This window comes from Nocardioides sp. Root151, assembly GCF_001427925.1.
GTDB lineage: Bacteria > Actinomycetota > Actinomycetes > Propionibacteriales > Nocardioidaceae > Nocardioides.
The window spans coordinates 1052134-1099641 of sequence record NZ_LMGG01000007.1 but is presented as its reverse complement, the minus strand read 5'-3'; the positions used below and the strand labels follow the sequence as shown (position 1 = coordinate 1099641).

46 protein-coding genes and 1 pseudogene (1 of these 47 only partly in view) are annotated in these 47508 nt (G+C 70.0%); 13 read left to right on the top strand and 34 right to left on the bottom strand.

Going from position 1 to position 47508, the window contains the following annotated elements; translation table 11 throughout:
- Positions 1 to 125 precede the first annotated feature (125 nt).
- The 3 genes from ASD66_RS22750 to ASD66_RS25585 all read right to left on the bottom strand — a co-directional run bounded on the left by ASD66_RS22750 (position 126) and on the right by ASD66_RS25585 (position 2487).
- Positions 126 to 1199 carry a branched-chain amino acid aminotransferase gene (locus ASD66_RS22750; RefSeq protein ID WP_156388855.1) on the bottom strand — a complete coding sequence of 358 codons (1074 nt, stop codon included), beginning with the start codon at positions 1197 to 1199 and terminating at the stop codon, positions 126 to 128.
- A gap of 90 nt (positions 1200 to 1289) precedes the next feature.
- Positions 1290 to 2351, bottom strand: coding sequence for a 3-isopropylmalate dehydrogenase (locus ASD66_RS22745; RefSeq protein ID WP_056892321.1), 1062 nt, complete (start codon positions 2349 to 2351; stop codon positions 1290 to 1292).
- Between the two features lie 10 nt (positions 2352 to 2361).
- On the bottom strand, positions 2362 to 2487 hold the full coding sequence (locus ASD66_RS25585; protein WP_268788269.1) for a hypothetical protein: 126 nt from the start codon (positions 2485 to 2487) through the stop codon (positions 2362 to 2364).
- 380 nt (positions 2488 to 2867) lie between these two features.
- On the opposite strand from ASD66_RS25585, the gene ASD66_RS22740 reads away from it, so the two are divergent.
- Complete coding sequence (locus ASD66_RS22740; RefSeq protein WP_056676078.1) at positions 2868 to 3434, top strand: O-methyltransferase; 567 nt, start codon at positions 2868 to 2870, stop codon at positions 3432 to 3434.
- Between the two features lie 390 nt (positions 3435 to 3824).
- On the opposite strand, the gene galE is transcribed toward ASD66_RS22740, so the two are convergent.
- Positions 3825 to 4844 (bottom strand): UDP-glucose 4-epimerase GalE, encoded by a 1020-nt coding sequence (gene galE, locus ASD66_RS22735; RefSeq protein ID WP_056892320.1) that lies wholly within the window; start codon positions 4842 to 4844, stop codon positions 3825 to 3827.
- A gap of 9 nt (positions 4845 to 4853) precedes the next feature.
- Positions 4854 to 5516 carry a YczE/YyaS/YitT family protein gene (locus ASD66_RS22730; protein WP_056679081.1) on the bottom strand — a complete coding sequence of 221 codons (663 nt, stop codon included), beginning with the start codon at positions 5514 to 5516 and terminating at the stop codon, positions 4854 to 4856.
- A gap of 62 nt (positions 5517 to 5578) precedes the next feature.
- Between ASD66_RS22730 and ASD66_RS22725 the strand changes: the two genes are divergently transcribed.
- Positions 5579 to 7021 (top strand): PLP-dependent aminotransferase family protein, encoded by a 1443-nt coding sequence (locus ASD66_RS22725; RefSeq protein ID WP_056892319.1) that lies wholly within the window; start codon positions 5579 to 5581, stop codon positions 7019 to 7021.
- Here ASD66_RS22725 and ASD66_RS22720 read toward each other — a convergent pair.
- Together ASD66_RS22720 and serA are read right to left on the bottom strand one after the other, a co-directional pair.
- Positions 7018 to 8157 (bottom strand): family 16 glycosylhydrolase, encoded by a 1140-nt coding sequence (locus ASD66_RS22720; protein WP_056892318.1) that lies wholly within the window; start codon positions 8155 to 8157, stop codon positions 7018 to 7020. The genes ASD66_RS22725 and ASD66_RS22720 overlap by 4 nt on opposite strands.
- A 93-nt stretch (positions 8158 to 8250) precedes the next feature.
- Positions 8251 to 9837, bottom strand: a complete 1587-nt coding sequence (gene serA, locus ASD66_RS22715) for a phosphoglycerate dehydrogenase (RefSeq protein WP_056676058.1) — start codon at positions 9835 to 9837, stop codon at positions 8251 to 8253.
- A gap of 356 nt (positions 9838 to 10193) precedes the next feature.
- Here serA and ASD66_RS22710 point away from each other — a divergent pair, with 356 nt between their 5' ends.
- Positions 10194 to 11777, top strand: coding sequence for an ABC-F family ATP-binding cassette domain-containing protein (locus tag ASD66_RS22710; RefSeq protein ID WP_056892317.1), 1584 nt, complete (start codon positions 10194 to 10196; stop codon positions 11775 to 11777).
- Positions 11778 to 11858: 81 nt separating this feature from the next.
- Complete coding sequence (locus tag ASD66_RS22705) at positions 11859 to 12338, top strand: hypothetical protein (RefSeq protein ID WP_156388854.1); 480 nt, start codon at positions 11859 to 11861, stop codon at positions 12336 to 12338.
- Between the two features lie 12 nt (positions 12339 to 12350).
- On the opposite strand, the gene ASD66_RS24310 is transcribed toward ASD66_RS22705, so the two are convergent.
- Positions 12351 to 13406 (bottom strand): type IV toxin-antitoxin system AbiEi family antitoxin domain-containing protein, encoded by a 1056-nt coding sequence (locus tag ASD66_RS24310; RefSeq protein WP_156388853.1) that lies wholly within the window; start codon positions 13404 to 13406, stop codon positions 12351 to 12353.
- Between the two features lie 163 nt (positions 13407 to 13569).
- Positions 13570 to 15000 carry an argininosuccinate synthase gene (argG, locus tag ASD66_RS22695; protein WP_056676044.1) on the bottom strand — a complete coding sequence of 477 codons (1431 nt, stop codon included), beginning with the start codon at positions 14998 to 15000 and terminating at the stop codon, positions 13570 to 13572.
- Between the two features lie 111 nt (positions 15001 to 15111).
- Here argG and ASD66_RS22690 point away from each other — a divergent pair, with 111 nt between their 5' ends.
- Positions 15112 to 16161, top strand: coding sequence for a hypothetical protein (locus ASD66_RS22690; RefSeq protein WP_156388852.1), 1050 nt, complete (start codon positions 15112 to 15114; stop codon positions 16159 to 16161).
- A 10-nt stretch (positions 16162 to 16171) separates the two neighbouring features.
- Here the strand turns inward: ASD66_RS22690 and ASD66_RS22685 are convergent, their stop codons facing one another.
- Positions 16172 to 16882, bottom strand: a complete 711-nt coding sequence (locus ASD66_RS22685) for a DsbA family oxidoreductase (protein WP_056892314.1) — start codon at positions 16880 to 16882, stop codon at positions 16172 to 16174.
- 142 nt (positions 16883 to 17024) lie between these two features.
- Here ASD66_RS22685 and ASD66_RS22680 point away from each other — a divergent pair, with 142 nt between their 5' ends.
- The 3 genes from ASD66_RS22680 (at position 17025) to ASD66_RS22670 (ending at position 19668) form a co-directional block, all read left to right on the top strand.
- Positions 17025 to 17924: an ABC transporter ATP-binding protein gene (locus ASD66_RS22680; RefSeq protein ID WP_056892313.1), complete on the top strand. Its 900-nt coding sequence runs from the start codon at positions 17025 to 17027 to the stop codon at positions 17922 to 17924.
- The gene (locus ASD66_RS22675; RefSeq protein ID WP_056892312.1) at positions 17921 to 18727 is read left to right on the top strand and encodes an ABC transporter permease; all 807 of its coding nucleotides are present in this window, start codon (positions 17921 to 17923) and stop codon (positions 18725 to 18727) included. Before ASD66_RS22680 ends, ASD66_RS22675 begins: the two co-directional genes overlap by 4 nt.
- Before the next feature lie 101 nt (positions 18728 to 18828).
- On the top strand, positions 18829 to 19668 hold the full coding sequence (locus ASD66_RS22670) for a hypothetical protein (RefSeq protein ID WP_156388851.1): 840 nt from the start codon (positions 18829 to 18831) through the stop codon (positions 19666 to 19668).
- A gap of 21 nt (positions 19669 to 19689) precedes the next feature.
- On the opposite strand, the gene efeB is transcribed toward ASD66_RS22670, so the two are convergent.
- The 22 genes from efeB to ASD66_RS22560 all read right to left on the bottom strand — a co-directional run bounded on the left by efeB (position 19690) and on the right by ASD66_RS22560 (position 41914).
- Positions 19690 to 20949, bottom strand: coding sequence for an iron uptake transporter deferrochelatase/peroxidase subunit (gene efeB / locus ASD66_RS22665; RefSeq protein WP_056676024.1), 1260 nt, complete (start codon positions 20947 to 20949; stop codon positions 19690 to 19692).
- Entirely contained in the window at positions 20946 to 22118 is a 1173-nt protein-coding gene (gene efeO, locus ASD66_RS22660) for an iron uptake system protein EfeO (RefSeq protein WP_056892310.1), read from the bottom strand. Before efeO ends, efeB begins: the two co-directional genes overlap by 4 nt.
- A 29-nt stretch (positions 22119 to 22147) precedes the next feature.
- Positions 22148 to 23011: an iron uptake transporter permease EfeU gene (gene efeU / locus ASD66_RS22655; RefSeq protein ID WP_056892309.1), complete on the bottom strand. Its 864-nt coding sequence runs from the start codon at positions 23009 to 23011 to the stop codon at positions 22148 to 22150.
- Positions 23012 to 23222: 211 nt separating this feature from the next.
- Positions 23223 to 24248 (bottom strand): ketol-acid reductoisomerase, encoded by a 1026-nt coding sequence (ilvC, locus tag ASD66_RS22650; protein WP_056676016.1) that lies wholly within the window; start codon positions 24246 to 24248, stop codon positions 23223 to 23225.
- A 131-nt stretch (positions 24249 to 24379) separates the two neighbouring features.
- On the bottom strand, positions 24380 to 24919 hold the full coding sequence (ilvN, locus tag ASD66_RS22645; protein ID WP_056676012.1) for an acetolactate synthase small subunit: 540 nt from the start codon (positions 24917 to 24919) through the stop codon (positions 24380 to 24382).
- Entirely contained in the window at positions 24916 to 26676 is a 1761-nt protein-coding gene (locus ASD66_RS22640) for an acetolactate synthase large subunit (protein ID WP_056892308.1), read from the bottom strand. Before ASD66_RS22640 ends, ilvN begins: the two co-directional genes overlap by 4 nt.
- 230 nt (positions 26677 to 26906) lie before the next feature.
- The gene (locus ASD66_RS22635) at positions 26907 to 27209 is read right to left on the bottom strand and encodes a 4a-hydroxytetrahydrobiopterin dehydratase (RefSeq protein WP_056892372.1); all 303 of its coding nucleotides are present in this window, start codon (positions 27207 to 27209) and stop codon (positions 26907 to 26909) included.
- Positions 27210 to 27249: 40 nt separating this feature from the next.
- On the bottom strand, positions 27250 to 27951 hold the full coding sequence (locus ASD66_RS22630) for a GNAT family N-acetyltransferase (RefSeq protein WP_056892371.1): 702 nt from the start codon (positions 27949 to 27951) through the stop codon (positions 27250 to 27252).
- A 17-nt stretch (positions 27952 to 27968) separates the two neighbouring features.
- The gene (locus ASD66_RS22625) at positions 27969 to 29015 is read right to left on the bottom strand and encodes a S66 peptidase family protein (protein ID WP_156388850.1); all 1047 of its coding nucleotides are present in this window, start codon (positions 29013 to 29015) and stop codon (positions 27969 to 27971) included.
- Between the two features lie 55 nt (positions 29016 to 29070).
- Positions 29071 to 30063: a hypothetical protein gene (locus ASD66_RS22620; RefSeq protein WP_056892306.1), complete on the bottom strand. Its 993-nt coding sequence runs from the start codon at positions 30061 to 30063 to the stop codon at positions 29071 to 29073.
- A complete protein-coding gene (locus tag ASD66_RS22615) occupies positions 30060 to 30476 on the bottom strand; it encodes a VOC family protein (protein ID WP_056892305.1) in 417 nt (138 codons plus the stop codon). The genes ASD66_RS22620 and ASD66_RS22615 overlap by 4 nt, the downstream gene beginning before the upstream one ends.
- A gap of 103 nt (positions 30477 to 30579) precedes the next feature.
- Positions 30580 to 31554, bottom strand: a complete 975-nt coding sequence (locus tag ASD66_RS22610) for an amidohydrolase family protein (protein WP_235530207.1) — start codon at positions 31552 to 31554, stop codon at positions 30580 to 30582.
- Positions 31555 to 31580: 26 nt separating this feature from the next.
- Positions 31581 to 32105: a 3-hydroxyanthranilate 3,4-dioxygenase gene (locus ASD66_RS22605; RefSeq protein ID WP_056892304.1), complete on the bottom strand. Its 525-nt coding sequence runs from the start codon at positions 32103 to 32105 to the stop codon at positions 31581 to 31583.
- Positions 32102 to 32551, bottom strand: coding sequence for a RidA family protein (locus ASD66_RS22600; RefSeq protein WP_056892303.1), 450 nt, complete (start codon positions 32549 to 32551; stop codon positions 32102 to 32104). The genes ASD66_RS22605 and ASD66_RS22600 overlap by 4 nt, the downstream gene beginning before the upstream one ends.
- A complete protein-coding gene (locus ASD66_RS22595; RefSeq protein ID WP_056892302.1) occupies positions 32544 to 33335 on the bottom strand; it encodes a 2-keto-4-pentenoate hydratase in 792 nt (263 codons plus the stop codon). The genes ASD66_RS22600 and ASD66_RS22595 overlap by 8 nt, the downstream gene beginning before the upstream one ends.
- The gene (locus tag ASD66_RS22590) at positions 33332 to 34789 is read right to left on the bottom strand and encodes a 2-hydroxymuconic semialdehyde dehydrogenase (RefSeq protein WP_056892301.1); all 1458 of its coding nucleotides are present in this window, start codon (positions 34787 to 34789) and stop codon (positions 33332 to 33334) included. Before ASD66_RS22590 ends, ASD66_RS22595 begins: the two co-directional genes overlap by 4 nt.
- Positions 34786 to 36138, bottom strand: coding sequence for an FAD-dependent oxidoreductase (locus ASD66_RS22585; RefSeq protein WP_056892300.1), 1353 nt, complete (start codon positions 36136 to 36138; stop codon positions 34786 to 34788). Before ASD66_RS22585 ends, ASD66_RS22590 begins: the two co-directional genes overlap by 4 nt.
- Positions 36131 to 37405, bottom strand: a complete 1275-nt coding sequence (gene kynU, locus ASD66_RS22580; protein WP_235530206.1) for a kynureninase — start codon at positions 37403 to 37405, stop codon at positions 36131 to 36133. Before kynU ends, ASD66_RS22585 begins: the two co-directional genes overlap by 8 nt.
- Positions 37406 to 37522: 117 nt before the next feature.
- On the bottom strand, positions 37523 to 38425 hold the full coding sequence (locus tag ASD66_RS22575; RefSeq protein ID WP_056892299.1) for a hypothetical protein: 903 nt from the start codon (positions 38423 to 38425) through the stop codon (positions 37523 to 37525).
- 109 nt (positions 38426 to 38534) lie between these two features.
- Positions 38535 to 40217 (bottom strand): dihydroxy-acid dehydratase, encoded by a 1683-nt coding sequence (ilvD, locus tag ASD66_RS22570; protein ID WP_056675972.1) that lies wholly within the window; start codon positions 40215 to 40217, stop codon positions 38535 to 38537.
- 68 nt (positions 40218 to 40285) lie between these two features.
- Entirely contained in the window at positions 40286 to 40747 is a 462-nt protein-coding gene (locus tag ASD66_RS22565; protein ID WP_056675969.1) for an SRPBCC family protein, read from the bottom strand.
- An 81-nt stretch (positions 40748 to 40828) separates the two neighbouring features.
- Positions 40829 to 41914, bottom strand: coding sequence for a WD40/YVTN/BNR-like repeat-containing protein (locus ASD66_RS22560; protein WP_056892298.1), 1086 nt, complete (start codon positions 41912 to 41914; stop codon positions 40829 to 40831).
- On the opposite strand from ASD66_RS22560, the gene ASD66_RS22555 reads away from it, so the two are divergent.
- The 5 genes and pseudogenes from ASD66_RS22555 to ASD66_RS24305 all read left to right on the top strand — a co-directional run.
- Positions 41913 to 42800, top strand: a complete 888-nt coding sequence (locus tag ASD66_RS22555; protein ID WP_082563488.1) for an EamA family transporter — start codon at positions 41913 to 41915, stop codon at positions 42798 to 42800. The genes ASD66_RS22560 and ASD66_RS22555 overlap by 2 nt on opposite strands.
- Before the next feature lie 113 nt (positions 42801 to 42913).
- Entirely contained in the window at positions 42914 to 43096 is a 183-nt protein-coding gene (locus ASD66_RS22550; RefSeq protein ID WP_056892297.1) for a hypothetical protein, read from the top strand.
- A 54-nt stretch (positions 43097 to 43150) separates the two neighbouring features.
- Positions 43151 to 44077, top strand: a complete 927-nt coding sequence (locus tag ASD66_RS22545) for an alpha/beta fold hydrolase (RefSeq protein WP_056892296.1) — start codon at positions 43151 to 43153, stop codon at positions 44075 to 44077.
- A gap of 43 nt (positions 44078 to 44120) precedes the next feature.
- Positions 44121 to 45266: a PQQ-dependent sugar dehydrogenase gene (locus tag ASD66_RS22540; RefSeq protein ID WP_056892295.1), complete on the top strand. Its 1146-nt coding sequence runs from the start codon at positions 44121 to 44123 to the stop codon at positions 45264 to 45266.
- Positions 45267 to 45428: 162 nt separating this feature from the next.
- Positions 45429 to 45629, top strand: a pseudogene (locus ASD66_RS24305) (ISL3 family transposase); the annotation flags it as partial.
- 51 nt (positions 45630 to 45680) lie between these two features.
- On the opposite strand, the gene ASD66_RS22535 reads toward ASD66_RS24305, so the two are convergent.
- Together ASD66_RS22535 and gatB are read right to left on the bottom strand one after the other, a co-directional pair.
- Positions 45681 to 46187, bottom strand: a complete 507-nt coding sequence (locus ASD66_RS22535) for a DinB family protein (protein WP_056892294.1) — start codon at positions 46185 to 46187, stop codon at positions 45681 to 45683.
- Positions 46188 to 46396: 209 nt separating this feature from the next.
- A protein-coding gene (gene gatB / locus ASD66_RS22530; RefSeq protein WP_056675950.1) for an Asp-tRNA(Asn)/Glu-tRNA(Gln) amidotransferase subunit GatB crosses the window boundary here: on the bottom strand, positions 46397 to 47508 show its 3' portion. 388 nt of this gene lie beyond the right edge of the window; the window shows 1112 of its 1500 coding nt (coding positions 389-1500); its start codon lies off the right edge, out of view; its stop codon occupies positions 46397 to 46399.

Here is a 47508-nt window from a genome sequence, read left to right as displayed (position 1 = left end):
CGGCATCCACAACACCACCCAACAGGGTTGAGTTGCTTAGACCGATTGATTCCGCCCCCTGCCCGCGGGTGCAGAAGTGTCAACAAGGGCGCACAAGTGCCCGGTTCGGTACGGCGTACGCCGGATCAGACGACCTGGTGCATCCAGCCGAAGGAGTCGTCGGCGCGGCCGTACTGGATGTCGACCAGCGACTGCCGGATCTTCATCGTCAGGTCGGTCGACGCCGGCGCCGGGACCTCGCCGCCGTCCCACTTCAGGGCACCGACCGGGGTGATCACGGCGGCCGTGCCGCAGGCGAAGATCTCGGTGATCGCACCGCTGGTGACGCCCTCGCGCCACTCGTCGATGGAGAACTTGCGCTCCTCGACCTTGTGGCCGAGCTGCTCGGCCAGCTCGATCACGCTGGAGCGGGTGATGCCCTCGAGGATGGTGCCGGTCTCGGGGGTGACGATGCGTCCGTCGTCGAAGACGAAGTACATGTTCATGCCGCCGAGCTCCTCGACGTACTTCCCCTCCTGGGCGTCGAGGAAGACGACCTGGTCGCAGCCGTGGCCGCTGGCCTCCTGCTGGGCGACCAGCGAGCTGGCGTAGTTGCCACCGGTCTTGGCGGCACCCATGCCACCGCGGCCGGCGCGGGTGTACTCCTCGGTGAGCCACAGGCTGACCGGCTTGATGCCGCCCTTGAAGTAGGACCCGGCCGGCGAGGCGATCACCATGAAGGTGACGTGCTGGCTGGGACGCACGCCGAGGAACACCTCGGTGGCGATCATGAACGGGCGCAGGTAGAGGCTCTTCTCCCCCGCCGCCTCGGGCACCCACCGCTCGTCGACCTTCACCAGGGCGTCGACGGCCTGCACGAAGTCGTCGACCGGCAGCTCGGGGAAGGCCAGGCGTCCGGACGAGCGCACCATGCGCTGCGCGTTGGCCTCGGGACGGAACGTGGCGATCGAACCGTCGGGCTGGCGGTAGGCCTTCATGCCCTCGAAGGTCTCCTGCGCGTAGTGCAGGACGGCGGTCGCCGGGTCCATCGTCAACGGGCCGTACGGCGTGACGCGGGCCGCGTGCCAGCCCTCGTCGGGGGTCCACTCGACGGTGAACATGTGGTCGGTGAAGAACGTGCCGAAGCCGGGGGCCGCGAGGATCTCGGCGAGGCGGGCGTCGTCGACGATCTTGTCGCTCAGGGTGGTGCTGATCTCCATGGACATCAAACTATCTGACCTTCTGTGAAATGAGCGACGCCGGGCACGTCGAAGCGACGTACCCGGCGCCAGAGGCTGGCGAAGTACGTGTCAGCCGGCTACTCGCGCGGCGATCGCGTCGCCGATCTCGGACGTACGGCGGGCAACGCCGGCCGTGCGCTCGGACAGGTCCGCGAGGACGGCGGACTCGATGGACCGGGCAGCGTCGTCGAAGCCCAGGTGGTCGAGCATGAGGGAGACCGAGAGGATCGCCGCGGTCGGGTCGGCCTTCTGCTGGCCCGCGATGTCGGGGGCAGAGCCGTGCACGGGTTCGAACATGGAGGGGGCGGTGCGGTCCGGGTTCACGTTGCCGGAGGCGGCCAGCCCGATGCCACCGGTCATGGCGGCGGCCAGGTCGGTGATGATGTCGCCGAAGAGGTTGTCGGTGACGATCACGTCGAAGCGGGACGGGTCGGTGGTCATGAAGATCATCGCCGCGTCGATGTGCATGTAGTCGGTCGTGACGTCGGGGTGCTCGGCGGCCACGGACTCGAAGAGGCGCCACCACACGGAGCCGGCGTTGACCAGCACGTTGGTCTTGTGGACCAGGGTGAGCTTCTTGCGGGGGCGGCGCTCGGCCCGGGCGAAGGCGTCGCGGATCACGCGCTCCACACCGAAGGCGGTGTTGACCGAGACCTCGGTGGCGACCTCGGCCGGTGTGCCGACCCGCAGCGCGCCTCCGTTGCCGGTGTAGGGACCCTCGGTGCCCTCACGCACGACCACGAAGTCGACCTCGCCCGGCTCGGCCAGCGGCGAGGTGACGCCGGGGAAGATCCGCGAGGGACGCAGGTTCACGTAGTGGTCGAGCTCGAAGCGCAGCTTGAGCAGCAGGCCGCGCTCGAGGATGCCGGGGGGCAGGTTCGGGTCGTTCGGCTTGCCGCCGACGGCGCCGAGCAGGATCGCGTCGTGGCCGCGGATCTCCTCCAGCGTGCTCTCCGGAAGGACCTCACCGGTGGCGAGGTAGCGCTCGGCGCCCAGGTCGTAGCGGGTCTGCTCGAACTTCACGGGGGCAGCCACCTCGAGCACCTTGAGTGCTTCGGCGGTGACTTCGGGGCCGATGCCGTCGCCAGGGATGACGGCGAGGCGGACGGTCTGGGGAGGAGTCGTGGTCATGACGATGAATCTAGTTGTCGTCGGGGCGCGGGCCGCCGTTGTCTCGCAGGTCAAGAGCGGCCTGGACGGCCTCCATGCTGCGCGGGTTCTCGGGGTTGTGGCTGGCAGGTCCCCACTCGGGGTACATGTCGTACATGGGTCTCTCCGTTCGGTGTCGCATCGGTTGATCGGGCGTGGGTGGTGCAACGAAGCCACGCCCCGCGACGGGGAGACGGATGCCGGGCCGTGGATCGCACGGGCACCGACACGGTCCATCAGGACCAGAGAGATTGCGGATCACGCTGAAACTTCTGGCGATCCGCCGCGGGGCGTCTTCAGGTGGAAGAAGGCCCGTCGTACAAACACCACTCGCCACGGCGAGGTGGCCTTCTGTCAGGCCTCGCCGCGGCAGTGAATGAGTACGAGAACGCTCCGCATGATGGAGAAACCGTACGACGCCTCGCGTGAGTGCGCATCCGACTTCCCGGATCCGCTCACGATGCGAGACGACTTTCCCAGGATGAAAGACTCGACGCCATGAGCGCCCCGCCCGACCTTCCTTCCATCGTGTCCCGTGCGTTCGACGTGTCCCGCAAGTCGGGCTACGTGTCGTTCTGCCGCAACGAGACCGGACGACTCCTGGCCACCCTGGCCGCCACCCGCACCGGCACCTTGGCCGAGTTCGGCACCGGCTGCGGCGTGGGCACCGCATGGCTGCGCTCGGGCGTGCGCGGCGACGTACGCATCGTGACGGCCGAGCTCGACGCCAAGCTGGCCGATGCCGCCGCGGAGATCTTCGTCGACGACGACTCCGTGGAGGTGCTGGCCGCCGACTGGTCGACCCTGCGCGACCAGGGACCGTTCTCGCTGCTGTTCCTCGACTCCGGTACGCCGTCCGCGGTCGGCGTCGACTCGATCGCCGAGCTGGTCGAGCCGGGCGGCATCGTCGTGCTCGACGACTTCGTGCCCTGCGAGCTGTGGCCGCCGATCACCGGCGGACGCGTCGACACCCTGCGCGAGCAGTGGCTCACCGACGATCGCTTCACCGCGGTCGAGGTGATGATCGCCTCCGACGCGTCGGCGATCATCGCCACCCGCCGGTAGGAGCAACCCGGCTCCACGCGCGTGCGCTCACCGACAGGCTGCGCGCCGGCCGTGCCGCACGACAGGTCGCGCATCAGCGCAACGGCGCGACTCGATGGACGCGTCGGAAAGTGCGGCAGTTGGCGCTCACGCCGGCGCTCGCCCGCCGCATGTGTGACGTGCCAGCACGAATTGCCGCAGTTCCCCACGCCTTCGGAGCGAGATGATCAGCTCGGGGCAAGGCAACGGCCCGACACCAGTGCCCACGCAACACCCCTCGTCGGCCGCGGGTCGCGGTTCGCCTCCCGCTGGCCAGGGCCCGCGCCGCCGGTCGCGGTCCGCGGGTCGCGGTCCGCGGGTCGCGGTCCGCGGGTCGCGGTCCGCGGGTCACGGCTCAGACTGGAGGCAGGCTCAGGCCTCCGGGTAGCCCTGCGGGTTGCCCGACTGCCAGCGCCAGGTGTCGGCGCACATGTCGTCGATGGTCCGGGTGGCCCGCCAGCCGAGCTCGTCGGCCGCGCGAGCCGTGTCGGCCCAGTAGGCCGGCAGGTCGCCGGCACGTCGACCGACCACCTCGTGCGGGAGCTCGCGGCCGACCGCACGCTCGAACGCGTGGAACAGCTCGAACACGCTGGTGCCGGTGCCGCCACCGAGGTTGAACGCGCGGACCGGCTCGACCATCGCGTCGAGGTGCTCGAGCGCCGCCACGTGGCCGGCGGCGAGGTCCTCGACGTGGATGTAGTCGCGCTCGCAGGTGCCGTCGGCGGTCGGGTAGTCGTCGCCGAAGATGGACAGCTTGTCGCGTCGACCGACCGCCACCTGCGCGATGAACGGCATCAGGTTGTTGGGCACGCCCTGCGGGTCCTCGCCCATCGTGCCCGAGCGGTGCGCGCCGACCGGGTTGAAGTAGCGCAGCAGCGCGACCTTCAGACCGCCGGCGGTGGCCACGTCGGAGAGCACCTGCTCCTGCATCACCTTGGTGCGGCCGTAGGGGCTCGCGGCGGAGAGCGGCTGGTAGTCCTCGTGGTAGGGCACCGGCGCGTGGTCGCCGTACACGGTCGCGGAGGACGAGAACACCAGACGGTGGACGTCGTGGCGGCGCATCGCGTTGGCGAGCGCGAAGGTCGAGCCGAGGTTGTTGGCGTAGTACTCCAACGGCTTGCCGACGCTCTCCCCCACCGCCTTGAAGCCGGCGAAGTGGATCACCGCGTCGATCTTCTCGTTGGCGAACAGCCGCTCGGTCTTGTCGACGTCGGTCAGGTCGAACGCGTGCACCGGCACGTGGGCGCCCGAGAGCGACTCGATGCGGCCGACCACGCTGGGCTTGCTGTTGGAGAAGTCGTCGACCACGAGCACGTCGTGGCCGGCTTCGATCAGGGAGAGGACAGTGTGGGAGCCGATGTAGCCGGCACCGCCGGAGACGAGAACGCGCATGGGAGAAGACTAGGGCGTGTCGGGTAGCTCGACGGTGAACCACGGCAGCATCGCCTGGGCCAGCGGCCCGATGGCCAGCGCGTAGAGCACCGTGCCCACGCCGAGAGCACCGCCGAGGAGCAGGCCCAGGACGACGACGGCGACCTCGAGTCCGGTGCGCACGAGCCGGAGCGAGCGGCCGGTACGCCGGGCCAGGCCGGTCATCAGCCCGTCGCGGGGACCCCGGCCGAACTGCGCCCCCATGTAGAGGGCGGTGGCCAGCCCGTTGCCGACGACACCGACGACCAGCAGGGCGATCCGCGGCGCCCAACCGTCGGGCTCGGCGAGCACGGCCAGCGTGGCGTCGGCGGAGAAGCCGACCACGAAGGCGTTGGCGATCGTGCCGAGTCCGGGAACCTCGCGCAGCGGGATCCACAGCAGCAGCACCACGAAGCTGAACAGCACGACGGCCTGGCCGAGGGTGATCGGCACGTGCTGGATGAAGCCCGAGTGGAACACGTCCCACGGGGCCAGACCGAGTGCCCCGCGCACCATCATCGCCAGCGAGACGCCGTACAGCACGAGTCCGATCATCAGCTGCGGCAGGCGTCGCGCGAGGCGACCGGCGCGGAGTTGTTCGAGCGGGCCGAGGTCGGAGAGCTGGCGTCGGGGAAACGTGGTGCTGAGGGACATGCCCACCATTCTGGTCTCGATTGGCCCTTGAACAAATAGCCAATCGTGGAATAGTGGCCTGTATGTCACGCGTCATATCGGCCCACACCGTGGCCACTCTCGTCGCCGACTTCGACCGCTCCCCGGCGTACGCCGGCCTCGCCGAAGCACTGCGCAGCCTGGTCGCCGACGGTCGGATCGCCCACGGCACCCGCCTGCCCAGCGAGCGCGAGCTCACCGACGCGCTCGCCGTCAGCCGCACCACCGTCACCCGGGCGTACGCCGAGCTGCGCGGGCGCGGCTACGCCGAGGCGAGACGCGGCGCCGGCACGTTCACCTGTGTGCCGGGCGGACCGACGCGGGCGCCCGACCGGGTGCTCACCCCGCGCGTCGACGGCGAGGACCTGATCGACCTCAACTGTGCCGCAGCCCCCGCCCCGCCGGGCATCGCCGCGGCCTACGAACGCGCCGTCGCCGAGCTGCCCGCGTATCTCTCCGGCCACGGCTACTACCCCGTCGGGCTGCCCGAGCTGCGCGAGGCGATCGCCGCGCTGTACGACGCGCGCGGGCTGCCGACCGATCCCGAGCAGATCATGGTCACGCCCGGCGCGCTGGCCGCGACCGGTGTCGTGGCCCTGGCCTGCACCGACCCCGGGGACCGGATCATGGCCGAGGTGCCGGTCTACCCGAACGCCACCCGGGCGCTGACCATGCGCTCCACCCGGCTGGTGGGCGCCGGCGTCGATGCCGACGGCTGGGACCTCGCCGGCATCGGCGCGACGATCCGGCAGAGCGCACCGCGTGCGGCGTACCTCATCCCCGACTTCCAGAACCCGACCGGCCACCTCATGCTCGACGCGCAGCGCGAGGAGTACGCCGCCCAGCTGGCCGCCTCGCGCACGTTGGCGATCATCGACGAGGCACACCAGGCGCTCTCGCTCGAAGGCCAGGAGATGCCCCTGCCGATGGCCGCGCACGTCGAGGCGGCCGGCGGTGAGGCGATCACGCTGGGCAGCGCCAGCAAGATGCTGTGGGGCGGCCTGCGCGTCGGCTGGTTGCGGGCTCCCCGTGCCCGGCTCGACGCCCTCACCGAGGCGCGCCTGGCGCTCGACCTCGGTGTGCCCGTGGTCGAGCAGCTCGTCGCGGCCACCCTGCTGCGCGATGACGGCAGCGTGCTGGCCGCGCAGCGAACCCGGCTGCGGGAGCAGCGTGACGCCCTCGCCTCCGCCCTTGCCGAGCAGCTGCCCGAGTGGACCTTCCGGGTTCCCGCCGGCGGCCTGGCCATGTGGTGCGAGCTGCCGTCACCGCGTGCCTCACAGGTGGCCGCCGAGGCCGAGGCGCGTGGCGTCGTGGTCGCGCCCGGTCCGGTCTTCTCACCGACGGGTGGCTACGAACGGTTCTTCCGGATCCCGTGGACCCGCCCCGCCGACGAGCTCGAGGAGGCCGTGGCCCGCATCGCCCAGGCCTGGCGAAGCGGCGACTCCGGCGACGCCCGCAAGACTGCCGAACGGGTGATGGTGGCCTAGCGCCAGACCCTGGCGTAGTCGACGCGCATGGTCGCGGGCAGGGGCGGCGGATCCAGCGGGTCGTAGCCGTTCGTCCCGGAGCCCAGCGCCTGGGTGAACATGACGATGTACTTCTGGCGGAACGCCGGGTCGCCGGAGGTGTTGGTCAGGCACAGCCTGTCGTTGACGTAGATCCGGATCCGGGTGGCCGACCACTCCAGGCGGTAGGTGTTCCACCGGCCACGGTGCGCGACACAGTCGTACGCCGTGTTCGTGTGCGCACCACTGGTGACGGAGCCGTTGACGTCGTTGCGGTAGTGCAGGAACGGGATCGAGAGGTCCGGGTAGACCGAGTAGGTCTCGGAGACGTCGATCTCGCCGGTCGTCGGCCAGTTCAGTTCGACCTCGCGATCGTCGGGCCACAGCCAGTAGGCCTCGTGCAGGCCCGGCGCCTCGGTGGCCGCGGTGAAGACGCGAGCCTCGAACCGGCCATAGCGCTGCGACCACTTGTGGTAGGTCGAGACCATGCCCGACGTGAAGATCTTGAAGATGCCTTCGAGCCCCGGGCACTCGGCCAGGGTGGCCGGTCGGGCGACGAGACGCAGCGAGCCGTTGCCCACGCTCACGTTGTCGCCGCGGTAACAGGCTGCCGCCCCGGGCGGGTCGCCGGTGATGAAGCCGTCGGTCTGCGGAACCCACTTGGTGGTGTCGAGCGCCGTACCGCTGAAGTCGTCGCGGAACGTGCAGCGCCATGGAGTGCCGTCGGCCTTGAGCGGCCGCACGCCGCAGGCATCGCGGGTGACCAGCAGCCGCGGCACGTAGCGGGTCGCGGACCGTCGACGGCTCGAGGCGTCGACCACCCGGTACCCGGTCTTGCGGGAGCTCTTCCAGACGACCGTGCGGAACGCGTGCCGCCGACTCGTGAGCGAGCGCACCCGCACCCATCGCGTGCCCGCTCGCCTCTGCAGGACCACGCGGTCCGCGCGGTGCGCCGTACGACCAGTGAGGTAGACCGTGCCGAGGTTGCGCGCGGAGACCTTGAGCGTGGGGGCGGCTTCGGCGGCGACGGCGACCGGTCCCGTGGCGGGGGTGAGCAAAAGTCCGACGACCATGACCAGCATCGCCAACAACGTCACGACCCGAGTCGTACGGCGCATGGCTCCTCCACAGCGTTTCGTCCGAGAGTGCAGGAAAATCACAACAGCGTCCTGGTGCCACACTCGCACCAGGACGCCGCTGTGTTCAAGAGGTCAGGACAGGTCGACGGCGCGCACGGTCTGCGCGGTCATCGCCTGCTCGATCTCGGCGAGGGTGTCGGCCGGGATCGCGGAGTCGACCGAGAGCGCGACCAGCGCCTGGCCGCCCTTGCCGTCGCGGGCCACCTGCATGCCGGCGATGTTGACCTCGGCCGTGCCGAGGATGCCGCCGACGGTGCCGACCATGCCCGGGCGGTCTTCGTAGGAGAAGAAGGCCAGGTGGTCGGTGGGCTCGATGTCGACGTCGAAGCCGTTGACCTCGACGAGGCGCTCCTTCTGCGCGAGGCCGACCAGGGTGCCCGAGACCGAGACCTGCGAGCCGTCGGCCAGCGTGCCGCGGATCGTGATCAGGTTGCGGTGGTCGGGGCTCTCCGCCTCGGTGACCAGGCGTACGGCGGTGCCGCGCTCGGCCGCGAGCAGCGGTGCGTTCACGTAGGAGACCTGGTCCTCGATGATGTCGGTGAAGACACCCTTGAGGGCGGCCAGCTCGAGCACCTTGACGTCGTACTCGGTGATCTCGCCACGGACCTCGACGTCGATCGACTGCGCGACCTCGCCGGCCAGCGCGGTGAAGACGCGGCCGAGCTTCTCGGTGAGCGGGATGCCGGGACGCACGTCCTCGGCGATGACGCCGCCCTGGACGTTGACCGCGTCGGGGACGAGCTCACCGGAGAGCGCGAGGCGCACGGACTTGGCGACGGCGATGCCGGCCTTCTCCTGCGCCTCGTCGGTCGAGGCACCCAGGTGCGGGGTGGCGACGACGGTCTCGAGCTCGAACAGCGGGCTGTCGGTGCACGGCTCCTTGGCGAACACGTCGAGACCGGCAGCCGCGATGCGCCCGGTCTTGAGGGCGTCGTACAGCGCGGCCTCGTCGACGATGCCACCGCGGGCGGCGTTGACCAGCACCAGGTTGGACTTGGCCTTGGCCAGCTGCTCGGCGCCGATCAGGCCCACGGTCTCGGGGGTCTTGGGGAGGTGCACGCTCATGAAGTCGGACTCGGCGAGCAGGGTGTCGAGGTCGACCAGGCGGACGCCCATCTGCGCGGCCCGGCCGGCCTGCACATAGGGGTCGTAGGCGATGACCTTCATGCCGAACGCGCTCAGGCGCTGGGCGACGAGCACGCCGATGCGGCCGAGGCCGACGATGCCGACGGTCTTCTCGTAGAGCTCGATGCCGGTGTACTTGCTGCGCTTCCACTCGCCGTTGCGCAGGCCCGCGTGGCCGGGGCTGATGTTGCGCGCGGCGGCGAGCATCAGGCCGACGGCCAGCTCGGCGGCGGAGACGATGTTGGACGTCGGCGCGTTGACGACCATGACGCCGGCCTGGGTGGAGGCCTTGACGTCTACGTTGTCGAGACCGACGCCCGCGCGGGCGACGACCTTCAGCTTCTTGGCGGCGGCCAGGGCCTCGGCGTCGACCTTGGTGGCCGAGCGGACCAGGATCGCGTCGACGTCGGCGATGGCCGGCAGCAGCTCGGCGCGGTCGGCACCGTTGCAGTGGCGGATCTCGAAGTCGGGGCCGAGCGCCTCGACGGTGGCGGGGCTCAGCTCTTCGGCGATGAGAACGACGGGCTTGCTCACAGCGGATTCCTCGATTTGTGTCGCGGATTTGCGGGACTCGTCCGACGGCCAAGTTGCGGCCGTTCAGGAGGTCGTGCACGACGCTGTGCCCGGACCGGCAATGCTACCCGACCTCCCACGGATGGCCGAGTCCGTCCGCATCGAGACCGCCCCCTCCCGGAAGCAACGCGGGGTCACCGTCGCTCCACACGCGTCGCGACACGGGCAAACCGTCCACGGCACCGCACAGGAGCGGCCTCGAAATTCGTTTGTACGACGCACCCGACCTTGGCATACTGATCCGCGTGAAGTTCTGAGAGCGCCCGTGAAGCCCGTCGTCGACGGGTGGTTCCCTGCCCCGATTCCGAGGCTCGCTCTTGTCATCTCCGCTTCGCTTCTCCCACGTCTCCTTCGCCTGGCCCGACGGGTCACCGGTGATCGACGACCTGAACCTGCTCGTCCCGTCCGGACGCTCGGGGCTGGTCGGCGCCAACGGCTCCGGCAAGTCCACCCTGCTCCGACTCGCCGCGGGCGACCTCACCCCGACCGGCGGCAGCATCCGCGCCGAGGGCCGGGTCGGCTGGCTGCGCCAGGACCTCACCCTGCGCTCCAAGGAACGCGTCGACGACCACCTCGGCGTACGCCGGATCCGTGACGCGATCCGCTCCATCGAGGCCGGCTCCGTCGACGAGTCCGACTACGAGACCGTCGGCGACGCCTGGGACATCGAGGAACGCGCCGGCGCCGAGCTGGCCCGGGTCGGCCTGCCTGCGGACATCCTCGACCGCCGCCTCGGCCAGCTGTCCGGCGGCGAGACCGTCCAGCTCGGGCTGACCCGCCTGCTCCTGCAGCGCCCCGACATCCTGCTGCTCGACGAGCCCACCAACAACCTCGACGCCCGCGCCCGCGAACGGCTCCACGCGGTGGTCGAGTCGTGGCGCGGCACCCTGGTCGTGGTCAGCCACGACCGCGAGCTGCTCGAGCTGGTCGACCGGGTCGGAGACCTCCACGACAACTCCGTCACGTGGTACGGCGGCGGCTACTCGTCGTACGCCGAGCAGGTGGAGGCCGAGCAGGCCGCAGCCGCACAGGCAGCCACGACCGCGCGGGAGGACCTCCGCAAGCAGAAGAACGACCTCGTCGAGACCCAGCGGATCCTCTCCGGGCGCAAGCGCTACGCCGACAAGATGTATGCCAACAAGCGGGAACCGCGGGCGGTGATGAAGCTGCGCAAGCGCTCCGCCCAGGTCTCCGCCGGCAAGTACCGCCAGCTCCACGAGGACCGGCTCGAGTCCGCGCGGGAGCGCCTCGACGACGCCGAGTCGCGGGTGCGCGACGACCGGGAGATCCGGATCGACCTGCCGGAGACCGAGGTGCCACGCGGTCGCGAGGTGCTCCGGCTCGACCTGCACCTGCGCACCGGTGCGCGGGTCGACCTCGACCTCCGCGGGCCGGAACGGATCGCGGTGACCGGTGCCAACGGGAGCGGCAAGACCACGCTCCTGCACACGATCATCGGGTCCCTGGCCCCGGAGGGTGACATGCAGGTGAAGGTGCCGTTCGGCCTGCTCGACCAGCGCCTCGACACCCTCGACGACTCGCTCACGGTCTTCGAGAACGTGGCCGCGCGGGCACCGGCCTCGGACCCGAACGAGGTGCGTGCCCGCCTGGCCCGCTTCCTCTTCCGCGGCTCCAAGGGTGACCAGGTGGCCGGCACGCTGTCCGGTGGCGAGCGCTTCCGGGCGACCCTGGCCGCGGTACTGCTGGCCGACCCGGCGCCGCAGCTGCTGCTGCTCGACGAGCCGACGAACAACCTCGACTTCAGTTCGTACGACGCGCTCGTCTCGGCGTTGGGCGGCTACCGGGGTGCCCTGCTCGTGGTGAGCCACGACGAGGCGTTCCTCGACGAGATCGACGTCCACCGCCGGATCTCACTGCACGACGTACCCCGTATTGGGTAAGTCGGGCCAACGTCGCCACACGAGCGTTTCCGGGTGCCTAGATTTTCGGACAGGGGACCACACTGAACGGAAGTCGGGGACATGAAGAGAACATGGGTGTTGGGTCTGGTCATGGGCCTGGTCGGCGTCGTGTTTGCCGCGATGCCGGCGCAGGCCGAGCGGATCGGCGACGAAGGCTGTACGCCGGGCTACTGGAAGAACCACACCGACAGCTGGTCGGAGGGGCCGGGGCAGCCGATCGCCAGCACGACCTTGCTCAACTCGAACCAGGTCAAGTTCCACACGACCGCGGCTCTGGTGGGCGACTCACTGCTCGACGCCCTGAACTACAAGGGCGGAGCCGGAGCGGCCGGCGCCGAGCGCAACCTGATGCGGCACGCGGCCGCGGCCTGGCTGAACGCGGCCACCGAGGACCTCGGGTACCCGTACCGCCGCTTCACGGACCCGTACAACATCGTGGGGACCGTGAACGCGGCCATCGCGAGCGGGGACCCGGCCGCGATGCTGGCCGTGAAGGACGAGCTGGCGGCCGCGAACGAGTTGGGGTGCCCGCTGAACTGATCAGCGGCCGACTCAGGCGGTTCGCCTCGACAGTGGAGATTCTCCGGCGCCACGCGCCGGAGAATCTCCTATGCTGAGCCACGTTCGTATCGTGCAGTCCGGACCACACGCGACCGGCCAACCTGCCCAGCCCCGGGCGCGCAGGATCAGCGCGACCGCCGCCGCGAGCCGGCACGGCTCGAGCACCTGCCTCCACCCCGGACGTATCGTCAGCCGATTGCTGATCGCCGCTCCGATGTCGCGATCCAGATCGAGCCATCGATCCTCGGACCACTCGTGGCCGAGTCGTCCGTCGAGCTCGACCAACAGCAGGTGAGCCGAGTACTCGACGTCCCGGAAGATCACTCCTCCGGGCCCCGCAGGTGCACGACTGATCGGACGGTCTCGATCGACGCGGCGCTGGCGATGCCCCCGAGGAAGACCGTGCTTGCGCTCGACGTCGGAGAGGTAGCGGCGCTCGAGAACCGAGAAGGCTCCGGCGTCGATGTCGACGAGGATCTCGACCAGGAGTCGACGACGAGGCAGGCGTGGTCGCAACTCGATCGCCTCGAGCAACCGCCCCACCGTGGTACGGCGCTGCTGGCACAGATCGGCGAGCACTGCCACCGCCGCAGCATCGTCTCGGGCACTGGAGGCCGCGCCCAGTGCCGCGTGTTCGACCGCGACCCGCGGTGGCGACAGATGGAGCTGCGCGATCTGGTCGAAGTGCTGGCTGCGGTGCAGTTCGACGCCCGGCGCGGGATGGAGTCGCCTGGTGCGGCTCACGAGGAGTTGGACCACCTTCTCCTCTCGACCGAGCCAGGGGCCACGGATCCGGTGCGCACGTAGCGCCGAGAGACCGGTCAGTGCGGCCGGTTCGTGGCAGAGAACCGCGGACCACCACCGTTGCTCGCGGGTCAACGGTCCGGTGTGCTCGACGTAGACACCCTCATGAACGCGTGCCAGCCTCGCTCGACGGCACCATCGCTCGATGTCATTGTCCGTGCCGCCGAGCTCGAGGATCTGTCGACGAGAGATGACACCGTCCTGCAGACGCAGGAGCGAGGCGAGGGCAGCAGTGGATTCCATCCGATGAACCTGAATCGCACATCGGACCGCAGCAACGGCTCGCTCGGCCGCCTGTGGATGGGAGCGCAATGGAGGCGCCGCCAGACGCACTCACCCAGAAGAAGAAGGAGGTTCTCCGGCGCCAGACGCCGGAGAACCTCCACTGTTTGCAGCAGGAGTGGGTTCAGTCGGTGCCGAACTCCATGGCGGCGCGGTCGAGAGCCTCGTCCTCGTCGCTGATCGACTCACCGCGGTCGGCGATGCGGTCGGCGCCACCGGCCGGGAGCTCACCGAACAGGGTGCCGTTCTCGACGAGCACCTGGCCCTGGTCGAGCGGCTGCCCGGCGTACATCTCGAGCTTGGAGCGCGAGTCGGCGATGTCGAGGTTGCGCATCGTCAGCTGGCCGATGCGGTCGAGGGGGCCGAACGCGGCGTTCTCGGTGCGCTCCATCGACAGCTTGTCGGGGTGGTAGGAGAAGTTGCTGCCCGAGGTGGCCAGGACCGTGTAGTCCTCGCCGCGACGCAGCCGCAGGGTGACCTCGCCGGTGACCAGTGACGCGATCCAGCGCTGGATCGACTCGCGGATCATCAGCGCCTGCGGGTCGAGCCAGCGGCCCTCGTAGAGCAGCCGGCCGAGCTTGCGGCCCTCGTTGTGGTACTGCGCGACGGTGTCCTCGTTGTGGATCGCGTTGACCAGCCGCTCGTAGGCGATGAAGAGCAGCGCCATGGCCGGGGCCTCGTAGATGCCGCGCGACTTGGCCTCGATGATGCGGTTCTCGATCTGGTCGGACATGCCGAGGCCGTGGCGGCCACCGATCGAGTTCGCCTCGTGCACCAGGGCCACCGCGTCGTCGTACCGCGTGCCGTTGATGGAGACCGGGCGACCCTGCTCGAAGCCGATCGTGACGTCCTCGGTCTCGATGGCCACCGACGGGTCCCAGAACTTCACGCCCATGATCGGTTCGACGGTCTCGAGCGAGACGTCGAGGTGCTCGAGGGTCTTGGCCTCGTGGGTGGCGCCCCAGATGTTGGCGTCGGTGGAGTAGGCCTTCTCCTGGGAGTCGCGGTAGGGCAGGTTGCGCTCGGTGAGCCAGGCGCTCATCTCGTGCCGGCCGCCGAGCTCGTGGACGAACTCGGCGTCGAGCCACGGCTTGTAGATGCGCAGGTCGGGGTTGGCCAGCAGGCCGTAGCGGTAGAACCGCTCGATGTCGTTGCCCTTGAAGGTCGAGCCGTCGCCCCAGATGTCGACGCCGTCCTCGTGCATCGCGCGGACCAGCATCGTGCCGGTCACCGCGCGGCCCAGGGGCGTGGTGTTGAAGTAGATCCGCGAACCGGATCGGATGTGGAAGGCGCCGCAGGCCAGGGCGGCCAGGCCCTCGTCGACCAGGGCCGCCTTGCAGTCGACCGCGCGGGCGATCTCGGCGCCGTAGGCCAGTGCGCGTCCCGGCACGCCGGAGATGTCGGGCTCGTCGTACTGCCCGATGTCGGCGGTGTAGGTGCAGGGCACGGCGCCCTTGTCGCGCATCCACGCGACCGCGACGGAGGTGTCGAGGCCACCGGAGAAGGCGATGCCGACGCGCTCGCCGACGGGAAGGGAAGTGAGAACCTTGGACATGACCCAACTGTATACGGAGTTGTGCATAATCATGCAATCGGGTTCGTGGACTGTTTCTCGAAGTGCCGGTCGGTTTGTTTGTCGACGCAGCCCGGGTGGGAGACTTCGACCATGAGTCAAGCCTTCTGCCAGCAGTGCGGCACCCGCCGCGAGAACGACGCGGCCCCCCGCTGCTCCGCCTGTGGGGCGGTCTTCCCGGCCCAGGCCGCGGCTCCTGAGGTGCCCAGCGACGAGGCGCCGACGCGTATCGCCGGCCGTCCGGCGCAGAGCCCGCAGCCGCCGCAACAGGCTTCCACTCCCCCGCCGTCGTACGGCGCACCACAGCCGGGCGCACCACAGCCCGGCGCACCACAGGCCAGCGCACCACAGGCCGGCGCACCACAGCCCGGCGTGCCCACCCCGCCGTACGGCGCACCGCAGGCCGGCGCACCGCAGGGTGGGGCGCAGCAGCCCGGTTACGGCACCGTGCCGCAGCAGGCATGGCAGCAGCAGCAAGGCTTCGGCCAGCAGCAGTGGGGAGCGGCCCCCGGCCAGCCTCAGGGCGGGTCCGGGTCCGGCAAGGGCAAGCTCTGGATCCTGCTCGCCGCGGCCGTGCTCGTCGTCGGCGGCGGGATCACCGCGCTGGTGCTCACCCTCGGCGGAGGAGATGGCGGCGGTGACGACGACAACCTCAGCGACGAGGAACAGATCGAGAACGTCATCACCGACTACAACGACGCCACGCAGAAGCTCGCGTCAGGCGACGCCTCGGCGTGCGACTCCTACCGCGACCTGGTCACCGAGGAGATCAGCGACGACGACCTGCAGGAGTGCCGCGACTCCGTCGACGACAGCGCCTCCAGCGACTCCGGCGACTTCTCCTACGAGATCAAGTACAAGAGCGCGGAGATCGACGGAGACACCGCCGTGGCCACGGTCGAGACGACCAGCAGCTTCGGCGACAGCGACCCCGAGACCAGGACCGAGGACCTGCACCTGCGCAAGGTCGACGGCGACTGGAAGCTCGACTTCGACGCCAGCTCGGGCTCGTCGGACGGCGACTCGAGCGACGCGCCGAGCGACTACTCGACCGAGGACTACGACTACGACGACCCGACCGAGTCGCCGAGCGACTACTCCACCTACGACTACGACGTGCCGTCCGAGTCGCCGTCGAACTGACCGACCAGCGTCAGATGGCGCAGCCGTCGGGCCCACAGGCCTGATCGGCTGCGCCGGCGACCATCTGCAGTGACGGGTGGGAGTTGCTCCAGGCGCGGGTCAGTGCCTGGCTGAAGACCTCGGCGGGCTGTGCGCCCGAGATGCCGTACTTCTCGTCCACCACGAAGAACGGCACCCCGGTCGCGCCGAACGCCCCGGCCTGCGCGACGTCGGCGTGGACCTCGTCGCGGAACTCGTCGCCGGACAGCACGGTGGCCACTCGCGCGGCGTCCAGGCCGACGCCGACCGCGATCTCGGTGAGGGTGGCGTGGTCGGCGACGTTGCGCACCTCGACGAAGTTGGCGGCGAGCAGGGCCTCCTTCAGCTCCCCCTGTACGACGGCGCCCGCGTCGTGCAGCGCCAGGTGGAGCAGCCGGTGCGCGTCGACGGTGTTGACCCGCTGGGTCTGCGAGAGGCGGTAGAGCAGCCCCTCCTCCGCCGCGACGGCCTCGACCTGGTCCATCATCCGCTGTGCGTTCTCGACGCCGCCGCCGTACTTGCGGGCCAGGACGTCGACCGTGCGCTCGACCGGCACCGGCGGCGCGGCCGGGTCCAGCTCGTAGGAGTGCCAGACGACCTCGACCTGGTCGGCATGCTCGAAGCCCTGCAACGCCGTCTCGAGTCGACGCTTGCCGATGTAGCACCACGGACACACGACGTCGGACCACACATCAATTCGCATGCCGGGTCAACGCACCCGCCGAGCCGGGGATTCCCGGACCCGGCGTGAGGCGGGCCTCAGGGTCGAGTCAGGGTCGAGTGGGGGATGAAGCGCCCGGCTTCCCCGATGCGGGCGAGGCCCGTTCACCGCGAGGCTTCTGGCCATGATCACTGTTGACTCACTCACCAAGCGGTACCGCGGATTCACCGCCGTCGACGACGTCTCCTTCGTCGCCCGACCCGGCCGCGTCACGGGGTTCCTCGGGCCCAACGGCGCCGGCAAGTCCACCACCATGCGCGTGATGGTCGGATTGACCGAGGCCACCTCGGGCACCGCCACCATCCAGGGCCAGCCGTTCGCCGAACTGCCCAACCCGGGCCGGCAGGTCGGCGTACTCCTCGACGCCTCGGCCCAGCACGCCGGCCGCACCGGTCGGGAGATCCTGGCCATCGCCCAGCGCACCATGGGCCTGCCGAAGGCAAGGGTCGACGAGATGCTCTCCCTGGTCAGCCTGACCGAGAGCGAGTCGGAGCGCCGGGTGAAGAACTACTCGCTCGGCATGCGCCAGCGCCTCGGCATCGCGACCGCCCTGATCGGCGACCCTGAGGTGCTGATCCTCGACGAGCCGGCCAACGGACTCGACCCGGCCGGCATCCGCTGGATGCGCGACCTGCTGCGGGGGTACGCCAACCAAGGCGGCACGGTGCTGCTCTCCAGCCACCTCCTGCACGAGATCGAGGTGATCGCCGACGACCTCGTGATGATCGGCAACGGCCGCATCGTCGCCGAGGGGACGAAGGCCGAGCTGCTGCACGCCGCGGGCACCACCGTGCGCACCACCGCCGCAGCCGAGCTGGCCCAGGCCCTGCGCAACGCGGGGATCGTGGTCACCCAGTCGAACGACGGCGCACTGCGCACGGACGCGCCCGCCGACCAGGTCGGCCAGATCGCGCTCAACGCCCGGATCGCGCTCACCGAGCTGCGGTCCTCCGACAACGCGGGCCTCGAAGAGATGTTCCTCGAGCTCACCGCCGAGACCCAACGTGAAGGAGCAGCAGCATGACCACGCTGACCCAGGAGGCCCCCGTCGCCTCGGGCACCCGTCCGGCCAAGCACGCGCCCATCCCCCTGTCCCGCATCATGCGCGTCGAGCTGATCAAGATGTTCGACACGCGTTCCGGCTTCTGGCTGATGGCCAGTATCGGCATCGCGGCCGTCCTCGCCACCGCCGCGACGATCATCTTCGCCCCCGAGTCCGAGCTCGACTACGAGGCCTTCGCGACGGCCATCGGCTTCCCCATCGCGATCATCCTGCCGATCATCGGCCTCCTCTCGGTCACGAGTGAGTGGAGCCAGCGCACCGGCCTGACCACGTTCACCCTGCTGCCCAACCGCAGTCTGGTGATCAACGCCAAGCTCCTCGTCGCGGTCGGCATCGGCGTGGTCTCGATGTTCCTGGCGATGGCCATCGGCGCGGTCGGCAACATCGTCGGTACGGCGATCGCCGGCGTGGACACGACGTGGAACGTGAGCGCCTATGAGCTCTCCCTGATCGTGCTGGCCAACGTGCTCGGCATGCTGATCGGCTCGATGCTCGGCGTGCTGATCCGCAACTCCGCCGGCGCCATCGTGGGCTACTTCGTCTACAACGCCCTGCTGCCGACGCTGTTCATGACGCTGGGCAACCTGCAGGAGTGGTTCCGCGACCTGTGGCCGTGGGTCGACTTCGCCTACGCGCAGGGCGCGCTGTTCAACGGCGACCCGAGCGGTGAGGACTGGGCACACCTCGCGGTCACCACCACGATCTGGCTGATCATCCCGCTGGTCGTCGGACTGTTCCTGATCCGCAAGTCCGAGGTGAAGTGACCCTGCGCCTCCAGGTGGCTGGTGGTCGGACCCTCGCCGGGGTCCGGCCGCTCGGCCATCTCCCCTGATTGAGCCGGCTCGAGCTGGGGAAGGATCCGGCCATGAACTCTCCGGTCTGCCCCCGCTGCGGCACTCCCCTGGCCCCGGGCCTCACGGCCTGCGGCCGCTGCGGCCTCCCCCTGGGGCAGGCCGCGCCCCCGGCGTACGGCGCGGTGCCCCCGGGCAACGCCTATCCCCCCGGCCCGCCGGCGTACGGCGTACAGCCCGGGACGCCGGCGCCGGGCGGGAAGCCGCCGCGCAGGCGTGGCCTGGTCGCCGCCGGTGTGATCGGCGCCCTGCTGATCGCCGCAGGCGTGGCCGCGTTGGTCTTCTTCCTGACCCAGGGCGACGACGACAAGGACGACGTGGCCGGTGACGACACGTCGAGCCAGTCGACCGAGGACCCCACCGACGAGCCGACCGATGACCCGAGCACCGAGTCGACCGAGGACCCCACCGACGAGCCGACGGACGACCCGAGCACCGAGTCGACCGAGGACCCGTCCACGGACCCGAGCCCGACCGGCCCGCAGACCTCCGGCACACCCGTGGTGCGCACGCCGCCGACCGGTTCCGACGAGGAGCAGATCCGCCAGCTGGTCCACGACGTCGACACGTGGTTGCAGGCGATCTTCGCCGGCGACTCCGCGCAGTGCGCGAACATGGGCGACTACTTCGTGGACCCCAAGGCCGAGGACATCAAGAGCTGCCGGACCTCGATGGCCCAGCTGGGCAGCGGCGACAACGCCTTCACGTTCTCCCCCGGCGCCATCACCGTGAACGGCGACAAGGGCACCGTGATGATGAAGACCAGCTTCACCTACAACGGCAAGACCGAGAACGACAGCGAGAAGACCGACGTCGTCAAGAAGGACGGCACCTGGTACTTCGTCGAGGACTGACCTCCACGCGTCGTACGTCGGTCAGGCGAACAGCGCCTGGCCGACGTACTCGCCCTTGCCGGCTCCCGGGGGTACGGCGAACAGGGCCGAGCCGGTGAACTTGAGGTACTCCATCAGTGCGTCACTCTGCGCCATCCGGGTCTGCATCGGGATGAACTGGGTGGCCGGGTCACGCACGTAGGCGATGAAGAACAGCCCCGCGTTCAGGCCACCGAGCGCATCGCTGCCGTCGACGAAGTTGTAGCCGCGGCGCAGCATCCGGACCCCGTCGTTCTGCTCGGGGTGCACGACGCGGACGTGGGCGTCGACCGGGATGATCGGGCCGCCGCGGCCGGGCATCTTGAAGTCGGGGTCGCTGAACTCCTCGCCACCCGAGAGTGGCGCGCCGGACTCCTTGGTGCGGCCGATGAACATCTGCTGGTCGCCCAGCGACTGCCGGTCCCAGGTCTCGATGCGCATGTTGATCCTGCGCGCGACGAGGTAGGAACCGCCGGCCAGCCAACCCGACTTCGCGTCGTCGGTGTCGGAGACCCAGATGTGCTCGTCGAGCGCCTTGGCCTCCTCTGCCTTCACGTTGGCGGTGCCGTCCTTGAAACCGAACAGGTTGCGCGGCGTCTCCTGCGACGTCGAGGTGCTCGACGTACGGCCGAAGCCGAGCTGCGACCAGCGCACCGAGACCGTGCCGAACCCGATGCGCGCGAGATTGCGGATCGCGTGCACGGCGACCTGCGGGTCGTCCGCGCAGGCCTGGACGCAGAGGTCGCCCCCGGAGCGCTCGGGGTCGAGGGCGTCGGCCGGGAAGTGCGGCAGCGGCTCGAGTGACGCGGGCTGCTGGTCGGCGATGCCGAAGCGGTCCTTGCCCTTGGCGTCGCGGAAGAGGGTGGGCCCGAACCCGAACGTGAGGGTGAGCTTCGAGGGCGGCAACCCGATCGCCTCGCCGGTGTCGTCGGGCGGCAGGTCGGTGTCGCCCTCCGTCGGACCGACGGGTCCGGCCGAGCCGCCGGCCATCATGCGCTCGGCCGCCTCGGTCCAGGCGGTCAGCAGCGCGATGAGTGCGTCGCGGTCGTCGGTGACGACGTCGAACGCGGCGAAGTGCAGGCGGTCCTGGGCAGGCGTGGTGATGCCCGGCTGGTGGGCGCCACGCAGGGCGTAGGCGTGCGGTCCGGCGGTCTGGCTGGTGTCGGTCTCGAGGGCCTGGGCCGCGGCGAGGCCGCCGGCCACACCCACGACTGCCGCACCCCCCGTGAAGAGGGTGCGCCGAGAGACGATGGGCTGCTTCATGACCGGGACAGGATCGTGCCCGTCAGCTTCGAGAGGGGCTCGGCAAGGGCCTCGACTGCGACCTTGAGCGCCTTGATCTCGGGCTGCGTGAGCTCGTTGTAGTAGGTGAAACCGGAGTCGGTCCTCTGCGCGTCGAGGAGCTTCTGCAACGCGGCGAACCGGTCGGTCAGCGTCTTCGAGAGGGCGGCGTCCTTGGTCTCGAGCAGCGGCTTGACGCCCTCGAAGGCGACGCGTGCGCCGTCGACGTTGGCCTGGAAGTCCCACAGGTCGGTGCGCGACCAGAACTCCTCCTCGCCGGTGACCTTGCCCTCGGCCACCTCTTCGAGGAGACCGGTGGCACCGTTGGCGATGCCGTCGATCGTGAAGCTGAGATCGCCGTCGACCTTCGTGTCCAGCGTCTTGGTGTTCTTGAGCAGGTCGTCGGCGTAGAACGCGCGCTGCTTGGGCGTCATGGCCTTGTAGCCCTCGGCCCGGGCCGGCCAGAGGTCCTTCTCGATCCGGTGCCAGCCGGTGAAGTCGTCACCCTCGGCCACGTCGGCCTCGCGGAGGTCCATCTTCGGGTCGAGGTCACCGAACGACTCGGCCACCGGCTCGATGCGCTCCCAGTGCACGCGCGCGTCGGCGTACAGGGCCCGCGCCTCGTCGTCCTTGCCCGCCTTGTAGAGGTTGACGAACTGGGTGGTCTTGGTGAGCAACTGGTCGGTCTGGTCCTGCACGTAGGCGAGGTAGTTGGCGTTGGCCGTGTCGACCAGCGCCTGCTCGTCCTCGGTGACCTCGACCTTCTCCTCGGAGGCGGTGACCGCGAAGTCGGAGCGGATGCCGTCGCCCTTCATGCCCGGCTTGCAGGCGGTGACGTACTTCCCCTCGGGCACCTGCACGGTGAGGCGGCTGTCGAGGTTCTCCCCGATGTTCTCGACCTCACCGATGATGCGCAGGCCGTCTTCGGCGAGCAGGTAGAACTCGGTGACCTGCTTGCCGGCGTTGGTGACGTCGAAGGTCAGCGTCCCCGCGGGCGCCTCGACCTTCGAGACGTCGCAGCCGTCCTCGGTGGAGACCACCTGGATGGAACGCGGGTTGCCCTCGTCGGGCTCCGTGTTCTCCGTGCACGAGGCCACCAGCGGTGCGGCCACGAGCAGGGGGACCAGAACGGCCAGTCTTCTGTTGCGCATCGTCGTCCTTCTGTGGAGTGGGGTGGTGCTCAGGACGCTGCCACCGTGGCGGCGTCCTTGGGGGCGGTACGCCGGCGGGCACCGCGGAGGAAGAGGGTCATCACCGGGACCAGGTAGAGCACCCACACCGCACCCTCGAGCTTGGTGGTGGCCATCGAGATGTTGAAGACGCCCTTGATCAGCGTGCCGAGCCAGCCGGCCGGGTCGATCGTGTCGGAGACGTCGAAGAGCAGGTCGTGCAGTCCCGGCAGGAAGCGCGCCTCCTGCAGGTCGTGCACGCCATAGGCGAGTACGCCGGCGGCGACGACGATCAGGAACGCACCGGTCCAGGTGAAGAACTTGCTCAGGTTGATGCTGATCGCACCGCGGTAGATGAGGTAGCCGAGGACGATCGCGGTGAGGATTCCCAGCGCGGCACCGAGCAACGGCTCCCAGGTGGGGGTCACCGAGCCGACCTCTTCACGGGTGCCGGCCTGGGTGGCCGCCCAGATGAAGAGCGCCGTCTCCAGGCCTTCGCGACCGACCGCGAACATCGCCACGATGACCAGGCCCCAACGACTGCCCTCGGCGGCCTCGTCGATCTGGCCCCGCAGCTCGCCGCCGAGCCCGCGGGCGGCACGGGCCATCCAGAAGACCATCCACGTCACGAAGCCGACCGCGATGATCGAGAGGGTGCCGCCGATGAACTCCTGCGCCTCGAAGGTCAGCCCGCGGGGGCCGTAGGTCAGCAGGGCGCCGAAGCAGAGCGAGATCAGGACGGCGATGCCGACACCGGCCCAGATGCGGGGCAGCAGGTTCGTCCGGCCGGACTTGACGAGGTACGCGACCAGGATGCTGACCACGAGGGCCGCCTCGAGGCCTTCGCGCAAGCCGATCAGGTAGTTGGAGAGCACGGACGCAGAATACGCCTGCTCGTTAGGAGTGCCTAACCTTGGTCGAGGAGCGAAACAGGAACGTGCGACTCCTCATCGCGAACCGTGGATTCTTGCGCCTCGAACCGTGGGTTCTTGACGTACGTCGTCCTCGACCGGATCAACAATCCGGTGTTCGGACATCAAGAACCCACGGTTGGCGCATCAAGAGCACGCGGTTGGCGCAGGAGGGTCAGCGTGCTGCGGAACCCTCGGTGTAGTCGTCGTCCGCCTGCGACCAGGCGAACTGGGCGCGCAGGGTCTTGCCGGTGGCCTCGATCGGGTGACCGGCCTCCTTCTCGCGCAGCTCGTTGAACTCCTTGGCGCCGTTGTCCTGGTCGTCGATGAACCGCTGCGCGAACGCGCCACTCTGGATGTCGGCCAGGATCGCCTTCATCGACTCCTTGACGTCGGGCGACACGACCCGCGGGCCGCTGACGTAGTCGCCGTACTCGGCGGTGTCTGAGATCGACCAGCGCTGCTTGGCGATGCCGCCCTCCCACATCAGGTCGACGATCAGCTTGAGCTCGTGGAGCACCTCGAAGTAGGCGATCTCGGGCTGGTAGCCGGCCTCGGTCAGGGTCTCGAAGCCCGCCTGCACGAGGTGCGACATGCCGCCACAGAGCACGGCCTGCTCACCGAACAGGTCGGTCTCGGTCTCCTCGGTGAAGGTGGTCTTGATGACGCCGGCGCGGGTGCCGCCGATGGCCTTGGCGTAGGACTTCGCGAGGTCCCAGGCATTGCCGGAGGCGTCCTGCTCGACCGCGATGATGTCGGGGATGCCGCGACCCGCGACGTACTCACGACGCACGGTGTGACCCGGCGCCTTGGGCGCGACCATGATCACGTCGACGCCGGCCGGCGCCTTGATGTAGCCGAAGCGGATGTTGAAGCCGTGGCCGAAGACCAGGGTGTCGCCCTCGGTGAGGTGCGGCTCGATCTCCTCGGCGTACAGCTTGCGCTGGTGCTGGTCGGGGGCGAGGATCACGACGACGTCGGACTCCTCGACGGCCTCGGCGGGGGTCAGCACGCGCAGGCCCTCGTCCTCCGCCTTGGCGCGGCTCTTGGAGCCGGGCTGCAGGCCAATGCGCACGTCGACGCCCGAGTCGCGCAGGTTGAGCGCGTGCGCGTGGCCCTGGCTGCCGTAGCCGATGACCGCGACATTCTTGCCCTGGATCAGGGACAGGTCGGCGTCGTCGTCGTAGTACATCTCAGCCACTGGGGCTCTCCTTCAGGTTGGTGTTGAGCTTGGATCTTGGGGACTTGTGCGGTGGTGTTGACGGTGGTGCGGTGTCATGACGCGTGTGGAGCGACCGTAACCCCGCGTTACACCGGGCGGGGACGGGTGGTTCAGACGGCCGGCGGCGGGGCCGGTACGGCGACCGGGCGCAGGTTGCGCTCGGAGATCGAGCGCGAGCCCCGACCGATGGCGACCATGCCGGACTGCACGATCTCACGGACCCCGAACGGCTCGAGGACCCGCAGGAAGTCGCCCAGCTTGTCGGCATTGCCGGTGACCTGGATGGTCAGGGCGTCGGTGGCGACGTCGACCACCTTGGCCTTGAACAGCTGGACGGCGTCGAGGACCTGGCCGCGCGTCTCGGCGTCGGCGCGGACCTTGACCAGCAGCAGCTCGCGGCTGATCGAGGACGAGCCGTCGAGCTCGACGATCTTGATCACCTCGATCAGCTTGTTGAGCTGCTTGGTGACCTGCTCGAGCGGGCTCTCGTCGACCGAGACCACGATCGTCATGCGGGACACGTCGGGACTCTCGGTCGGGCCGACCGCGAGGCTGTCGATGTTGAAGCCGCGGCGGCTGAAGAGGCCGGCGATCCGGGCCAGGACGCCCGGCTTGTTCTCGACCAGGACGGACAGGGTGTGCTTGCTCACAGGTCATCCTCATCGAACTGGGGAGCCAGGTCCCGGGCGTACTTGATCTCGTCGTTGCTGGTGCCGGCGGCCACCATCGGCCACACCATGGCGTCGCGGTGGACCCGGAAGTCGACGACGACCGGCTGGTCGTCGATCGACATCGCCTTCTCGATCGTGGCGTCCACGTCGTCGGGCGAGTCGCAGGCCAGGCCGACACAGCCGTAGGCGTCTGCGAGCTTCACGAAGTCGGGGATCCGCTTGCTGTGCAGGTCGGTGTTGGAGTAGCGCTCGTTGTAGAACAACGTCTGCCACTGGCGCACCATGCCGAGCGACTCGTTGTTGATCACCGCCACCTTGATCGGGATGTCGTTGATCGCGCAGGTGGCCAGCTCCTGGTTGGTCATCTGGAAGCACCCGTCGCCGTCGATCGCCCAGACGGTGCTGTCGGGCATGCCGACCTTGGCCCCCATGGCGGCAGGCACCGCGAAGCCCATGGTGCCGAGGCCCCCGGAGTTGAGCCAGGTGTTCGGGTTCTCGTAGCCGACGAAGTGGGCGGCCCACATCTGGTGCTGCCCGACCCCCGAGCAGTAGATCGCCTCGGGCCCGGCGATCCTGCCCAGGCGCTCGAGGACGTACTGCGGGGCGAGGGCGCCGTTCGGCGGGGTGTCGTAGGCCAGCGGGTACTGCTTCTTGATGCCGGCCAGGAACGCGACCCAGGCCTCGTAGTCGCCACGGTTGCCCTGCTCCGCCTCGGCGTTGAGCGCGATGATCAGGTCGGCGATCACCTCGCGGCAGTCACCCACGATCGGCACGTCGGCGTGGCGGTTCTTGCCGATCTCGGCCGGGTCGATGTCGGCGTGGATCACCTTGGCGCCGGGTGCGAACGAGTCGAGGTTGCCGGTCACCCGGTCGTCGAAGCGGGCACCCAGGCTGATGATCAGGTCGCTCTTCTGCAGGCCGGCCACCGCCGCAACGGTGCCGTGCATGCCGGGCATGCCGAGGTGCTGCACGTGGCTGTCGGGGAACGCTCCCCGGGCCATCAACGTGGTCACGACGGGCATGCCGGTCGCCTCGGCCAGCACGCGCAGCTCCTTGGAGGCACCTGCGCGGATCACGCCGCCGCCGACGTACAGCACCGGGCGACGAGCCTCGAGGATCAGCTTGGAGGCCTCACGGATCTGCTTGCTGTGCGGCCGGGTCACCGGGCGGTAGCCGGGCAGGTTCAGCTCGGTCGGCCACTGGAACGTGGTCATCGCCTGCAGCGCGGACTTGGCCACGTCGACCAGGACCGGGCCGGGGCGACCGGTCGAGGCGATGTGGAACGCCTCGGCCACGGTCTGCGGGATCTGGGCCGGGTCGGTGATCAGGAAGTTGTGCTTGGTGATCGGCATCGTGATGCCGCGGATGTCGGCTTCCTGGAAGGCGTCGGTGCCGATCTGCGCGGCGCCGACCTGTCCGGTCACCGCGACCATCGGCAGCGAGTCCATGTGCGCGTCGGCGATCGGGGTGACCAGGTTGGTCGCACCCGGGCCGGAGGTCGCCATGCAGACGCCGACCTTGCCCGTGGCCGCGGCGTACCCCTGCGCAGCGTGGCCGGCACCCTGCTCGTGGCGTACGAGGATGTGGCGGATCTTGCTGTCGAAGAGCGGGTCGTACGCCGGGAGGATCGCGCCTCCCGGAATGCCGAAGATGTTCTCGACGCCCGCGCTCTCCAGCGACTTGATCAGGCTCTGGGCACCGGTGACCTGTGCCCCGGTCTCGCCCTGCTCGCTCATCCTTGCTTCCTGTCCTCATGGGTTCGACTGCAACAAAAAACCCCCCGGCCGGTTTCGGCAACGAGGGGATGACGCGTGGGCGATGAGACCTGTGTGGTCTCAACTCACGCGTCGCGTGCATACAAGAAGGTCCTTGCGCATGCGCCTACGTTCGCTGCCGACGCCCGCCGGCGTCAACCAAGTACAACAGTAATCCCACATCGTGGTACCCGAGTCCCAGCATATGGCGCTCAGGGCGACGCGCGTACGCCGGCCTCCGTCGCGAGCTCGTCGATGCGTCGGGCCAGGGTGAGATCACGCCCGGTGATGCCACCGACGTCGTGGCTGGTCAGGTGCACCTCCACCCGCCCCCAGCCGAGCTCGAGGTCGGGGTGGTGGTTCAGCTCCTCGGCGACCGCGCCGATCGCGTCGACCAGCGCCAGTGCCTTGGCGAAGTCGCCGGTGTCGAACCGGACGTGGAGTGCGTCGTCGTGCGTGGTCCAGCCGGTGAGTCCTGCATCGAGCACCTGCTGATCAGTCAGCTTCTCGCTCATGGTGCCCAGCATGCCACTCGGGAGGGCACCGGCGGGAGACTCACCCGGCTGCGCGGATCTCCCCCAGCGTGCGCACCTGCCGGCCGCCGTCGTGGTTGGCCGGGTCGAGCCAGGCGAGGTACGCCGACTCGAGCGCGGGCCACTCACCGTCGGTGATCGAGAACCAGTCGGTGTCGCGGCTGCGGCCCTTGTAGACCAGCGCCTGGCGGAAGCGTCCCTCGTAGGTGAAACCGAGTCGGGCGGCAGCCTTCCGCGAAGGTTCGTTGAGCGCGTCGCACTTCCACTCGTAGCGCCGGTAGCCGAGCGAGAACACGTGCCGGGCCAGCAGGAACTGCGCCTCGGTGGCCGCCGTCGTGCGTTGCAGGCGACGGCCCAGCACGATCCACCCGATCTCGACCGAGCCGTTGGCCTGGTCGATGCGCATCAGGCTGAGCATGCCGGCGGCCACGCCCGAGCCGTCGCGCACCACGACCGTCACCGAGTCGGTCGCCTCCGACCGCGCTTCGACGTGTGCGGCGAAGTCGGCCCGGTCGAGCGGCTTCTCACGTGGGAGGTAGGTCCACAGCGAGTCGTCGTCGGGCCCGCACAGCTCGTCGTACAGCTCGTCGGCGTGCTCGGGCAGCAAGGGCTCGACCCGGCACCAGCGGCCCTTCAGGACCGCGACGTCCGGGAAGGGGCACCCGTGCCAGTCGGGCACCGGAGGCCCGACGGGCTGCTCGTCGTTGCCCTTCACATCGCTCACGATCTCGACACTAGTGATCACGCAAGGGTCTGCGACACCTCGCCCTGGCCGTTGTGGACGACGATGCGGGTGTCGGCACCGTTGACCAACGGCATGAACGGTGCGACGTGGCCGCAGTCGACGTCGAGCACGACGGGGATGTCGAGGCCGCCGAGCGCGTCGGCGACGGCGTCGTGCTGGGTGAAGTCGCCCGACGCAGGTGCCGGGGTGCGGCCGATCAGGATCGCCGACGCCTCGTCGAACCAGCCCGCCAGCCGGAAGCCGTGGAGGATGCGGGCCACGTCGTAGGCACCGAAGTCGCAGGCCTCGAGATAGACGACCAGCCCGTCGTCGGCATGGTCGCGCCCGAAGCCGGCGACGTCGGCGTACGGCGTGCCGGAGATCGCGCCCAGCGTCTCGACGCAGCCGCCGATCAGCCGGCCACCCACCTCGAGGTTGCCACCACCGAGCACGCTCCACCCGCCCTCCCCGTCGAGGTCGAAGGTGTTCACCCCCGGGTTGCCGACGTAGTCGCCGTGCGCGGCCGTGCGGTAGCGCCCCGGGCTGCGCTGCACCACGGGCCCGTTCGCTGCGGCGACGTCGGTCCAGTGCAACAGCCCTTCCGGCGGGGTGTACGGCGAGTCCATCAGGTTGGCACCGTGCAGGGTGGCCCAACCAGAACGCAGGGTCAGCGGCAGCATCACCGTGGTCATGTCGGAGTAGCCCACCAACCACGTGGGCTCGGCCGCGGCGAGGGCGTCCCAGTCGACCAGGTCGAGCAGGTCGATCGCCAGCTCGCCGCCCCACGGCGGCGCCACCGCACGGATCTCCGGGTCGAGCAGCATCGCGGTCAGCTCGTCGGCGCGCTGCTGCTTGGGCGCCGAGACGTGCCGGTCGCCGGACATGCACTCGCCGACGCGTACGTCGTACCCGCGCCGGCGCAGGTCGGCCAGGGCGACCTCGAGCCGAGGCTGCATACGAGCGTCGACGCCGCTCGAGGGCGAGGTCACCCCGATCAGGTCGCCGGGCTTCAACGGGCGCGGGAACTGCAGCTGCGGACGGCGTGTGTCAGGGACGGAAGGCATGCGCGCCAGCATGTCACCGCGGTGGTCGGCGGGGCCACCGAGTAAACCGCGGCGGCTACTGGAAGCTGACGAACTGCACGCGCGGCCGGATCCGCAGCACCTTGGCGGCCGACATACGGCGGATGTCTTCGTCGTAGAACAGCTTGAAGCCCATGTGGAACTGCTTCGCCCTCGCCACATGGAGGTAGGTCGACATCTTCTGGCCCGGCGTACCGAAGCCGTCGACGTGCTGCACCATCGCCAGGTGCGGGCGGGCCCTGACCCGGTCGATGCCGCGGATCATCTCCCGGCGGAACTGGTGGAGCATGAAGATCTTCTGCGGCAGGCGTTCACGACGGACCAGCCCCTCGAGCCAGGCCGAGGTGCGGTTCACCTCGCTCGCGTTGACCGACCCGATGCGACGACCCGGCACGTCTCCACGGCCCATCCGCCACTCGGGGTCGAGCGCGAGGCCGACCCACGGGTGCTTGAGCGCCCACTCCCAGCGCTTGGCGACCTTCAGGAAGTCGCTGCGGCCGGTCTGCAGGTCGAGCACGAGCATCACCTTGTGGCGGCGGGCCGCGCGCACGTACTCGGCCACCGCGGAGTGGTCGATGTCGTGGCTGAAGTCCCGGCCCGGCCCGGGGTGTCCGTCGGCCACGGTCACGATCAGCTCCATCACCGGCACGGCCGGCTTGCCGGGGCGGTCGAACGGCCGGGCCGCTCGGCGTACCCGCCGGATGGCCTGCTCGGGCGAGGTCTCCCCCAGCACGCCGAGCACGGGCGTGCCGGCCGTGCCGTAGTAGGCCACCAGCATCCGGCCGTCGAAGACCCTGGTGCCCCCGTGCGGGAGCGCCGGGATCGTGGGCAGCTTCGCGATGACGGGTGCGGAGCCACTGTCCTTGCCGGGTTCGGCGCCCGGCTCGGCGGCGGCCCCGGCCACCGCGATCTCCGACACGTCACCGGCGTCCGTGCCCGGGTGGCCGACGATGCCGGCGGTCAGGACGAGGACCACCAGGCCCGCGAGCACACCGAGGATCGCGTGCCTGGGCGCGATCGTCTCCCTCACGGCAGGACCAGGTCCGCGACGGCGCCCGGGTTGAAGGCGATCTCCCACCGGAAGCCGTCAGGGTCGCCGAAGTAGCCGGTGTAGCCACCCCAGTCGCGTTCGACCGCGTCGCTGACCGGATCGGCGCCGGCCGCACGCGCGGTGGCCAGCACAGCGTCGACCTCGTCGCGGGTGGCCACGTTGTGGGCCAGGGTCAGTGGCGCCACGCCGTCACCGCGCCGGATCGGGCCGACCTCGGCCTCGAACTCGGCCTCGGCCCACAGGGAGAGCAGGAGGTGCTCCCCCGCCTTGATCATCAGCACCTCACCGGGCACGTCCATCTCGGCGGTCCAGCTGAGGCCGTCGAGGTAGAACGCCCGGGTGGCGTCGAGGTCGGCCACTGCGAGGGTGACGAGGCTGATCCGCTGGTCCAATGCACTGCTCCCCGTTGGTGACGATTGCGCTGTTCGAACTGTTTCACGCGCCACCGTGCCACGAGGTTGCCCCGCGCCGGGAATCCGACGATTGCAAGACAGGTCAGGGCAGCCCGAGGAATCGCTCGGCGTTGCCGTGGAGGATCGCCGCCCGGTCGGGGTCGGTCAGGAAGTCGGCGCGGTGCACCACCTCGCCGACCGGCCGTTCGCCCAGTGGGTAGGGGTAGTCGCTGCCGAGCATCACCTGCGAGGCACCCAGGGTGTCGACCAGCAACCGCAGCGCCGCGGGCTCGAAGACCACGGAGTCGACGCTGAACCGGTCGACGTACGACGAGGGCGGCAGCTCGGACTTCGCGACCAGGTCGCCCCGGCGGTGCCAGGCGTTCTCGAGGCGTCCCAGCCAGAACGCGAAGGAGCCACCGCCGTGCGCGAAGCAGATCCGCAGCGAGTCGGGCAGTCGGTCGAATGCGCCGCCGAGGATCATCGCCAGCACGGACAGGTGGGTCTCGGCCGGCATCCCGGTCAACCACCGGGCCATCCACCGGTCGAGGCGCGGCGACTCGGGCATGTCCCACGGGTGCACGAACACCGGCATGTCGATCGAGGCCGCGTGCTGCAGGAACGTCACGACCCCTTCGTCGTCGAGGTCGCGGTCTCCCACGTGGTTGCCGATCTCGACCCCGAGGTGGCCCGAGTCCCGGCAGCGGTCGAGCTCGCGGCAGGCCTCGTCGGTGTCCTGCAGCGGCACCTGTGCGAACGGCAGCAGCCTCCCCGCGGACGGCGCACAGATCTCGAGGGCCAGGTCGTTGAAGATGCGGGCCACCTTCGCCGCCTCGGCGCCCGGCAGGTCGTAGCCGAAGAACAGCGGGGTCGGCGAGACCACCTGCTTCGCGACGCCGTCGGAATCCATGTCAGCCACGCGTACGTCGGCGTCCCAGGCGTTCGACCAGACCGGCCGGAACTCCGTCGAGCCGACCATGATCATCGCCGCACGCTCGGAGTCGACCCGCAGCCACGGCCGCCCCTCACCCAGGTCCGGCCAACCCGCGGGCACGTAGTGGGTGTGGACGTCGATCACGCCCGGCAGACTGCCCGTCAACCCGGTCAGCCCTTCCCCGGGTGCAGTGCGCCGCACGCGTCGCAGGTGCGCGCCTCCTCCGACGAGTAGAACGCCTCGAAGACCGGCGGAAGGTCCGACACGATGTCACGCACCTGCAACTCCGCCTCGTGCACCTTCGCGTTGCACTGCTGGCAGAACCAGGCGAACTTCTCGAGGGTGCCCTCCTCACGGATGCGCTCGATGACCAGTCCGATCGAGCCGGCCTCCGGTCGCTGCGGTGAGTGGTAGGTGTTGCCCGGCAGCTTCCACATCGACCCCTCGGTGATGTCGACGCGGTGCGGGCCCTCGTCGGTCATCAGGTCGACGTGCATGTTGCCGCGGTACTGGTAGAACCACTCCTCGTAGGGCTCGAAGTGGAAGTCGGTGCGGCTGTTCGGCCCGCCCACCACCATCACGATGAAGTCGCCGGTGGCGTCGTACATCTGCTTGTTGTTGACCGGCGGCTTGAGCAGGTGCTCGTTCTCGTTGATCCACGACTCGAAGTTGAAGACGGGTGGGATGTCGGTCATGGGCTCTCCTCCGTGGTGCGGTCGGTTCGGGCGGCGCCGGCCAGGGTGGCGACGGCCTGGATCTCGATGAGCAGGTGCGGGTGCGGCAGCTGGTGCACCGCGACCGTCGTACGCGTCGGGCCGGTGTGGTCGAAGAACTCGGCCCACACCTCGTTGTAGCCGCCGAAGTCGTTCATGCTGACGAGGTACGTCGTCACCTGGACCAGGTCGCCCAGTCCGGCCCCGACGGCAGTCAGCAGGTCACGGATGTTCTCGATCACCGCCCGGGTCTGCGCGCGGATGTCGAGGTCGACCACCCCGAGCTCGTCGACCTCGACGCCGGCGAAGCTGTTGTCGGGGCGGCGGCTGCTGGTGCCCGACACGTAGACGAGGTCCCCGGCGACCTTCACGTGCGGGAAGGCGCCGCGCGGGGTCGCCTTGCCCGGTACGACGACGCCCTCAGGCACGGTCTCCTCCTGTCCGCACGGAGACCAGGCCGAGCCCGGCCACGGTGCCCTCGACGAGCACGCCGGGCTCCATGGCCACGGCCGCGGTGGCCGCACCGGCCAGGATGATCGAGCCGGCCGGCAGGGCGAGGTCGTAGTGCGCCGCCATCCGTTGCGCCGCGGCGACGGCACGCAACGGGTCGCCGAGGATCGCCGAGGTGCTGCCCTGCTCGCGGGTCTCCCCGTCGAAGGCGAGCGTGACCTTGGCACCGGCGAGACGCTCGCGGTGGTCGGCGAACGGCAGCCACTCGCCGAGCACGAAGCCGGCCGCCGAGGTGTTGTCGGCGACCACGTCCTCGAGGCTGAACCGGAAGTCGCGGTAGCGGCTGTCGATGATCTCGAGGGCCGCCGCGACGTCGGAGACGGTCGAAAGGGGGTCCTCGAGGTCGGGCGGCAGGTCCGCACCGAGCCGGAAGGCGACCTCCGGCTCGACGCGTGGATGCACCATCGTGGCGAGGTCGACGGTGCCGCCGCCGGACACCTCGGTGCTCGCCGTGAGCTGGCCGATGATGACGTCGGAGACGCCCATCTGGCGCGCCTTCGCCTCACTGGTGAAGCCGAGCTTCACCCCGACGACGAGGTCGCCGCGTCCGACCCGCAGGGCGATGCCTCCCCGTTGTACGGCGTACGCCTCGTCGAGGGTGAGCGGATCGTCGGCGGACAGCTGCGGGATGGCCGTGGCCGTGCGCACCGCGTCGTCGAGGCGGACGGCGAGCTCTTCGATGCGGTCTCTCGCTTCGCTCACAGCTGCACGCACACGTTCGTCGGTTCGGTGTAGAAGTGCAGCGAGTGCAGGCCGCCCTCGCGGCCGATGCCGGAGAGTCCCACGCCGCCGAACGGCGACCTCAGGTCGCGGAGGTACCACGTGTTCACCCAGGACATTCCCACCCTCATCCGTTGCGCGACCCGGTGCCCGCGCGACAGGTCGCTGGTCCAGGTGACCGCGGCCAGGCCGTAGTCGGTGTCGTTGGCCATCTTCACGGCTTCCTCCTCGGTGTCGAACGGGATCAGTGCGGCCACCGGACCGAAGACCTCCTCGCGCACCACCCGGTGACTGTTGTCGAGCCCGGTCCACAGGGTCGGCTCGATCCAGGCACCGGCCGCCAGGTCGTCGCCCAGGTCGGGGACGCCTCCCCCGACCACCACCTCGGCGCCCTCCGTGACCGCGAGGTCGAAGTAGGACTGCACCTTCTCGCGGTGCACCCGCGAGATCAGCGGCCCGGTCGTGGTGCCCGGGTCGTCGGGGCGGCCCAGACGCAGCCGACCCGCCTCCTTGGCCAGCCCCGCGACGACGTCGTCGAAGACCGGCCGCTCGACGTAGACCCGCTCGGTGCACAGGCAGACCTGGCCGGTGTTGAGGAACGTGGAACGGGCCAGCCCCGGGATCGCCTTGTCGAGGTCGGCGTCGGCGAAGACCACCGCCGCGTTCTTGCCGCCGAGCTCGAACGACACCGGGCGTACGGCGGGGGCCACGGAGCGCATGATCGCCGAGCCCGTGGACGACTCACCGGTGAAGGTGACCCCGTCGATGCCGCGATGACTGGTCAGGTGCTCACCCGCCGAGCCCGGGCCGAAGCCGTGCACGACGTTGTAGACGCCGTCGGGCACCCCGGCCTCGGCGATCACCTCGGCCAGCAGGGTGGCGGTGGCCGGTGTCTCCTCGGACGGCTTGACCACCACGGCGTTGCCGCAGGCCAGGGCCGGCGCGACCTTCCAGGTGAGCAGGAGGAGCGGGAGGTTCCACGGGACGATCACCGCGACCACGCCCAGCGGCTTGTGCACCGCGTAGTTGAGCGCGTGTCGCCCGTCGGGCAGCTCGGTCAGGAAGGAGTCCTGCCCGGCCGAGGCGACCGTGTCGGCGAAGGACCTGAAGTTCATCGCGGCACGGGCCACGTCGAGCTCACGCACCAGCGAGACCGGCTTGCCGGTGTCCCTCACCTCGGCGGCGACGAAGTCCTCGAACCGTTCGTCGATGCGGTCGGCGACCCGACGCATCAGGGCGACGCGGTCGGCCGTCCGGGTGCGGCCCCAGGCACCGTCGAGGGCCCGGCGGGCGGCGCGTACGGCGGCGTCCACCGTCTCGGCACCGGCCTCGCTGACCGTGCCCACCAGGGAACCGTCGACCGGGTCGATCTTGTCGAACTCCGCGACCCCGTCGACGTAGGACCCGTCCACGAAATTCCGGAACGTCGTGCTCATGATCCGACCCTAGACCCGCGGCCTCTGAGCAGCCGGCGTACGGCGAGAAGGGCGGCACCTGATCCGGTGGCGCCGGTGGCGAGCAGGCCGAGGTTCTGCCGGCGCATGCGGTGCTCGATCTCGACGTAGGGGATCGTCGTGAAGGACACCATCTCGTAGCGGGACTGGTAGCGGCCGGGAACCGCCCGCTCCAGCGCGTGCTGGGCGCGCGAGCGCAGCCGGAACACCGGCGAGCTGACCCGGTCGCGCATCTCGACGAAGTTGTCCAGGGCCATCTCCGCGATCGCGTCGCAGTTCGCCTTGCGGGCCTGTTGGTAGGCGTCGAGGGCGCCGGTCAGGTCGTCCCCCGCCTCTGCGAGGAGCCGGTCCAGCTCGATGCAGTCCTCGAAGGCGCAGTTCGCGCCCTGGCCGAAGAACGGGACGATCGCATGGGCGGCGTCGCCGAGCAGGGCCAGCGAGGCACGCTCGCCGTGGTGCACCCAGGGGCTGCAGCGGATGGTGACCAGGGACCCGATCGGGTTACGCCTGAAGTCGTCGACCAGGTCCGGGATCAGGTCCGCCACGTCCGGGTAGTGCCGGGCGAAGTGGCTCCGGATCTCGTCGTCGGTGCCCAGCGCGTCGAACTCCTCGCGGGTCCAGAAGAGCGTGCAGGTGAACGACCGGTCGAGGTTGGGCAGGGCGATCATCATCGACGAGCCCTGGGGCCAGATGTGGAGGGCGCCGGGGTCGAGGGCGAAGTCGCCGTCGACGGCCGGGATGGTCAGCTCCTTGTAGCCGTGGCTGAGGAAGTCCTGGCTGAAGTCGAAGCCGGCCCGGAAGGTCACGGCCCGGCGCGAGGCGGCGTACGACCCGTCGGCACCGAGCACGAGGCCGGCAGGCCTCTCGACAGGGCCGGTGTCGGTCCGGAAGCGCAGCACGCCGCCGTCCAGGTCGACGGACTCGAGCTCGTGCCCGAACTCGAGAGTGACTCCGGGCGTCGCCTCGGCGGCGTCGAGCAGGAGCTCGTTGAGCCGGCTGCGGCTGACCGAGTGGATCGCCCGCACCCGGTCCGCACTGTAGGGCTGGAGCTGTGCCGCCGCGTCCTTCGCGTGCACCATTCGCCCGTGCATGGGCAGCGCCTGGGCCAGCACCTCGTCGCGGAGGCCGACCTGCTCGAGCGCACTGAGGCCGCGCGCCGACAGGGCCAGGTTGATCGAGCGGCCGCGCTCGGCACCGGTGGCGCGCGGGTCCGCACGGCGTTCGTGGAGCGTGACCCGGCGGCCGCTGCGGCCGAGCAGGGTCGCGGCCAGGCAGCCGGCCAGTCCGGCGCCGATGACCGCCACGTCCTGGTCGGCTCGGGTCTCAGGCACGTGCGCTCACCACCTCGGCCAGCGCCGTCGCCGCACGCCAGCAGTCGTGATGGGTCGAATACATCGGGACGGGCGCGAACCGCACCACGTCCGGCTGGCGGGCGTCGGCGATGACGCCACGCTGTCGCAGCCCGCGGGTCACCTCGCCGGCGTCGTCGGCCTGCAGCCGGACCGACAGCTGCGCGCCACGCTGGGCGGGGTCACGCGGGGTGATGATCTCGAGCGCACGGTCGGCGCAGAGCTCGTCGACGGCCCGCTCGAGGTACGCCGTGAGCCGGAGACTGCGGGCCCGCAGCGCGCCCATGCCCACGCTGTCGAACATCTCCAGCGACGCGAGCACCGGCGCCATCGCCAGGATCGGTGGGTTGGAGAGCTGCCAGGCGTCGGCGGTGTCCACCGGGGTGACCTCGGGCCCCATGCGGAAGCGGGTGGCCGGGTCGGTGCTCCACCAGCCGGCGAGGCGCGGCAGCGACCGGTCAGCCAGGTGGCGCTCGTGCACGAACGCGCCGGCAACCGCACCCGGCCCGCTGTTGAGGTACTTGTAGGTGCACCAGGCGGCCCAGTCGACGTCCCAGTCGTGCAGTCGCAGCGGCACGTTGCCGGCCGCGTGCGCGAGGTCCCAGCCCACCACGGCGCCCGCGGCCCGCCCGGCGCGGGTGATCGACTCGATGTCGAGCAGCTCGCCGCTGTAGTAGTTGACGCCGCCCAGCAGGACCAGCGCCACCTTCTCCCCGTGCTCGGCGAGGAAGCTGACGACGTCGTCGCTGCGCAACCCGGCCTCGCCGTCGCGGGGGCGCAGCCGGATCACTGCCTCGTCCGCGTCGTACCCGTGGAGGGCGGCCTGGCTGCGGACTGCGTAGCTGTCGGAGGGGAACGCGGCGTCCTCGATGACGATCGCGTGCCGGTCGGGTGTCGGCCGGTAGAAGCTCAGCATCAGCAGGTGCAGGTTGACGGTCAGCGAGTTCATCGCGACCACCTCGGCGGGGAGCGCACCCACGAGGCGGGCGGCCGGTTCCCGCAGCAGCTCGTGGTAGGGCAACCAGGGCCGTTGCGCCTCGAGGTGCCCCTCGACCCCGAGACGCGCCCAGTCGTCGAGCTCTCCCTTGAGTCGCTCGGCGGTCACCCGGGGCTGCAGCCCCAACGAGTTGCCGGCCAGGTAGGCCGTCTCGGTTCCCGGCTGCTCGGGCACGGGTGGCACCAGGAACTGGTCGCGCGCGCAGGGGTCTGCGGCATCCAGCGCCAGGGCGCCTGCTTCGTCGACGGTCACGCGTGGGGCCTCCATGTTCTCGTCAATCGGTCACATCCATCCGGTCACCGGACACTCTGGCGGCCCGACATCGTCCGCGTCCAGTCGCCGCCCGCCGCGTGTGGCGCCGGATCCGGCTCACCCCGCAGCCGTCTCGTCGGCGGCCACCACCCTGGCTCGCGACAGCCAGGCGGCCGCGTCGTGGCCGGGGCCTCCCGGCACGAAGCTGAGGCGATCGCTCACCGCTGGTCCGGCGAACGGCGCGACCAGCGCGTGGACCAGGGCCCTCGGGCGCAGCCCGGCCCGGACGAGCAGCGCCAGCTCACGTTCGTTGAGTCCGACCGGCAGGTCGCCGTTGCCGAGGTCGGTGCCGTAGAGCACCTCTCCCCCGGCCGCGTGGAAGCGACTCAGGTTGTCCACGGCCGTGTCCTGTTCCGGGGAGGACGTGCCGTAGCCGTGGATGTCGAGCGTGCTGATCCACCGCTGGCTGCGGGCCGCCCGGGCGATCTCGTCGTCGGACGCCCGCTCGGTCCAGGGCGTGTGCGCGAGTACGGCGACCCCGGCGTCGAGTGCGACCCGGAGCATGCCGGGCCCCTGCACGTGGGCGACCACCGGAACCGGCGACGCGTCGACCACCGCGGCCAGCGTGGCCGTGTCCAGCACCGGCCCGGCCTCGTTGTTGAGCACCACCTTGACCAGCGAGGCACCCAGGTCGACCTGCTCCGCCACGGCGGCCGCGGCCTGCGACGGGTCGGCCACGGCCCGGGTGCTGCCCTCCGGCGCCCAGGCGCGGTCACTCGGATAGCCACCGGGCGCGGTCAGGAAGCAGCCGGCGTACGCCACCGGGATCCTGGCGGCATCGGCGAGGTCGACGATGTCCGGCGACCAGCCGAGATCCACCACGGCACCGATGCCGCCGTCGGACAGTGCGTCGTACCCGACCAGGCCGAGGTGGACGTGGTGGTCGCGGAACACCGGGAACGCGGTGCCCTCCTCACCGGTGGGCAGGTGCCGCACCAGTCGTCCCGGCTCTCGCTCCATGGGCCATTCCTACACCCTCCCCACCCGATGCAACGCGGGGTTACGGTCGCTCCACACGCGTTGTGCCACGGACGAACCGTCAACAGCACCGCACAGGACGACCGCTGAGTCAGCTGGTGACGGCTCCGTGCGCCGCCGACTGCACCGTCTTGGCGTACTTGCCGAGGACGCCGCGGGTGTACTTCGGCGGATTCGGCTCCCAGCCCACCTTGCGCTTCTCGAGCTCGGCGTCGTCGATCTCCACCTCGAGCAGGCGGTTGGCCACGTCGAGGGTGATCTGGTCACCGTCGCGGACGAACGCGATCGGACCGGCGTCCACGGCCTCGGGCGCGATGTGCCCGACACACAGGCCCGTCGTACCGCCGGAGAAACGACCGTCGGTGATCAGCAGGACGTCCTTGCCGAGGCCAGCGCCCTTGATGGCACCGGTGATGGCGAGCATCTCGCGCATGCCCGGACCGCCCTTGGGGCCCTCGTAGCGGATCACGACCACGTCGTTGGCCACGATCGTGCCCTGCGTCAACGCGTCGAGTGCCGCGCGCTCGCCGTCGAAGACCCGGGCCGTGCCGGTGAAGACGTCGTTGTCGAAGCCTGCGCTCTTCACGACCGCACCCTCGGGGGCCAGCGACCCCTTCAGGATGGTCAGGCCGCCGGACTTGTGGATCGCGTTGTCCATGGTGTGGATGACGTCGCCGTCGAGGGCCGGCGGGGCGATCGACTCGAGGTTCTCGGCGAGCGTCTTGCCGGTGACGGTCATCGCGTCGCCGTGCATGAGGCCGGCGTCGAGAAGCGCCTTCATCACCATCGGGATGCCACCGACCCGGTCGACGTCGGTCATGACGTACTTGCCGAACGGCTTGAGGTCGGCCAGGTGCGGGACCTTGTCGCCGATGCGGTTGAAGTCGTCGATGGTGAGGTCGACGTCGGCCTCGCGGGCGATCGCCAGCAGGTGGAGCACGGCGTTGGTGGAGCCGCCGAGCGCCATCACGACGGCGATGGCGTTCTCGAAGGCGTCCATGGTCATGATGTCGCGGGCGGTGAGGCCCTGGCGCAGCATCTCGACGACGGCCTCGCCCGACTTGATCGCGAAGGTGTCGCGGCGACGGTCGGGCGCGGGCGGAGCAGCGGAGCCGGGGAGGGACATGCCGAGCGCCTCACCCACGGAGGCCATCGTGTTCGCGGTGTACATGCCGCCACAGGCACCCTCACCGGGACAGATCGCCTTCTCGACACGGTCGACCTCCGCGCGGGTGATCTTGCCGGCCAGGCAGGCTCCGACGGCCTCGAACGCGTCGATGATGGTGACGTCCTTGCCGTCGATCTGGCCGGGCAGCGTCGACCCGGCGTACAGGAAGACCGAGGCAAGGTCGAGGCGGGCCGCGGCCATCAGCATGCCGGGCAGTGACTTGTCGCAGCCGGCCAGCAGCACGGAGCCGTCGAGGCGCTCGGCCATCATCACCGTCTCCACGGAGTCGGCGATCACCTCGCGGGAGACCAGCGAGAAGTGCATGCCCTCGTGGCCCATCGAGATGCCGTCGGAGACGGAGATGGTGCCGAACTCGAGCGGGAAGCCGCCGGCCGCGTGGACACCCTTCTTGGCGGCCTTGGCCAGCCGGTCCAGCGAGAGGTTGCAGGGGGTGATCTCGTTCCACGACGAGGCGACACCGATCTGAGGCTTGACCCAGTCGTCGTCGCCCATGCCCACGGCACGGAGCATGCCGCGCGCAGCGGCCTTCTCCAGTCCGTCGGTGACGTCGCGGCTGCGGGGCTTCATGTCAGGTGCGTCGGTCATGCCCCGAGCCTAATCCGCGAGGCTCGGCGCCGGGCGGGGTGTCTCAGCCCGGCGCCGCGTCTGGTGACTCAGGCCGGCTCTTCTGCGCGTGCCTTGAGGTTGGCCAGGCCCTTCTCGAAGTCCTTGCCGACCAGCTTGTCCATCGGGATGACCCGGCCGACCAGGCCCATCAGGCCCTTCTGCTCACCCTGCATCGCCCAGGTCACCTCGGTTCCGGCCGCCACCGGGCGCAGTGTGAACGTGACGGCGTTGGTCGCCTTCCACGGCTTGAGGAACCTCAGCGCCACCCCGATCCGGTCGGGTTCCGAGGCGGTGATCACCATGGTGCCGCTGCCGGCCCGCTTGTTGCCGGACCAGGCGTAGTGGGAGCCCTCGCCGCTCTCCGGCCCGGAGTAGGTCCGGTCGAGGTCGGGGTCGAGTCCCTCCCACGGCGACCAGCCCTGCCATTGACGGAAATCGTTGATCAGCCCGTGGATCCTCGGCGGATCGGCCACCACCACGGTTGAGCGCTCAACCTTGAACTCGGACATCGTCCAACCCCTCACACATGTTCCCAACGCAAGGGATCGTGTCAGAAAGAACGCGCGAGCACGACCCTTTCGGGGAGGGACTCACAGGGTCGCGGCGCGGACCACCATCACGTCGGGGAGGTTCTGCACGATCTCGCGCCAGGTCTCCCCCGCGTCCGCGGAGGCGAAGACTCCGCCGTTGCGACCGCCGAAGTAGAGGCCCGCCGGATCGTGGCTGTCGGCGTCCATCGCGTCGCGCATGACCGCCACGAAGAAGCCCTCGGGCAGGCCGGTGCCCAGCTCCTGCCAGGACGCGCCGGCGTCGGTGGAGCGCCAGACCCGCGCCTTCGCGTCCACCGGGTAACGCGCGTCGCCGCCCTGGATCGGGAAGACGAAGATCGTCTCCGGGTTGTGGGGGTGCACGACCATCGGGAACCCGAAGTCGGCCGGCAGCCCGTCGGCGATGGACTCCCAACGGCCGCCCTGGTCGTCGGAGCGATAGACGCCGCCGTGGTTCTGGAGGAACAGCCGGTCGGGTGCGTCCGGGTGGCGGGCCACCTTGTGCACGCACTGGCCGAACTCCGGGTACTGCTGCCCCTCGGGCAGGAACTCGGCCCGGATGCCGTCGTTGCGGGGCTGCCAGGTCTCGCCGCCGTCGTCGGTCTGGTAGACACCGCCGGTCGAGATGGCGACGGTCAGCGACTGTGGGTCGGCCGGGTGCGGAAGGATCGTGTGGAAGGCCTGTCCGCCGAACCCCTCGCCCCACTGGGTGCGGTGCGGGTGGTTCCACAGGCCCCGGAGCAGCTCGAAGGACTCGCCGCCGTCGGTCGACCTGAACACCGCGCCCGGCTCCGTGCCGGCGTACACGACACCCGGTTCGGTGCCGGGGACCAGCTGCCACACCCGCTCGACGCTGGCGTCGATGTCGTCGGGCATGCGTACGGCGCCACCCGGCGTCTCCTGCCACGAGGCGCCGAGGTCGTCGGAGCGCCAGACCTGGGGGCCGGTCCAGCTCGACGAGGCACCCACCAGGAGACGCGGGTTGTCGCCACGTGTGTCGACCATGCAGGAGTAGACCTCCTCCATGTCGAAGTGGGGACCGGTCCACTGCCAGTCGACGCGCGCCGCGTCCGACGTACCGATCCAGAGGCCCTTGCGGGTTCCGACGAGGAGCACTGTCGATGCCATGCTTCGACCCTACGACCGGATCACGTTCGAGGGGAGAGGCATGCGCAGGGCAATCTGGCTGGTGCTGGGCGGCATCCTCTCCGTGCAGCTCGGCGCGGCCGTGGCCAAGGGCCTGTTCGACCGGATCGACCCCACCGCCATGGTCTTCCTCCGCCTGGTGACGAGCACGCTCGTGTTCCTCGCCATCGCCCGGCCCGACCTGCGCGGTCGCTCACGCGAGGACTGGGTGGTCGTGCTCGGCTTCGGGCTCAGCCTCGGGGTGATGAACTGGTCGATCTACCAGGCGTTCGCGCGCATCCCGCTCGGGTTGGCGGTGACGATCGAGTTCGTCGGACCGCTGGCCATCGCGGTGTTCGGCTCCCGGCGGCCGCGTGACCTGGTGTGGGTCGGCCTGGCCGCAGCCGGCGTGCTGCTGCTCGGCTTCCAGCCGACCGGGGTCACCCTGGCCGGGGTGCTGTTCGCCCTGCTCGCGGGCGCCGCGTGGGGGTCCTACATCCTGCTGAGCGCGAGCACCGGTCGACGCTGGCCGGGCATCGACGGCCTCGCCGTGGCCAGCGCGGTGGCGACCGCACTGCTGGTGCCCGCCGTCGTGAGTGGTGGCGTCGGCGACCTGCTGCACGGTGACATCCTCCTGCTCGGCGCCGCCGTCGGCATGCTCAGCTCCGTGGTTCCCTACAGCCTCGAGCTGGCCGCCCTGCGCTCCCTGCGCCCGGCCGTGTTCGGCATCATGATGAGCCTCGAACCGGCCGCCGCGGCCCTCGCCGCGATCGTCGTCCTCCAGGAGTTCCTGGAGCCGATGCAATGGGTCGCGATGGCCTGCGTGATCGCGGCAAGTGTCGGCGCCACGCGGTCCGGGGCGCAGCTCCACGAGCCGGTGCCGGACTGAAGGTCCTCGCCGCGTGCTCGTTCACCCAGATGTCACACGACGTTGACGCAAGGGTCGCCCCCGCAGGCCTAGGTTGGGAGTCGTCCCCGCCATCGAGCCGCCTGGAGCGGATCATGAATCCCCTGCGCACTGTCCGGAACCTGCTTGACGACTGGGCCGTCCGGTCCCAGTCCACCGCCCGCCGCAACGCCATGCTCGCCTGCACCACCCTGGCGAAGCACCGCGCCGAAGTCCTCGAGGTCGATGAGTTCTTCGCCGCCCGCTATCCGACCCGGGTCGTGGTCGCCCACGGCTGAGGGCTCGGTCACATCTCCCGCACGGGCGGGCCGGCCTGGTGAACAATCCTCCTCATGGCTGCCATCGCCCAACCTGAAAGCACGATCGACAGCGCGACCCCGTCGGTCTACTTCTTCGACGTCGAGTCCGCGGACGGCACGCTCCTGCGCGCCTGGACCAACGACCCCGACTGCCTGATCGACGGCCCGACGGTCGTGCTCTGCAACGGCCTGGGCACCAACCCGTGGACCACGCCGTCGTTGCTGCGGCCCGGGTCCGGCGTACGCGTCGTGTCCTGGAACCACCGCGGCACCGGCGGCTCCGCACGTCCCGCCGACCGCAAGCACGTCGGCATCGAGCACTTCGTCGAGGACGCCGTCGCGGTGATGGACCACGTCGGCCTCGACAAGGCCGTGCTGCTGGGCTGGTCGATGGGCGTGAACACGATGTTCGAGCTCGCCGTACGCCACCCGGAGCGGGTGTCGGGGCTGTTCGCGTACGCCGGTGTGCCCGGGGCGACCTTCTCGACGATGCTGGCTCCTCTGCACCTTCCCAAGCCTGTGGCGCGCGCCCTGACGGTCAACCTGGCGCGCGTGGTCGCCGCAACGGGCAAGGCGATCACGCCGATCGCCAAGCGGCTGCCGATCGGGCAGAAGGCAGTGAGCCTGGTCAGCCACAGCGGCTTCATGTTCCCGGTCGCCGACCCGGAGCTCGCGGCGAAGGCGATCCGCGAGTACCTCACCACGCCGATCGACTGGTACTTCCACCTCGCGCTCACCACGGCCGCTCACGGCCGGGTCTCGCTCAGCCGGATCGACGTGCCGACCGCGTTCGTCGCCGCCGAGTGGGACCTGCTCGCCGGCCCACGCGACATGGCCAGCGCCGCGGAGCGCATCGAGGGCGCGACGTACGTCGAACTCGTCGGCAGCCACTTCATCGCGATGGAGCAGCCGGAGCGCTTCCACGAACTGCTCCTGGAGTTCCTCGACCGGGTGCGCTGACCCCCGGCCCGGGCCTCACCGTGGTGCCCTACAGTCTTCTGACATGAGGTTGGTGGCGTCGCTCCTGATGGTTTCGGTGGCGTTGACCGCCTGTTCCTCCGAGGACGACGGCGACCCACAGTCGACGCCGCAGGTGCCGGCCCAGCCTTCGGGCGACGGATCGACCGGGACTGGTCCGACGGATCCCGTGCTCACCGGCAAGCCCCGTCCCTCCGCGTCGGCGGACGGGGTCCGCGTCGTCGACACGGTCGCGACCGGGCTGGAGGCCCCGTGGGGCCTGGACTTCCTGCCGAACGGCGACGCCATCGTCACCGAGCGTGACTCCCGGCGGGTCCTGGTGGTCTCGAGTGGCCGCACCCGCGAGATCGGCGTGATCGACGAGGCCGATCCACGCGAAGAGGCCGGGCTGCTCGGGGTCGCGGTCTCCCCCGACTTCGCCACTGACTCCACGCTGTACTTCTACGTCTCGACCCCGACGGACAACAGGGTGGTGCGGGCGTCGTACGACGGGAGCACGCTGGGAGCGACCGAGCCGATCCTGACCGGCATTCCCAACGGGTTCATCCACGACGGCGGCCGCCTGGTGTTCGGGCCCGACGGCAACCTCTACGTCTCCACGGGCGAGACCGGCGACCAGGACATGGCGCAGGACCCGGACGCACTGGGCGGCAAGATCCTGCGGATCACCCCCGACGGCAAGCCGGCACCGGGCAACCCCGACCCGTCGTCGCCGATCTGGTCGACCGGGCACCGCAACGTGCAGGGTCTGGCCTTCGACTCCGACCGCCGGCTGTGGGCCAGCGAGTTCGGCTCCCAGGCCTTCGACGAGCTGAACCGGATCGAGAAGGGCGCCAACTACGGCTGGCCGCTCTTCGAGGGATCCGGCGGCGCCCCCGACTACACCGACCCGCAGGTGGTCTGGCGCACCAGTGACGCCTCACCGTCCGGACTGGCCTGGGCGGACGGCTTCTTGTGGATGGCCTCGCTGCGCGGTGAACGCCTGTGGCGGGTGAAGGTCGAGGACGGTGTCGCGAGCGACCCGACCGACTTCTTCGTCGGGAAGTACGGCCGGCTGCGCACCGTCGTACTCGCTCCCGACGGCAACCTGTGGCTGACCACGTCCAACCGTGACGGTCGCGGTGATCCGGCCGAGGCCGACGACCGCATCCTCGTCGTCTCCCCCTCCTGACGCGAGCCGCGTGCTTTTGATGCGCGAACCGTGGGTTGTTGCGCGCCCAACCGTGAGTTCTTGATGTGCTGAAATCAGGCTCTTCGCAGTTGAGGGTGTAGTCCGGTCGGCGCGTCGGTGGCCGGGTAGGGGTCGAGGTCTCCCGAGGATGGGGGTGACCATGATCTCGGGCTCGAAGTGCTCGGGCAGCGGCTGGAGCCCGATCGGGCGATTCTCCGGTGCCGGGTTGTCGAGCCCGACAGATGGTGTCGTCGCTGCGGATGCCCTGGCGCGGCCAGGGACACGGTGGTCCGGCGGTTGGCGCACGAGCCGTTCGGGTGGCGGCCCACGGTGTTGGAGGTCAGCCTCCGTCGATACCGTTGTAACGCCGCCTCCGACGACCCGGAACACGGACCGACGACGCGCCGCGAGCCGTCAGTCGCCGACGCTGCCGTCGATCATCTCGCGCAGGATGTCCGCGTGGCCCGCGTGCCGGGCGGTCTCCACGATCACGTGCAGGTACATCCACGTCAGTTCCCTGCCCCGCGGTGTGATGACGGCGTAGTCGAGGTTGTGCTGGGCGGCGATCTCGCGGGAGCGGTCGCACTCCGCCTGGTAGGCGGCGATGACGTCGTCGAGCTTCTCGTTCGGCTCCAGCCGCAGGTCGGCCTCCGGGTCTGCGTCGGTCCACGGCGGCGTGGGCAGCTCCGCGGCGGGGATCTGCCCGATCTGCTCGGCGAACCCGCCCAGTTCCACCCACCGCAGGTGTTTGATCAGGCCGAGGTTGGTGCCGGTCGGCACCGGGCTGCGCCGCGCGTCCTCCTCCGACACCCCGCGGGCCTTGCGCACGACGGCGTCGCGCAGATAATCCAGGAACGTCTCGAGCTGCTCGCGCTCGCTGGCGGCGACCACGCTGCCGAGGATCTCACCCGGTCTAGTCATGGCCGGAACATAGCACGCGGGCCGACCCTCGCACCGGGGCTATTTTTGGGCTCTTCGGCGGCTTCCGACCCCAACTACACCCTCGATTGTGAAGAGCCTGAAATCAAGAACCCACGGTTGGCGACGCAAGGATGCACGGTTCGCGCATCAAGAACCCACGGTTGGCGACGCAAGGATGCACGGTTCGCGCATCAAGAACCCACGGTTGGTCAGGTGAGCTTTTCGATGATGAGCTCGCGGACCCGGCCGGCGTCGGCCTGACCGCGCATCTCCTTCATCACCGCGCCGATGAGGGCACCGGCGGCGGCGACCTTGCCGTCGCGGATCTTGTCGGCGACGTCGGGGTTGGCCTCGATCGCCTTGTCGACGGCGGCACCCAGGGCACCGTCGTCGGAGACGATGGCGAGGCCACGGGCGGCGACGATCTCGGCGGGGGTGCCCTCGCCGGCGATCAGGCCGTCGAAGACCTGGCGGGCCAGCTTGTCGTTGAGCGAGCCGGCGTCCACCAGGGCTTGTACGGCGGCAACGTCGGCAGGTGTCACGCCCAGATCGGCGATCTCCTGGCCCGAGTCGTTGGCACGGCGGGCCAGCTCGGAGAGCCACCACTTGCGCGCCGACTGCGGTGAGGCACCGGCGGCGATGGTCTCCTCGACCAGCCCGAGCGCTCCGGCACCGACGGTGTCGCGCATCTCGAGGTCGGAGAAGCCCCACTCCTTCTGCAGGCGGCCGCGCTTCTCGCGGGGCAGCTCGGGCAGGGTGCCCTTGAGCTCCTCGACCCACTCACGCGACGGCGCCACCGGCACCAGGTCGGGCTCGGGGAAGTAGCGGTAGTCGTCGGCGTCGGACTTCGGGCGACCGCTGGTCGTGACGCCGGTGTCCTCGTGCCAGTGCCGGGTCTCCTGCAGGATCGAGCCACCCCCGTCGAGGATCGCGGCGTGACGCTGCATCTCGTAGCGGACCGCACGCTCGACCGAGCGCAGCGAGTTCACGTTCTTCGTCTCGGTGCGGGTGCCGAGCGAGCCGGTGCCGACCGGGGCCAGCGACAGGTTCACGTCGGCGCGGATCGAGCCCTGGTCCATGCGGGCATCGGAGACACCCAGGGCCACGATCAGCTCACGCAGCTGCGCGACGTACGCCTTGGCCACCTCGGGGGCCTTCTCCCGTGAGCCCATGATCGGCTTGGTGACGATCTCGATCAGGGGGATGCCGGCCCGGTTGTAGTCGACCAGCGAGTGGTCGGCGCCGTGGATGCGCCCGGTGGCTCCACCGACGTGCAGCGACTTGCCGGTGTCCTCCTCCATGTGGGCGCGCTCGATCTCGA

What these genes read in the sequence shown, in the direction of transcription:
- ASD66_RS25585 (WP_268788269.1), bottom strand. Translation starts at nt 2,487, where the DNA reads ATGTACGACATGTACCCCGAGTGGGGACCTGCCAGCCACAACCCCGAG.
- ASD66_RS22565 (WP_056675969.1), bottom strand. Translation starts at nt 40,747, where the DNA reads ATGTCCGAGTTCAAGGTTGAGCGCTCAACCGTGGTGGTGGCCGATCCG.
- ASD66_RS22575 (WP_056892299.1), bottom strand. Translation starts at nt 38,425, where the DNA reads ATGGAGCGAGAGCCGGGACGACTGGTGCGGCACCTGCCCACCGGTGAG.
- ilvD (WP_056675972.1), bottom strand. Translation starts at nt 40,217, where the DNA reads ATGACCGACGCACCTGACATGAAGCCCCGCAGCCGCGACGTCACCGAC.
- ASD66_RS22685 (WP_056892314.1), bottom strand. Translation starts at nt 16,882, where the DNA reads ATGCGAATTGATGTGTGGTCCGACGTCGTGTGTCCGTGGTGCTACATC.
- galE (WP_056892320.1), bottom strand. Translation starts at nt 4,844, where the DNA reads ATGCGCGTTCTCGTCTCCGGCGGTGCCGGCTACATCGGCTCCCACACT.
- ASD66_RS22750 (WP_156388855.1), bottom strand. Translation starts at nt 1,199, where the DNA reads ATGGAGATCAGCACCACCCTGAGCGACAAGATCGTCGACGACGCCCGC.
- ASD66_RS22675 (WP_056892312.1), top strand. Translation starts at nt 17,921, where the DNA reads ATGACCACGCTGACCCAGGAGGCCCCCGTCGCCTCGGGCACCCGTCCG.
- ASD66_RS22550 (WP_056892297.1), top strand. Translation starts at nt 42,914, where the DNA reads ATGAATCCCCTGCGCACTGTCCGGAACCTGCTTGACGACTGGGCCGTC.
- ASD66_RS22625 (WP_156388850.1), bottom strand. Translation starts at nt 29,015, where the DNA reads ATGCCTTCCGTCCCTGACACACGCCGTCCGCAGCTGCAGTTCCCGCGC.
- ASD66_RS22590 (WP_056892301.1), bottom strand. Translation starts at nt 34,789, where the DNA reads ATGAGCACGACGTTCCGGAATTTCGTGGACGGGTCCTACGTCGACGGG.
- ASD66_RS22535 (WP_056892294.1), bottom strand. Translation starts at nt 46,187, where the DNA reads ATGACTAGACCGGGTGAGATCCTCGGCAGCGTGGTCGCCGCCAGCGAG.
- ASD66_RS22730 (WP_056679081.1), bottom strand. Translation starts at nt 5,516, where the DNA reads ATGTCCCTCAGCACCACGTTTCCCCGACGCCAGCTCTCCGACCTCGGC.
- efeO (WP_056892310.1), bottom strand. Translation starts at nt 22,118, where the DNA reads ATGCGCAACAGAAGACTGGCCGTTCTGGTCCCCCTGCTCGTGGCCGCA.
- ASD66_RS24310 (WP_156388853.1), bottom strand. Translation starts at nt 13,406, where the DNA reads ATGGAATCCACTGCTGCCCTCGCCTCGCTCCTGCGTCTGCAGGACGGT.
- ASD66_RS22635 (WP_056892372.1), bottom strand. Translation starts at nt 27,209, where the DNA reads ATGAGCGAGAAGCTGACTGATCAGCAGGTGCTCGATGCAGGACTCACC.
- argG (WP_056676044.1), bottom strand. Translation starts at nt 15,000, where the DNA reads ATGTCCAAGGTTCTCACTTCCCTTCCCGTCGGCGAGCGCGTCGGCATC.
- efeB (WP_056676024.1), bottom strand. Translation starts at nt 20,949, where the DNA reads ATGAAGCAGCCCATCGTCTCTCGGCGCACCCTCTTCACGGGGGGTGCG.
- ASD66_RS22705 (WP_156388854.1), top strand. Translation starts at nt 11,859, where the DNA reads ATGAAGAGAACATGGGTGTTGGGTCTGGTCATGGGCCTGGTCGGCGTC.
- ASD66_RS22640 (WP_056892308.1), bottom strand. Translation starts at nt 26,676, where the DNA reads ATGAGCGAGCAGGGCGAGACCGGGGCACAGGTCACCGGTGCCCAGAGC.
- ASD66_RS22690 (WP_156388852.1), top strand. Translation starts at nt 15,112, where the DNA reads ATGAGTCAAGCCTTCTGCCAGCAGTGCGGCACCCGCCGCGAGAACGAC.
- ASD66_RS22745 (WP_056892321.1), bottom strand. Translation starts at nt 2,351, where the DNA reads ATGACCACGACTCCTCCCCAGACCGTCCGCCTCGCCGTCATCCCTGGC.
- ASD66_RS22725 (WP_056892319.1), top strand. Translation starts at nt 5,579, where the DNA reads ATGTCACGCGTCATATCGGCCCACACCGTGGCCACTCTCGTCGCCGAC.
- ASD66_RS22555 (WP_082563488.1), top strand. Translation starts at nt 41,913, where the DNA reads ATGCTTCGACCCTACGACCGGATCACGTTCGAGGGGAGAGGCATGCGC.
- ASD66_RS22545 (WP_056892296.1), top strand. Translation starts at nt 43,151, where the DNA reads ATGGCTGCCATCGCCCAACCTGAAAGCACGATCGACAGCGCGACCCCG.
- ASD66_RS22605 (WP_056892304.1), bottom strand. Translation starts at nt 32,105, where the DNA reads ATGACCGACATCCCACCCGTCTTCAACTTCGAGTCGTGGATCAACGAG.
- ASD66_RS22540 (WP_056892295.1), top strand. Translation starts at nt 44,121, where the DNA reads ATGAGGTTGGTGGCGTCGCTCCTGATGGTTTCGGTGGCGTTGACCGCC.
- ASD66_RS22720 (WP_056892318.1), bottom strand. Translation starts at nt 8,157, where the DNA reads ATGCGCCGTACGACTCGGGTCGTGACGTTGTTGGCGATGCTGGTCATG.
- ASD66_RS22670 (WP_156388851.1), top strand. Translation starts at nt 18,829, where the DNA reads ATGAACTCTCCGGTCTGCCCCCGCTGCGGCACTCCCCTGGCCCCGGGC.
- ASD66_RS22740 (WP_056676078.1), top strand. Translation starts at nt 2,868, where the DNA reads ATGAGCGCCCCGCCCGACCTTCCTTCCATCGTGTCCCGTGCGTTCGAC.
- ASD66_RS22560 (WP_056892298.1), bottom strand. Translation starts at nt 41,914, where the DNA reads ATGGCATCGACAGTGCTCCTCGTCGGAACCCGCAAGGGCCTCTGGATC.
- ASD66_RS22680 (WP_056892313.1), top strand. Translation starts at nt 17,025, where the DNA reads ATGATCACTGTTGACTCACTCACCAAGCGGTACCGCGGATTCACCGCC.